A 57,671-nucleotide genomic window follows, 5' to 3' on the forward strand; every position below is an offset into this window, starting at 1 on the left:
TTTTGTGGTGAGGAATTTTTACGTGAAAAACTTAATTTTTCTACAGCCTGGTTAGAAACCTCTAACGAAGAAATGCAGGCCATGAACGAAGAATTGCAAAGCTCTAACGAAGAGCTACAAAGCTCCAACGAAGAGCTAGAGACCACCAACGAAGAACTGCAATCTACCAACGAAGAGCTGCAAACTGCCTACGCCGAACTGCGTATGGCATATGAGGAAAAAGAGCAACAGCAGAGCGAGCTACAAGTTCTGCGTTCAGACTTAATGCAGTCCAATAATCTATTGCAAGAGGCCGAGAAAATTGGGCTTAGCGGCTCATGGATGTGGGATATTGAAAATCGACGGCTAACGTGGAGTAAAGGCTGCTTCACCTTATTTAATCTGGACGCAAATGAATACCAGCCCTCCTTCGAAGCGTTTATCGGACTAGCTCACCCCGATGATCGCAATCGCCTAGAAACCCAGATGAAAGAAATGCTGGTTAAGCAGGTAAAACTGCCCATCACCTTTAAAGTTGGCGGTGCAGACCAAGCGGTACGGGTAATTTCTCTCGACGCCGTGGTGTCTTTTAATGAATTGAAGCAGGCAACCAAGGTGATGGGCACCATGACCGACATCACCGAAAAAACTCATTACGAAAAGAACACCAGCGCCTACAAAGACAAGATTAATTACATTCTCACCAGCAGTCTAAATTGCGCCTATATTTACAATTTCATCGACCAGCATATTGAATATGTAAATCCAACCCTAACCCAGCAGTTTGGCTTTTCCCTCGCAGACTTGGAAGACTTCAGCGGCGAAGCCTTCTTCAAACTTTTTGCCAGCGAAGAGCTAGAAAAAATTAAGCAGCATTTTGATCGTGTTAGAACTGGATCACCCGGCGCCACTTATCCCAGCAAGTACGCTTTCAAGAAAAGGGATCCAAATGGCTTCACCCCAGTTTACGCCAACCATACCGTTTACGATCTAGACGAAACCACCGGCTATGCCAGCAAAATGCTGGTGACTTTTTTTGCGGCGGAATAGGCAATACAATGCAGCAGAATCCTGTATTTAATAGACGAGCGGGGGACCGCAAAGGGCTTAGCTTGGCAGGCTCTGCGAGCGGTCGCGACGAAAGCCATAATCACTACCCCACGCCCTATCTCATCATTGATGAAAAGTATTGGATACTCTACGCCAACACCGCCGCATTGCGCGAAATAGATCCAAATCTTCTTACTGGCAAGCAAGGTATTAACCGCACAAATCTGCTTCGTTATATTAAACGCGGCACCACCGAGTTTTTAGATTGGATTGACTCAGATTTATATGCGCCACTGGAGCTGCGCGTGCTATGCCAGAACCAAGCTCGCCGCTGCCTGCTCTATAAAGAAATTGTCGAGGAGAACGGCTCTCGAAAAACTCACCTCTCTTTACTCATTGTCGACGCTCAAAATTTTGCTGACGCGGAGTTCAACACCCATCGTTTGGTGTTTACCAATACCCAGCAAGCAATCTATGTGTCGAACAGCGACGGCAAAATTACCGCAGTAAATCCTGCTTTTTGCCGTATGTTTAAATACCAAGAACAAAAGATTATTGGCTGTGATGAAGAGTCGCTCTATGACGATGCAACAAAATTTTTGCGCCAAGACGAAATTAAACTTAATTTGGAACAATTAGGGTCGTGGACGGGTCGCGTCGTTAACATCGGTCAAGACGGCAAGCTATTCCATACATCCTTGCACGCCAGTACGGTGCCCAAAGATAATAGCGACGATTACTATATAGTCAATATTATCCAAGACATCAGTAATCAGCTGCAATTGGAAAAGCAACTCAAAGAGAGTGCAGAGATCGACGCTCTAACGCGGCTTCACAATCGACTGGCTTTCAATGGCTATTTCAACGAGGCCTTTAAGCAAGCCCAACGCGACGACGAGAAACTTAACCTACTGTTTATCGATCTCGATAAATTCAAGGAGCTTAACGACCAATTTGGCCACGATTACGGTGATGAATTGCTGATTAATGTGAGTCGGCGGCTAAAAAACACCTTAAAAGACACCGACTTTATCGCGCGACTTGGCGGCGACGAATTTGTCATCCTGTTACGTGGTGAAATGAAAAAGGAAACACTCGTCACACTAAGTAATAAATTAATTAAAACCCTTGCTGAACCCTTTAAACTAAAAGACCTCACTTACCAGTGCACTTCTAGCATCGGTATTGCCCGCTACCCCTTTGATGCCATCACCGCCGAACAGCTGTTACAAGCAGCAGACAGCGCGATGTACCTGTCGAAAAAGGCGGGGCGCAATTGCTGCTGCTTTTATAATGAGGAAGCGCAAAAACAGGCGCACTCACTGGTAGAACAGCGCCACGAAATTGGCAACGCAATTGCCAACGGCGAGATAAAAACCTATTTCCAGCCTGTTCACAATCTACTTACCGGCAAAATTGTCGCCTTTGAAGCGCTGGCCAGGTGGGTTCGCAGTGAAGACGATATCCGGCTACCAGCAGATTTTATGCCTATCATTGAAAACGATCCGCTTATGGTAAAGCTGGGTTTACAGGTGGCGAATCAGGTTTATCAGCTTTCTGGAATTCTCGACCGTATGAATTTAGCGACGGAGGTTGCCATGAATTTATCGGCAATCCAGCTTCGCTCCGAAGAATTAATTAGCTATATTGAAACCTTATTTGCCAAAAAAGGCCGCGATTACTGCAATAAGGTTCATATCGAAATTGCAGAGCCGCTGGTTTTTGATCGCGATCCGGTGATACTAGAAAATTTAAACCGCCTAACCAGTATTGGCTTTCAATTGACCTTAGATAATTTTGGCAAGGGCAATTCGTCAATATACACCCTTAAGCGAATCGAGTTTTCAACAGTCAAAATTGACCGTATTTTTCTGGAGGCATTTAATCAGGAAGACTCTCAAGACGCACAGATTCTTACCGGCCTCATTCAGCTCCTACACAATTTGAATGTGCGTATTATTTGCGAGGGGGTAGAGTCACAGGAGTATGTTCACTTTTTACTCGACCGCGGCTGTGTACTTGCCCAAGGGTGGCTTTTTGCCGAGGCAATGCCCAAAAGCGAGATTTTGCAATATCAACGCAGGTTTGCGTAAGTATCTTCGGTTGCTAGCATATCAGCTATACTTGCAGTCTTAATATTATTAAAGCCTAAAGACTAGCCCTAATTTAGATGAGATTTCAGTGACAAAACAAGGCGCAAAAATTCTTATTGTCGATGACGAACCCGCGTCACTAGAGTCACTCTGTGTGATTTTGGAACACGGCTGTGAATTGTTTATGGCGGAGACCGCCCAAGCTGGGCTGGATTGTCTCAGCCAAAACAAAATCGATTTAATACTGCTAGATGTCGATTTACCGGATCAATCTGGCTTCGATGTGTGCAAGAAAATAAAAGCGGGCGCGGAGACCAAACATATCCCCGTCATTTTCTTAACGGGCTTTGAGGGACTGGTGTTTGAAGCCCAAGCCTTTCAGGCCGGCGCCGTCGATTTTATCACCAAGCCCGCCAGCCCCTATCGCGTATTGATGCGAGTCAATGCCCATATTAAAGCCGAGCACCACGTCAAGCTCCGCAGCGACGTAAAACCGTAAGCCTGTCCCCAGACAGAGCTTGCTTAAGCTTTATCGCTGGGTATGTCTAAATAGCGCCTCAGTATTGTTACAGTCTCCTTAATTGCCTCGAAAAGCGGTGCTAATGACGCGCTGGGGTCGTCAGCAATACGCTGTTTCATCTCACTATTGCGTTCAGCCAATATCATTGCCCCCACCGAAGGCGCGGCGCCGGTCAAACGGTGAAAAAGCCGCTGCTGCTCATTAGCACTCAAATCAGGCTGGCTCAAATAGAGGGCTAATTCATTTTCCATGTCTTTCACAAACGCCGCGGCCACGCGCCGATACCCTACTTCACCAATTTGTTGGTAAATGGCATTATCTGGTGTGAATTCCGCTAAGGCGAATAAGCCCGCTAGCGAACCGTCGTTAGAGTCATTGTCGATAGCAAGCCCTGGATTTTCCGCAACGGGTATCCAGTATTGCAAAATTATATTAATTAATTTTTCAACATTAATCGGTTTGGCTATATAGGCATTAAACCCCGCTGCCATTGCCGCTTTTATGTCACTGTCAAAGCTAGCTGCAGACAGGGCGATTATCGGTAGCTCTACATCAGAATACTGTAAACGTATTGCACTTGCCGCGCTCAGACCATCCATAACCGGCATTTGGATGTCCAAGAAAAGCAAGTCAAACTGCCCGCTCTGCACTCGTTCTAGCGCCTGCTTACCGTCGTCAACCACTGTAACGCGCAAGCCAAAGCTGCCAAATAATTCTTTTAACAAAATGCGATTATAGGCGTTGTCGTCGGCCAGTAATATTTTGGGTGGCCGCGCCCACTGCAGGCGCTGCTTCAAGCTTGCTACGAGTATTTCCACCAAGTCTGGCTCCGCCTCGCTGCCGACCATGGAAATAATATTCTTTTTCCCTAGGGCCTCTAGCAGCCGCGACATTGTTACAGGCTTTTGCAAAATCGTAATGTCGGCAAACGCCGGCGAGCTGGCAATCTCGGCGCGGTCGGCCTCCAGTGCCAAGAGAATTTCTGAAGGACGCGGGTAATATTTTGAATCGAGGTATCCATTTACGCGTTGAATTAGGCCCAACCCTTCGGCCCCCGACAAATGCTTGTCCACTATTAGCAAGCCAAAGGCATCGCCCGCATCAGCGCGCTCTACCACTGCGAAATAAGCTTCATCACTGCTGTACAAGGCGCTTGTTTGGCAACCCCAGTAGGAAAACATTTTGTCGAGAACCTCGCAGACTCGCGGATTTTCATCAACAATCAATACATTTTTGGGCAACTCCTCTCGCAATCTGCCAAGCTCTTTACCGTGTTCGGCCGCCACCGGTAATGTAAGTGCAAAAGAAAAGTCTGAACCTACTCCTATCGAACTTTGAACTTGGAGTCGACTGCCCATTAAGACGAGTAAATGCTGTGTAATAGATAAGCCAAGACCACTGCCGCCATACTGCCTGGTCACGGACGGGTCTGCTTGCACAAAGGGTTCGCAAAGCTTTTCGAGCTCGGCCTCATCAATTCCAACTCCCGTGTCACTAACGCAAAACTGGATTGTGGCATCGCCGTCATTTCGGTCGGCCAAATCTACGCGTACCCTCACTCGACCTTTGGTGGTAAATTTAACAGCGTTGCCGATCAAATTATTGAGTAGTTGTTGGATACGCAGGGTGTCACCGTTAAAACTTAAACTGGACAGTTCGGGATCTACTTCAGAAAGTAATTCGATGCCTTTGGCTTCGGCCTCGGTGGCAAATAATGCCAACGAATGATCCACCAACGGATCAATTGACAGCTCGCCGCTCTCTAACTGCAAGCGACCCGATTCGACTCTGCTTAAATCTAGAATGTCGTTAATGAGTCGCAGTAAATTGCGCGCCGCTGCACTCACCAAATCTAAATTGCGATTTAAACTGTCACCATCGGGGTTACGGCGAATAATTTCAAGCAGGCCCATTATCGAGGTTAAAGGAGTGCGAATTTCATGGCTCATATTCGCTAAAAACGTCGATTTATAGAAATTGACTTTTTCAACTTCCTCGACCTCACGTTGAAGTTGGCTGTTAAGAATAATTAGTTTGCGACCTGAGACATACACATACGCCGCCACACCAAAGGAAAACAACAATAGCAAAATCAAAATTGGCAGCCGCCACAGCACTGCCTCACGGCGTATCTGGCTCAGGTAGTCGTCGCTCAAATAGGCATGTACATAGTAGGTTTTTTTGCCCGCACTAAGCAGACCATTTAAGCGTTCAAGGGTCTCGCTGGCGCCAGCGTATCGTCCGGAGGCATTGGCATCTGAGCGCGCAATTAAATTTTTGGTATGCACTTCTCTATTGCGCTCGGCTTCCGCCGTTACTAAACCCAATAGCGACGACCATCCCTCGTTGGGGTTGTCGGTGTCGATTAGTAACTTGGCATCTGAATCCACCAAGCGAAACACCATACCGCTTCGCGTGGACTGGTAAATTTTTTCAAATATTGACGTAAGATCAATATTCAAAACAATAAGCCCCCTCCTCAGTCCCTCTTCATTTCGAGTGGGAATAGCCATCCGCAAGGTTGGCTGAAAGGGTTTTACTACCCGATTTAATTCAACGTTCAAATCAATCGGCGATATATAGATGGCCTCTGCCGCCCCGCCGATTGCCTCTGCGTAATAATAACGCGAGGATTTGTCCTGCAAGGTTTCTGCTGGGGTAAATTCAGCGCCAGCTCGAGTCACTCGGTCTAGCCGTGCGCGCTCCATGCCGGTATCGTCTATCCAGCGAATCTGCGAAATAAGCTTGTTCGCAGTATAATCTAGCAAAAAGTTTTCTAAGGCTTCGCGGTTAAACGTCGCGCTTGGCGCTAATAGCTGTTTGCGAATAAAACCCAGTTTTATATCAAACAGCACAAAGCCGAGCAGGTCAATTTCATGGGCGAGTACACTGATATTCCGGTCTCGAATGGCCTCCAATTCATTTAAACTTTGGGAATACAAATTGCTTTTGTAATGACTGTATAAAATGCCCGTCACTAGCACTGAAAACAGTGACAGTGCTACACAAAGGAAGATAGCGCGTAACTTAAGCTTTTGGGGGGTCACCGCTACGTCCTTTTTTGGGGCTTATGGTTGTTGCGGGTGGGCTAATCGAAGCCCGCTAGAATAGTGAACAGTTTGCCGTCTTATCATTACATGTTTCTGCGGCCAGCTCTAACACTAATACTCTGACGCGATAATTAATTTAAATATGCAGATTTTATATGCAGCGTCGATCACATAGCGATTTGCATCATTTTCTATAGGGAATCCACCTAATGATGAGTCGGCCGATACCGTCGCCGAAGTAACATAGAGTGGCTAATTATGTTTGAGTATAGCTGAAGAATAAAAGGCTGCCATGACAGCAGCCTTTGTTAGATTTACGTTTTAAACGCGGTTATTACCAGCTAACCGACTTGGCCGAACCGCGCTTCACAATCGGGGTTTCCCCTTCCCAAATCGCTAAGCCCGATTTAATTTCAGTCAGACTTAGCTGAAAGAAGTATTCCACCTGTTGTTTATTGCGGCCCATGCTGTGGTTGCGCTGTAAAATTTTGCCGGTTAATGACAAGTCTGGCGCTTGCAGCTGACCTTTCGCGGCGATGCCACTCTGATCAAATTCACTATTGCCGCGCAGCTCGCGGGCAACATAGCTCATTTCATCTTCAGGGCCATTAAAGGCCACCGCTGTAGTCACCATTACTTTGCCAGAGTTAAGCAATTCAATGCGGATTTTTTTAACCAGCTGATCGGTATCAATACGCTGCATGGTGTCGTTAATCATGCGGCCAATCGCCAGAATATAACGACCGCCGCCTGGCTTGCTTACCGTGCCGCTGGCGATCATTGACTGTACCGCTTCGCCGGCCGCTTTTTCAAAATCGCGGTACTCTAAACCCATCACCGAATCGGCGGTGTCGTTATTGGTGTCTACAATTTGTACCCCGCTAGCGCAGCCAGTTAGTGCCAGCGCCATAGCGCAGGCTGTAAATATTTTTTTCATGCTCTTACCCCTTTATTTTTCGGTAATTTCAAAACGATAATCAACAGCTTCTGGTCCCGGCGCACTCTGTACAATTTCTACGGTTTGCCCAGATTCAATAGTACGTTCCTGCCATTTACCCAGTACCGTGCTCACCGGTTGACCGTCGGCCCGATACCACAACACCCGAAAGGAAATACGCACGGTGGTCATGGCCTTAGACTCGGCGCGCAACATTAGCTTGGTGCCGGTTTCCGGATCAGACCACTCCCTAAGTTCCAAAATATCTAAATAGCGGCCGTCATAACTTACGTGGGCTGTCCACGCTGGCGCATTGCTGCCTTGGTGCAAGCCGCCCGCGCAAGCCACCAGCAGCGCAAGTCCAAAAACCACCATAATCCGCTTTAAATTTGTCATAGATGATCCCTTTTATAAGTAAAACAACTGTACATAAGGCGCAGCATTTGGGCTTGGCTGCTTAATATAGATCAATACATCTTTATCTGCAGGTAAGCTCAAGGTCGTCGCCAAACCGCTACCATAAGGTATTCGTAAATCTTCCGCCTGCTTGGCCGGTATTTTCGCCAGCGACCACTGCTCAGGCATGGCATGCCAAGCGCGGGTATCTGCCGAGGCGCTGGCATTGGCGTAGAGCATACCCGCCAAATTGCCTAACGGCCCCAACTCCTTGCCCATGCGGTCTTGTAACACTGCCTTGCTAGCCGCAGACACCACCGCCCGTGTCACGGTTGCAGACCAGCGCTTTTGAAACTCGGTCTGCATTACTCTGTCCATGCGTGCAAAGGGCTGCAACGCAATCGCCTGCTCACCCACCGACAATCCGTTTACACTGCTGCGACTCGGGCGATTCACCAATTCGGGCAACGCCACCGTCACTTGAATGAACGCATTTACCGTAAACCAAGGTATGGAAAAGCGCTTTTCGCCATACACGGGGCTTAAACCACTTTCATAGACAATCCAACGCTGGGCCACGCCATTATGCAAGCGCCCCTGTTTACGTAAATTTAAGAGATCTTGGGCAATAACTGGGTTGCCGCCGATCATCCCATTAACCCGCTCCAATAAGGTTTCGGCCTGCGCAATATCGCTGCCGCTACCGCCAGCCAAAAACATGGCGTTCATATACGCCACCGCGGGGTTAACGAAACTGTCGTAAACCTGCCACTGATCCATATTGGGAAAATTCTGGCGCAGCGCGCTTTGCACCCCAGACGACTGCAAATTGCGATTGGCGTCGCGGCCTTCCTGTTGGGCTTCGACAATCATTGCTTCATAGCGTTCTACCGCGATGCGCGCCCGCTCATTAGCACGATTAAATTCAACGCGGGCATTGTCTTTTTCACCAAGCGACCAAAATGCCAAGGCCTTATAAAAGTTGGTTAAAATGCGCTCGGCGGGCGGCGGCTCATAAGAGCGAACCGCATCGTTCACCAGTGCCGCGCCAATATTCTCGCCGAGCTTTCTAGCGCCGCTCTGCACATCTTTGTCTTTAAATAAGTCTTCCAGCGCGTCGTAATGGGCAATTGCGCGGCGGGGATTGCCCGCCAAACGCCAATTCTCGGCGGCCTCAAGATGCAATAGCACTTCACCCGAACGAGCCTCTACCGGCAGCAACGCCCGCGTTTTCACATCCATCAAACCCAACTGCTGCTCAATGGCCTCGGCGGCGGCAAGGTATTGCCCCGCTTGGTAGCGCTGGTCAATGTTTTGAACAAAGTCGCTGCTTTGGTAACTCACGCACCCGCTCAGCAATATCGACAACAGCAATAAGCCGCAGGCGCGAACCCAGCTTCGCCAGTGTCGATTAAGGCTTGTGACTCGATCTAGCACTTAATAGCCTACTCCCATGAGAAACCGCTAACTAGCTGCAACGCCGCACTATAGACCACTATTATTCGAATCCGTGCGCAGCGCCTGTAGGCCTTTTTCGATGGTATTCAAATGCTCTCTAACGCCAGCCTTGCTGCGGGAAATACCCACCGCCAAAATGTCCAGCACTGCCATGTGAGCGAGGCGCGAGGGCAGCGGCGTGTAGTCGCCGTCGTCTTTGTCGACATCGATGGCGATAGCCAAGTCAGCAAGGCTTGCCACCGGTGAGCCCGAGGGCGCCAAGGCAATTACCGGTGCGCCATTTTGCTGGGCGAGTTTGATGGCGTCGAGCAATGCGCGGGTGCGACCAGACTGGGAGATGGCCACCACCACATCATTTTTTTGCAACGACATGGCCGACATCGCTTGCACATGAGGGTCGGAATACACGCTGGCAGAAATTTGCAGACGAAACAGATTGTGCTGGGCGTCGGTGGCAACCGCTGCCGAAGCGCCAAAACCGTAAAACTCCACTCGTCGCGCTTCGCTGAGCAGGGCCACCGCCTGCTCAATGGCGCTAACTTCGATGTTATCGCGAACCTTTTTTAGCGTCTCCATCGTGGAGTCAAACACCTTAAACGTGTATTGGCGGGCGGAATCCTCGTCGCCAAAGCTAAATTCTTCGTAATCGGGACTGTGGGCAATATGCTGTGCCAACACAACTTTAAAGTTTTGAAAGCCGTCGCAACCCACCGCTCGGCAAAAGCGCACCACCGTCGGCTCGCTAACATGCGCCTCTTGCGCTAAATCGACAATCCGCATATGAATCACTTCTTTGCAGTTTGCCAAAATGTAGTCGGCAACCTTGCGCTCGGAACGCCGCATTTGCTCACGACCGGCGTCCATGGCACGGATGATGTTTCTGGGTCTCAAATTTCGCTCCAGCGGCTCAGTTTTATTCGTTTAGGCCTCTTTATTGTAACTCAGCCTAGCCATATTGGCGCTCACTGTACGCTTATCTGCATTTTAGCGGTGATAGCAGCCGTTATTGCCTGTAAACTTTCTGAAAACCCATGCGCCCTATAAGGATATAGGAGGCACTTATTCTATGGATATAAAGCAATTTTCGACCTTGCTTGGTGACTTGTATCGAGAAGCCCTAGAAATTAATGGCTGGGAACATTTTTTTACCGAGTTAGGGCAAATCTTAGATTTTCAATCAACGAGTATCATGATCGACGACAACGTTGGTCGTGTAGGAAAATCGTGGGGAATTAACATCCCGCAAGAACGTGAACAGCTTTATTTAGACTACTATGTCGACCAAGACCCTTGGGCACCAGCCCTCATCTATAAGCCCGCCTTAAAATTCCATTCCAGTAATGATCTCTTTCCCGACCGAGAATTTGTAAAAACAGAAATCTACTATGATTTTCTGCGCCTAGACGATGTTCGCTGGGCTTGTGGCAGCTATTTTGACGACCCCATGTCTGGGCAAGGCGTTGTAATTGCCCTGCATCGCGGCCATAGTCGCCAGCCTTTTAATAGAACAGATTTAGACACCCTTGACCGAATTTCACCCCACATTAAAAATGCGCTTTCTATTGTTCGCCGTGTAAATAGTGGCGAATCACTCCACAAGAGCTTTTCCAATATTGCAGGCATCAGTGATAGTGCTGCCTTTGTGCTTAATACGTCGCGACACTTAGTTGCCAAAAATCAATTAGCTGAGCAGATGTTTAGCGAAGGCTTTGCAAAATTCGACGGGCACCGCCTGCAATTCAAATCTCGGGAGCTTTCAAATATCGCCTGCCAGCTCGTCGAAGGAATGATCCAATTCACTCAAGGTAACTCGATCACTGTCCGCCGCTTTGCTCGGCTTGGCGATAACAACAGCGGTTATCAGCTAAAAGTAGAGGCGTTTCCCTTGCCTGCTGACATACTCGGCCAACAACAGCTCGGCGTATTACTGCTGGTCAAAAACACTGCTCAGCAGCCCACAATTAGCCATGCAGGCTTGCGCGATTTATTCGGATTAACTGGCATGGAGAGTGAAGTTGTTAGTTTGCTGTGTTTTGGCAAAGCCAGTGCCACCATTGCAGGGCAGTTAAACATTAAAGAAAGCACCGTGCGCAGCCACACTAAAGCCGCCTACGCCAAAATAGGGGTAACAAAGCAAACTGAATTAGTGACCGTAATCATGTCTTCTCTCGCCGTCAGGGTATGAAAACCTGACTTACACTCGCCATTGCACCCCATCATTAAGATCAAAATTTCTCCCCATTTTTGGGGAGGCCCCACTTATAAATAGCCTTTAATCTCACATTCTTAACAGAATGTGTATTTGAATTTCGGCCATTTTTAAAAATTCTTAGACTGTGGGGTAGCAGCAATGAAATTGAAACTATTAGGGTTAAATTGTATTTTTCTTATTAGCGCATGTGGCAGCGACGGCTCTAACCACGACGGCGGCACTACCACCACGCCCAGCAATAGTCTTACAGGTGTTTTTACAGACAGCCCAGTATACGGTGTTAAATACCAAACTGAGAGCCTGCAGGGTCTCACCAATACCCTTGGTGAATTCAACTACCTAGAGGGGGAATCAGTCGTATTTTCGATTGGCGACTTCAAACTTCCAAGTACCAGCGCCGCGCCGCAAATCACCCCAGTTGATCTCGCCCAGGGCAGCAGTGAAATTCGGAATAATATTTTGCAGGTAATTCAGTCCTTAGACGACGATGGCAATCCGGAAAACGGTATAGAAATCCCCATAGAAGCAGAAAATGCCTTTAAAGGCAGTAACTTAGACATTAGCAGTGCCAATTTCGACAGCGAGGTTCAAGCAATACTCGATACGATCAAAGGCGGCATTCAGCTAATCAGTGAAGAACAGGCCAACGCGCATTTCCAAGGGGCACAGAAATCTCAACTTCTTGGCAGCTGGGTATTCAGCGAAGGCGCCGGCAAGCGGAATGTCCTAAGTTTTATCGACGATACCCGCTATATCATCATTCACGAACACAGCGACGATGGCGACCAAACAGCCGGATCAGTTGAATTCGGCAACTATGCATGGAATGTTGATAGCGGCGCATTTAGCACATCGCTCATTGCCCAGTCAGACAATTCGGGAGGTCTTTACGATGAGGGGAGCTCAATTACTCAGGCGAGTATAAGCGGCGACACCCTTAATTTAACTGGTACTGATAACAACACCGTAAGCTTTACCCGAGTGAAAAATATACCCAACGCGTTGCAAGGCGCGTGGTCACTTGATGAGCCAAGCAACGATGGCTTCAATGTGCTGACTTTCTTGTCTGCCACCGAATACGCCCTCGCCCACACCAATAATACCGAAAGCTACGGCGGCGCCCCACAAGCGCTGTCTGGGGAATTTGGCAGCTTTGCCATACAAGGGGACAACTACATTCCCACCGCGAGTGTCGACACTGACGGCGATGGCGGCTTGTATAACGCAGAGGAGTCAGCGGTTAACGACCTGAAATTTACGGTGCAGCGCTGGGGTGATTTAAGAGTCGTTGAGGTTGATGGCACCAGTACTGACATCCCTAGACTAGGGCAATTTACAACGACACTCGTCGCTAATGGCGAAAATTTAGTCGAAATTCTGGCGCGCCGCACAAATGGCTTTGACGAATCGACACTTTTGGGTGACTGGAGAATCCTTTCTACCTCACCGTCCTACCACGACAAAACAGGTGACGTGATCAATATCAGCATCCAGCTTCAGCAGAGCGGCACCGGCACCGTGACCTTCTCTGCCGAGGACATTAACCCCATCGTTTGGGGCGTCAACTCGGCGGGAACGTTGTACTACACCGAAACCGACTCCTTCGGAGGCAAATGGTTTGTTAACATTGCACCCGTGCATGGCGCAGCTGGCAGCGTTTTGGTGAGTGCAAGGACTCCAAGTGGCCAAGAAGATTTCGCCAACGAGTTCGTTGAAGCGAGCTTTACCCCCAACACTGCTGAACCGCAAACAAGTGGCGGCAACACCGTATCGCTGGCTGGCAATTGGAAAGTGACTGAGGCCTACGATATCTGCTCGCCACAGATAACGGTTCACTACCAGACTACCGAAATTACTTTTAGCAACGGTGTTTATTCCTACGAAACCGATTTTATAGAAGATATAGAGGGAGGTTCTAACTGTTTTGCTACAGACAATGAGCAGAGCAACGAGTTTGGCAGTTTTGCTGGGACGCTGAGTATGTCGGCCAGCGATATTAAAGCGGCTTTCGATGATAGTGAAATTCAACATGTCGTGGTTAATAATGCTAACCAATTTACCATTACGCTGGAGTTTGCCTCAGGAAACGGGCCAATAACAGTGACGCAAATTTGGAGCCGACAATAGCATTTTAGCGATTAGCTAACCCACTTCACCGCTAGGCATCATGCATCCCACGTTATAGTGCCTAGCGGCCTCAAGTTTCCATTCAAATCCGCTAATTTGCCGAATGTTGCGCTGCACCAATGGCGCAGCTCATGGCGCCTCAAATCCCGCCATCGCCCAGCAATGTTATCGATTCGCCCTCGTCGCAGTAACGCGATCTAGCAATATTGGCGCTCACTGCACGCTTATCTGCATTTTAGCGGTGCCAGCAGAGCGCATTCCCAGTAGAATACGGCGCCATGGACGTATCTTATATTCTCGATGAACTCAATGACGCGCAGCGCGACGCGGTAACCGCCGACAGCCCTGGCACCTTAGTACTTGCCGGTGCTGGCAGCGGCAAAACCCGAGTGCTAGTGCACCGTATTGCCTGGAAGATCAAGGTAGAGGGACTGTCGACCCACAGCATTATGGCGGTGACCTTTACCAATAAGGCTGCCAAGGAGATGCGCGGGCGCATCGAAAGCCTGCTGGGTGGCAATTTAAATCACGGTATGTGGGTGGGCACCTTTCACGGTTTGGCCCATCGCCTGCTCAAGGCCCACGCCCGCGACGCGGGACTACCCGACAACTTCCAAATTTTAGACAGCGACGACCAACTCAGGCAGATCAAGCGCATTCACCGCGAGCTGGTGCTAGACGACAGCCGCTGGCCGCCCCGCCAGTCTCAGTACTTTATTAATGGCCACAAAGACGAGGGCCGCCGCGCCGCCCACATCGACGATTTCGGCGGCGATCTCTACCTAACAACCATGCTCAAAGTGTATCGCCGCTACGAGGAGATTTGCCGCCAGCAAGGCGTGATCGACTTTGCCGAGCTACTACTGCGCGCGCTGGAGCTATGGCGCGACAATCCCGCCATTCTCGACCATTACCAACAGCGCTTTAAGCACGTTTTGGTTGACGAGTTTCAAGACACCAACGCCGTGCAGTACGCATGGCTGCGCCTACTCGCCAGCAAAGGCATGGCGATGACCGCGGTGGGTGACGACGACCAGTCGATTTACGGCTGGCGCGGCGCCCGCATTGAGAATATTCAACAGTTCTCCAAAGACATTGAAAACACCCATGTGGTGCGGCTGGAACAAAACTACCGCTCTACTGGCACCATCCTCAAGGCCGCGAATGCGCTAATCGCCAATAATAGCCAACGCCTCGGTAAAGAGCTGTGGACCGACGGTGACGATGGCGACAAGATCTCGCTGTTTGCCGCCTTTAATGAGCAAGATGAAGCGCGCTTCCTCACCGACCGCATTGCCGAGCTAGTGCGCGACGACTATCGCCGCAGCGATATTGGTGTGTTGTATCGCAGCAACGCCCAGTCGCGAATATTGGAAGAATATCTAATTCGCGCTGGCCTGCCCTATCGCATTTATGGCGGCCAGCGCTTCTACGACCGCCTAGAAATTAAAAACGCGCTGGCTTATATGCGCATTGTTGCCCTGCGCGACGACGACACCGCCATCGAACGGGTAATCAACACCCCCACCCGTGGCATTGGCACCCGCACCGTAGAAATTCTGCGCGAATACGCTCGCGAGCATCAAACCTCGCTGTGGCGCGCATCGCTGGCCATTATTGAAAACGGCCTGCTACCCGCCCGCGCTGGCAATGCTCTGCGCGGCTTTTTAGCGCTAGTTGAAGATTTGGCCGAACAGTGCCGCGACAAGCCCCTCGACGAACAAATTAATATCGCCATCGACCGCTCCGGATTAATAGCCTTTCACGAAAAAGAGAAAGGCGAAAAAGGCCAAGCCCGCGTCGAGAACTTGCAAGAGTTAATCACCGCCGCCGCAGCCTTTGAACCCGAAGACGAAGACATAGAACCGCTGCGCGCCTTTCTCGACCGCGCGGCACTGGACGCCGGCGACCAACAGGCCGACGAACACGAAGACAGCGTGCAGTTAATGACCTTGCACTCAGCCAAAGGCTTGGAGTTTCCAGCGGTGTTTATTGTTGGCGTGGAAGAAAACCTCTTTCCCCACAAAATGTCGATGGAAGACCCAGAGCGGCTTGAAGAAGAACGTCGCCTCGCCTATGTCGGTATAACTCGCGCCGAGCAAAAACTTTTTTTAAGTTACGCCGAATCACGACGCTTACACGGCCAAGAAAGCTTTAATAGCCTGTCGCGCTTTGTGCGCGAAATTCCCAACGAGCTAATTGACGAAGTGCGTATTAATAACACCGTTAGTCGGCCAAGTAGCTATGCCCAAAGTGGCGCCACCACGTCTCAGCAAGCCTCAGCGGCGGCGATGGGCATCGCCCTTGGTCAGCGGGTACTGCACAGTATCTTTGGCGCTGGCGTTGTACTCAGCTTTGAGGGCCAAGGTGCCAGCGCCCGCGTACAGGTTAATTTTGAAGACGAAGGCAGTAAGTGGCTGGTGCTGCAATACGCTAATTTACAGCTTTTATAAAACTGCTTTTATTAAGAAGCGAGTAAGGCCGTTTTTGTAATAGGAAGACCATGAAGCCCAGTAAAAATAATTATACGCCGCTCATTATTCTCGCCCTGCTCGGCGCGCTAGTCAGCATGAGCTGGCTATATGTGGGTGAACGCAGCCGCGACCACAGCCGCAGCGAACAGCAAAAAAGCAGCAGCGGTCAGCAGGTTTTCCACTGGAAATTGGTCACCACTTGGCCAAAGAATTTTCCCGGCTTAGGCACCGCACCCGAGAAATTTGCCAATATTGTTAATGTGATGAGTCAGGGCCGGCTACAGATAAAAGTCTACGGCGCTGGCGAGTTAGTACCTGCGATGGGTGTGTTCGACGCCGTCTCAGCAGGCAGCGCCCAAGCTGGCCACGGCGCGGCGTATTACTGGAAGGGCAAACTGGCCTCATCAATATTTTTTACCGCCGTACCCTTTGGCATGACCGCTCAAGAAATGAATGGCTGGCTCTATCACGGCGGCGGTATGCAGCTGTGGCGCGAAGCCTACGCACCCTTTAACTTAGTTCCCTTCGCTGGCGGCAATACCGGCGTACAAATGGCGGGTTGGTTTAATAAAGAAATCAACTCCATTGACGACGTTAAAGGCCTAAAAATGCGTATTCCCGGTTCCGGTGGCGAAGTCTGGAATCGCTTAGGCGGCAGCGCCGTTACCCTGCCCGGCGGCGAGCTATACACCTCGCTGCAAACCGGCGTAATTGATGCAACCGAATGGGTGGCGCCCTACAACGACTTAGCCTTTGGCTTTCACGAAGTAGCCAAATATTACTACTACCCAGGCTGGCACGAGCCAGGCTCAACCCTAGAATTAATTATTAACAAAGACGCCTTTGCCGCGCTACCCAAAGATTTGCAAGCCATTGTAGAAGCCGCTGCTCGCTACGCCAATGCCGATATGCTCGACGAATACACCGCGCGCAATAACGCCGCGCTAAAAGAGCTAGTAGGCGAACACCGTGTACAACTGCGAAAGCTACCAGATGACGTACTGCGCGAACTACACCGCGTATCAGATGAATACTTACTGGAATTATCAAAAACCGACGAGCTAACCGGTCGAGTTTACCAAAGCTGGAAGCAATTTTTGGAAGGCGCCAAAGAGTATCACCACATCTCTGAGCAGTCGTATATTAATTCGCGGGATCTTTAAATTTTGCAGATAAGATTTATTCTCGCGGGTCTTACATCAGCAAGAAAATACGGCGAGCACGCGTAACACCATTATTTTTAAATAATATTTTTTACGCGTGATTTACTTGCCCAAGGGTAACCTTAATCAACAACCCGAGTACGGCCATTGCCATCAATTGCCACAAACACAAATTCGCCCTCGGTTACTTTGGCGGGTTCGTATTGGTGTTTATTGGTCACCCAAACCTCAACACGAACACGTATTGAGCTGCGACCAACATCAACAATATCGGTATAACAACTTACTGCGGCACCCACGTTCACCGGTGTCATAAACGCCATTGAATCTACGGCCACAGTGGCTACTCTGCCGCCAGCGCGCCGCGCCGCGGTTTGACTGCCAGCAAGATCCATTTGCGACATAAGCCAGCCACCAAAAATATCACCGCTGGCATTGGTATCTGCCGGCATGGCGATAGTGAGCAAAGCGAGCTCACCTGCTGGTTTTGGCGTGTCGTCGATGTCACGCATAAAATAGTCTCTCTACATAAAAATATTAATTGCCGCGTAGTTAACTTGCACTACGGTGCATTGTCAATGACGTATATAGCATTATTAAAGCCGCGGGTATAGCAGGCTAATCCCTTATTGCCCACGAACGAAAGCGGGCAGCCAAGTTGCCAAGGCCGGCCACCAAGCCAATAGAAATAACATTAGTAATTGCAACCCAATATACGGTGCTACGCCACGATAAATATCTGCGGTAGACACCGACGGCGGCGCCACACCGCGTAGATAAAATAGTGCGAAGCCAAACGGTGGAGTTAGGAATGAGGTTTGTAAATTTAGGGCAATCATAATGCCCAGCCAAATCGGATCAACACCCATGGCCAATAAAATGGGGCCTACAATGGGCACCACTACAAAGGTAATTTCAATAAAATCGAGAATAAATCCGAGTAAAAAAATAACCACCATAACGATCAAGGTTGCAGTAATAACACCGCCAGGTAATTTAGCAAAAAAGTGTTGGATAAGATCATCGCCACCAAAACCGCGGAATACTAATGAAAACACCGCCGCGCCAATCAAAATCATAAATACCATGCAGGTAACTTTTAGGGTTTCTCTCGCTACTTCGCCCAAACGCGACCAGCTAAGCTGACCTTTTGCAGCAGCCATTAAGGCTGCGCCCAACGCCCCCACTCCGGCGGCTTCGGTGGGCGTGGCTGCACCGGCCAGTATCGATCCCAAAACCGTCATAATTAGCCCAATAGGGGGCAGCAAACCCTTTAGCAAGGCGCTCAGCGACGGTGGATTTAAATCTTTGGCGGCGGGCGCGCGCGCCGGCTGGCGAATGGCAATAAAGCCCATATAGAGCAAATACAAACACACTAACATTAGGCCGGGCACTAAGGCGCCAATAAATAAATCACCTACCGATAGGGTCTTGGGGCTGTACACGCCCATGTCCAATTGCGCCTGCTGATACGCGCTAGATAAGGTGTCGCCGAGTAGCACGAGGGCAATAGAGGGCGGAATAATCTGCCCCAAAGTGCCGGTCGCGCAAATGGTGCCGGTCGCCAATTTTGGATCGTAGCCGCGATTGAGCATAGTGGGTAATGACATCAAGCCCATGGTGACCACGGTGGCGCCAACAATACCGGTGCTGGCCGCCAACAACATGCCGACCAGAATCACCGAGAAGCCCAGGCCGCCGCGGCTGCGACCAAACAGCGCCGCCATATTGTCGAGCAATTCCTCGGCCAAGCGGCTTTTTTCAAGTAGGACGCCCATCAGCACAAACAGTGGCACTGCAATTAGGGTGACATTACTAATGGTGCCGTACAGCCGGTTTGGCAGAGCCGATAAAAATGAGGCGTCAAAATAACCTAAAATAATACCAATACCGGCAAATATCATCGCGGTGCCGGCCAAACTAAAGGCCACTGGATAACCCAGCATCAGCACCAAGCAAATGGCGACGAACATCAATATAGGCAGAAGCTCAATCAACATAGCTGGCCGCCTCTGGGCTGACGAGTACGATTGTATTGCGCAGGAGTTCGGCAACACCTTGTAAGGCGAGGTTTATGGCCATTAGCGGCAGTAGCGATTTCAATAAATACACAAATGGCAGGCCGCCAGGCTCTACCGAGGTTTCGTGAATCGCCCAAGCGTTGCCGGCAAATTCCCAGCTAGTGAATAAAATGAGTCCGCAGAGGGGTAACAAAAACACAATACAACCAATACTATCAATCCATGCTTTAGTGCGCGGCGAGTAGCGCTGATAAAAAATATCGACCCGCACGTGGCCACCATGCTTGAGCGTATAAGCAGCGCCCAGCATAAAGACGATGCCGTGCAGATACGTTACAGATTCCTGCAATGCGGTCATGCCCTGACCAAAACCGTAGCGCATAATGACCACCGCGGCGGTTCCTAGCATCATCAAGGGAATTAAGTACGCCAAAAGGCGTCCAAAGCGCTCGGTAAACGAATCGATTAAAATTACACACTGTTTCACTGATCGGCATCCCTGAATTAGCTGCACATTATAGCCATTCTATTGCCGCTCCCGCGAGCCTAGCTCAGGAGAAGCCATGCGCAGGATTTTACTTAGCACTCTAGTCGCTCTATGCAGCGCTATTAGCCACGCCGATATTATTGCTCGCTACGCCATGGGCTCAGAAACCATTGTGCTCAGCTACCGCGATGACCAGCATATTCGCGTCGATCGCGGGCAAATGGGCTATTCCATTATTAATGGCGAGCAGGCAACGGCCATTATTAGCCAAGGCGGCGCCCAAGTAGTGATGAACGTAGACGAGATGGGCGAGGTGATTGCCAACGCACAACAGGGCCAAGCCATAACCGTTCCCGACACTCAGGCGGTTAGTCTTAGCCCCACCAAGGAGTTTAGTAATATCGCGGGCTTTAAGGGCCGCGTGTATAACGTGAACACGGGCACGGCGAATTACCGCACGGTACTCACCGACAGTCCGGTGGTTATTCAAGCCAGCGATGCCCTACGGCAATTTTTCCGGCGCTTTGCCGGTGCCATGAAAAATGACCGCGGCAATAAGCTGCTCGCCCTAGAGAACAGTTTCAAAGATCAGCCTGATCGCGGGGTTTTATACGTTGAAGGCGGTTTTAAGCTGGTCAGTATTGGCCAAGGCGATCGCCCCAACAGTCATTACACGCCGCCACCAATCGGAATTCAGTTTAATATGCCCGCTGCCAGCCGTTAAATCTGTGGCTTAGACGACAGGCTGTAGCGTACACCGTGAATTGAGCGCGTAAAATCGGTATCATTGGCCGCCCATGCCAAGTGAATTTATACGCGCTATGACCGAACAAGCTCCCTTTGCCGACCAAGAAACCTTGCTGGAATTATTTGCGGGTATTCACCCGAGCAATAATCAGCCCATTTTCGAGAAAGTCTTGGCCACCCCCTTAGAAGGCGTAAGCGAGTACCGACTGCTGAAGTCGCCGCTGTTTGTGCGCGGCCTCGCCGCATTAGACACCGTAAAAATTAACGAAGATGCCCGCGGCCGATTTAACTTAATTGAGCACAGCGGCAACCTCTGTGTGCGAGTGTTTTTGCGACAGCCCAATGAAGATCTAGAAGTTCAGCTCACCGCAGAAATTGAAAAGCTCGGCGGCAGCCTCGATATTAAAACCGATCGCGCCATCGCCTACAGTATTCACTTTGGCGTGGGATTTAGCAGTATCGAAGAATTGCTAAACAAATGGGCTAATAGCGATCAGGCTAAGTGGGTCTATGGCAATGTTTACGACCCCGAGACTGGCGACCCACTGAATTGGTGGCAGGCACTGCTCCAAGCTTGAACCAACTGTCACAGGACTCCCTATGCTACTGCTTATCTCGCCAGCCAAAACCTTGGATTTTGACAGCCCAGCGCACACCAAGAAATTTAGCCAAGCCGATTTTTTGCCGCGCTCCCAAGCGCTGATTGATCAACTGCAAGCGCTCAGTCCAAACGACATCTCCGGCCTGATGAAAATCAGTCCCAAGCTCGGCGAACTCAACCACCAGCGCTTTATGAACTGGCAGCTGCCCTTTAGCCCAGATAATGCCAAAGCGGCGGTGCTGGCCTTTCGCGGTGATGTATATACGGGCCTAGATGCCGACAGCTTTAACGCTAGCGATTTCACCTTTGCCCAGCAGCATCTGCGTATATTGTCTGGGCTATATGGTCTACTGCGCCCCCTCGACTTGATCCAGCCTTACCGGCTAGAAATGGGCACCAAATTTGAAAATAAAGCGGGCAAAAATCTTTATCAATTTTGGGATACCGAGATTACCGAGGCGGTGAATAAACAACTTGCCAACATTAAATCTCAGGTGCTGGTCAATCTCGCGTCGAATGAATACTTTAGCGCCATCAAACCCAAGGCCCTCGCCGCTGATATTATTACCCCAGTATTCAAAGATTATAAAAACGGCAAATACAAAATCATCAGTTTTTACGCCAAAAAAGCTCGCGGTTTAATGGCCAGCTACGTGATTAAACATCGGATTAAAAACGTGGACGAGCTAAAGCAGTTCGACACCGACGGCTATTATTATTGCCCCGAACAATCCACTGCACGAGAGTGGATCTTCTTACGCGACGGCGCAGAATAATTCTACTGCGCCATTGTCATAATCTGCCGCCACTCCTCTGGAGTGACCGGCATAATCGACAGACGACTGCCCTTTTGTACTAGCAGCATTTCACCCAGTGCCGGCTCTGCTTTTAGCGCGGCCAGCGGCAGCAAACGTTCAAACTTACGTTCAAAGCGCACATCGACCATAAACCAGCGCGGGTTTTCTGGGCTGGCTTTGGGGTCAAAATAGCGCGACTCTGGATTCTGAGCGCTGCTGTCTGGGTAGGCCTCGCGCACCACTTCGGCAATACCGGCAATCCCCGGTTGAGGGCAGGAGGAGTGGTAGAAAAACACCTTGTCACCCAGCTTCATTTGGTCGCGCATCATATTGCGGGCCTGATAATTTCTCACCCCGTCCCAGTGCTCGGTGCTATTAGGCCGGTCGCGCAGATCGTCGAGGCTAAAGGTGTCGGGCTCTGATTTCATCAACCAGTAAGCCATTGTTGTACTCCTGAAAAAGCCGTTACACTTGGCGCCAGCCGAGGAGCGGCTGGCCGTATTCGCCAAGGGATGATTTAAGCATAGTTCAAAGGGATTTAACCATGATTCAAGCCAAGCCCTTTTCACAGGCCTGTGAAAACAACCAACATTATATTTTTGAGAAATTAGCGCCCTTATTGGCCGCCAGCCAACGCGTGTTAGAAATTGGCAGCGGCACGGGTCAGCACGCCGTGTATTTTGCCGCCAATATGCCCCATATTCACTGGCAGTGCAGTGATCGCAGAGAAAATTTAACGGGAATTCAAGCGTGGATCGACGAGTCGGCACTTGCTAATTTAGCACCGCCCGTCGCCCTTGATGTGCGCGAAATTGACTGGCCGGAGCCAAAATTTGACGCAATTTACTCGGCAAATACCCTACATATTATGAGCTGGCACGAAGTGGAATTGTTTTTTAGCCACTTGCGCAAAAGCCTTAAAGATGACGGCTTACTCTGTATTTACGGGCCATTTAATTATAACGGTGACTACACCTCGGCCAGTAATGCCGGCTTTGACAGCTGGCTAAAGCAGCGCGACGGCCAAAGCGGTATTCGCGATTTTGAGGCCATTAACGCCCTCGCCGAAAAAATCGGTCTGCGCTTATTAGCCGACCACGCCATGCCCGCTAATAATCGCCTGTTAATTTGGCAATCTCCAGCTCAATAAATCTGCCCATAAAAAAACCCAGCACGGTGGCTGGGTTTTTTAACAAACTAACTAATCACATCATGTGCTTAGTAGTCGATTTCCTCATCTGAAGATTCGTACTCGTACTCTTCTTCAGCAGCTGGTTCTTCGCTCATGTAATCGTCTTCAGCGGCAGGCGTTTCAACCGCCTCTTCCGCCATGGGCTCAACCATAGGCTCGTCCATCATTGGCTCGTCGTCCATCATTGGCTCGTCCATCATTGGCTCGTCCATCATTGGCTCGTCGTCCATCATTGGCGCTACCGATGCACCGCCATCGCCAAGTACTTTCAACTCAACCCGACGGTTTAGTGCACGGCCGTCTTTGGTTTCGTTGCCGGCAATAGGTTGCTCTTCGCCGTAGCCGCGAGCAGTCAAACGATTTGCCTCAACACCGCCGCTAACCAAGTAGTTCTTCACTGATTTAGCGCGATTCTGTGACAGGTTCATATTGTAGCTATCGCTACCAGTGCTGTCGGTGTGGCCCTGCAGTTCAACTTCAAAACTAGGTGAGCTCACCAGTGTTTCAGCAACGCCATTCAGAATGGTTTCTGCATTTACGGTCAGTTGCGCACTGTTCAGCTCAAAGTTTACGCCACGCAGAATTACTGCCTGATCCTTCGCACAACCATTAGACATAACCGCTTGGCCAGCTGGGGTATCTGGGCAGGCATCGTCGGCATCAACTACGCCGTCGTTGTCGCTGTCTAAAGGGCAACCGCTAGCATTTACTTTAGCGCCAGCTGGGGTATCTGGGCAGGCATCGTCGGCATCAACTACGCCGTCGTTGTCGCTGTCTAAAGGGCAACCGCTAGCATTTACTTTAGCGCCAGCTGGTGTATTTGGGCACTGGTCGAGGTAATCGGCTACACCGTCGTTATCGCCGTCAAGTGGGCAGCCAACGCTGTCTACCTGAACGCCGCGAGGTGTCGCTGGGCACTCATCCATTTCATCGGAAACGCCGTCGCCGTCAGCATCTTGTACGCCGTATTTAGCGTCAAAGAAGTTATAGCGTAAACCAACTAACAGGCTTTGTGCGCTGTATTCAATTTCGGTTTCGGTGGTGCCCGATTTAAAGCTGGCATCGTCGCCAACGCTGTAACGGTAACCAGCATCTAAAGCCAAACGAGGCGTCATGTGGAAGGTAATACCGGCACCGAGTTGAGCGATAGTCACGTCATCATCGGCATCACCAAAATCAAGATTTGCCTGACCTAGACCAAAACCAATATAAGGACGTAGACGCTCTGTAGCAGAGAAGTCGTACCACAAGTTACCCATCATTGAGGTGACTTCTAGCGAACCGTCGCTCGACACAGATACACCGCCACTAGAAAGGCTGTCTACATCGTTTTCACCTTGACGGTATTCAAATTCAAGTCGAATGGGGCTTTCAAACTTATAACCAACGGTGAAGCCATAGCTAATTGCTTTGTCGTAGCTTGTTTCGAAGTTGCCGCTCGCAGCACCGCCGCCCAACAATCCACCTACTAAATCACCAACAACAGGGATTCCACCCAGGATTCCGCCAAGGCCACCTGGAGACGTTGTTGTTACCGTACCGTCGGCATCAAATACGTCGTTATAAAAAGCATTACCACCGATGTAGACGCCCGTCTCCTTTTCAGGTTCGGCCAAAGCGCCACCCGCCGCCGAGGCTAAAATCACACCCGCCGCAAGAGTCGTTTTCCATTGCTTACTCATAAACATCCCCTAATCATTAAAGTTATACCCCGCTCAGATACCTTATCAGATACAAAAGTCGGGGGTAATTCTCACTTGCGCAATACTAGCCCATAGTAGTGCAAAATATAATCAAAAATACGTGCACAATTAACGAATACGCAGTGACGCATGCTAAACCGGCAAATCTCTGCGGTAAAGCTTTGCTTGCGTGCTATATTTCGCAAAAATTAGCTATTTTACTACTTGGCGCGAATCACTTTTAAAGAAACTCGGCGGTTGCGCGCTCGCCCTTCACTACTATTATTGTCGGCAATAGGCATGCTAGCGCCAAAAGCCTGAACATCCATGCGCTGCGCCGCGACACCTAGGGCAATCAATTCCGCCCGCACCGCCCGCGCCCGCGCTCGTGACACGCGGTAATTCAATTCTTCACTGCCACTATTGTCACTGTGGCCCTGCACCGCCAGCCGGAACTGCGGCGACGCCAGCATTACCTCGGCCACACGACTAAGGTGCTCGCGGGCCTGGTCGCTAACAAGGGTTTCACCAAGGCCAAACGCTATCCCTTCCAAGCGCACGGCCTGCCGTGCGGCGCAGCCATTGCGCAATACTCGCTCTCCCTGGGCGCTATTGGGGCATTGATCGGCACTATTTTTGACCCCATCATTATCGCTGTCCATGCAGCCATTACTATCAACTTCATTGCCCGCTGGTGTGTTTGGGCAGCGATCAATTGGATCTATTACGCTGTCGCCATCACTGTCGGCACAACCGTAATGGTCGGTTATTGCCGCACGCAAGGTATTGGGACAGCGGTCATTGTTGTCACTTATGCCGTCGCCGTCGCTGTCCAGGTCCGCGGACCGCCCAGCAGAAAACAATTGATAACGCAGCCCCAGCTGCCAGCGCTGCCCCCGCGAGGCGCTGCTAAAATCGTAGTCCGGTGCCTGAAAATGAAGATCTTCGCCCACAAAGTACTGGTACGACACGTCTACAAGCCAACGCGGCGTCAGCACCACACCCAGCGCAACGCCGCCGTGCAGTTCCCACAGCAGCTGCGTGTCGCCAGCCAACACCGCCCTAATACCGCTTACGCCGCCACCAATGGCAAGATTAACGCGCGAATTTCCCAGCGGAGTATCCCGCCACACACTGGCACTCGCACTTTGCTTGCGCAACGAGGAATAAGCCTGCGGCGCGCCCCGCGAATCTGTATTATCAAGGCCTAGGCGCTCGCCAAAGTAGCCCACTTCGGCACGCCAGTCCTCGGCAAAACCAAGCCCCACCCCAATACCCATGCGATTGCCGCCATCGTAGCCAAGCTGAGGGTTCGCTGTGCTGTCTGCCGAGGGGAATAATGGCGATAAATCGCGGCCTCTGTCACTGAGCGCGGCCTCACTAGCAGGCCACACCAGGGCCATCCCTGTGCTTAAATAATAAGTTACCGGCCCCTCTGCAGCGCCACTTAGCAAGGGAAAAAAGCCTATTAACACTGCAAGGCTTCGCCAATCATTATTATTCAATCGTGTTTCCTATCGCTGTTGCTTACACCTGCATTTCACCAGAGCCGAGTGTAGCGCTCAGCAAGCGATTGACCAATAGCGCAGAACCAAGCGCTTTGCGCTACCATACGCACCTGATTCCATTCTCCACCGCAAGGCTTCAATACCATGATCCCTGAACTCCTGTCCCCCGCCGGCAGCCTCCGCAATATGCGCTACGCCTTTGCCTATGGCGCCGACGCCGTCTACGCCGGACAACCCCGCTACAGTTTGCGGGTGCGCAACAATGAGTTTAAGGATGTAGAAACCCTGCGCACCGGCATGGATGAGGCCCACGCGCTGGGCAAGAAATTTTATCTCGCCTCTAATATTTCACCCCATAACGACAAGATTCGCAGTTATTTACGCGACTTGGAGCCAGTTATTGAAATGGGGCCAGACGCATTGATTATGGCCGATCCCGGCCTAATGATGCTGGTGCGCGAGAAATGGCCCGAGCAGGTCATCCACTTATCGGTGCAGGCCAATGCCGTCAACTGGGCCGCAGTTAAATTCTGGCATCAAAACGGCATACAGCGGGTTATTCTGTCGCGGGAGCTGGCACTGGACGAAATTGAGGAAATTCGCCAGCGAGTGCCCGAGATGGAGATCGAGGTCTTTGTTCACGGCGCGCTGTGTATTGCCTACTCGGGCCGCTGCCTGTTGTCGGGCTATATGAATCATCGCGACCCCAACCAAGGCGCCTGCACCAACGCCTGTCGCTGGAAATACCAAGCCCACGAGGCCAAAGAAGACGAAACCGGCGACATCGTGCCGGTCCAAAACAACATTGCCGTACAAACCTTTACCCCCGAACCGCAGCCGGCCATTGTCACCGAGCCAGTGCTATTGCAGCAGGCCCAGCGGCCAGGCGAGTTTATGCCCGCTTACGAAGACGAGCACGGCACTTATATTATGAACTCCAAGGATTTGCGCGCAGTGCAACACGTAGAGCGCTTGGCCGCGATGGGCGTGCACTCGCTAAAAATAGAGGGTCGCACCAAGTCTCACTACTATGTGGCCCGCACCGCTCAGGTGTATCGCCAAGCCATCGACGACGCCGCTCACGGCAAGCCCTTTGATATGCATCTTATGGATGAATTAGAGACCTTGGCCAATCGTGGCTATACCGAAGGTTTCTACCGCCGCCATCCCCCCAAGGAATACCAGAACTACGAAATGGGTTTAAACAACGCCCAGCAACAGCAGTTTGTTGGCGAAATTATCGATGCCAAAGACAGCGTTATTACCGTTGATGTTAAAAACCGCTTTGCCGTTGGCGATACCCTAGAGCTCATGCTACCTGGCGGTAATACCCGCTTTCAGCTGCAAACCCTGAGCAATAAGCACGGTAAAAGTATTGATGTTGCACCGGGCTCAGGTCATCAGGTGCGCATACCGCTAAACCAAGCGCTGCCTGAGTCGGCACTAAAATACGGACTGTTGGTCAAAGACATCCACGCCTAATTTGGCAAGCTACACTCAATTAAACCAGAGAACACTACAGGGCAGATGAGGAGCCAATATGGAGCGGAAAAAACTTCGCAATTTAAGGGGGCTGGTCAACATCAGTCTATTAAGCATGGTATTTGGCGCCATTCTCAATTTACTAGGCGACATCCTCGGCAATAACTATGTATTGATTATTGGCTTCTTAGTGGTGCTGATTACCTTTTATTGCTATCGGCGCGCCGACAGCGAAACGGCATCAAGCCTGCCCTATTATTTGTGGCGCTACTTGCCCACCCTGATTTTTGTCGCCATGCCTATTTTGGTGTATTGGCTCAGCAGCGATGCCCAGTGGTCATTATCTGAGATTGTATTACTCACCCAAATAGGCACCAGCTATATTCTGCCTATTCTCTGCCTGCTCTATGTTGAGCGGGTACTAAAAAACGCCCAGCAATAAGTCTGAGCAGCCGAGCTTAAGCTCGGCTGCTCGCTTCAAACATCACCCACAATCTGTTCAACCGAAACCATCTGGGTGGTGGGAAATACCGCTGGACCAAACTGGTTATACAACGCCACATCCGCAGCGTCGCGGCCATAACCTATGGCCACATAGCCACCTTGCAAAATATTTACGGTGGCATCAAAGGTATACCAACGCCCGCCAACATAAGCCTCGAACCACGCGTGTAAATCCATCGGCTGGAGCTGGTGTAAATAGCCCACCACCATCCGCGCAGGAATGCTCAAGCTGCGACACAGGGCAATACACAAATGCGATAAATCACGGCACACCCCCCAGCCGCGCTCATTTACTTCCGCCGCCGACACTGGCTCAATACTATCGCCGGGCCGGTAGTGAATATTGTTGTGAACCCACGCGCTAATTGCTGCGACTTGATCGTAGCCAAGGGTGTATCCGGCAACAATATCGGTAGCCATATCGCAAAAGCGGTCAGACTCGCTATAGCGGCTGGGCAACAGGTAATTCAACGCTGAATCGGGTAAATACTGAATTTCTACAAAGGGCGCGCCAGGACTTTGATCGACATAATCCGCGGTTCTTACTTCCGCCGCGGTCGTCACCTGAAAATGCGGCGGCAGAGCGATCAGCCGCTGACAAAGGTTGCCGTAGATATCGGTGAACTCCGTTGCGGGCACGCTCGGCGTTAATTTGTATTCTTCACGGGCAACCCACTGCTGCGCGCCACTGCGCGGGCGCAGCATTAGAACAAAAGGCGTGGGCTCAATAATATTAAAGGAAAAATCACAGCTGGTACGTAACCACATGGTGTAGATCCTCTATTTGACCAACAAAGCTGGTGAACACGGCAAGCCCCAGCATAACAAGATCTAAGCACAAGCGTGTGGCTCTTTCAGTTAATTGAACAAGCGACTGTCACCCGAATGCGGTAGTATTTTGACTTTAGTAAATACATTGCGACCACAATAAATAACACCAAGGAGAGGAAGATGGCCATCTCGGTTACTATTAATGGCGAACAGCGCGACCTCAACGTTGATCCAGATACCCCGCTGTTATGGGTGATTCGCGATCATCTACAGTTAACCGGCACCAAATTTGGCTGTGGTATCGCCCAGTGCGGCGCCTGTACCGTGCACATGAATGGCACACCGATTCGCTCCTGCTCGATGCCGGTTAGCGCAGTGGCGGGCCAGCAAATCACCACTATCGAGGCCGTCAGCGGTCCAGAAGCCGAAGCTTTACAAGCAGCGTGGGAAGAGCTCGCCGTTTACCAGTGCGGCTATTGCCAATCTGGCCAGCTAATGTCTGCGGTTAATCTCTTAAAGTCCAAGCCTACACCCAGCGACACCGATATTGATCAATTTATGTCGGGCAATATTTGCCGCTGCGCGACCTATGTGCGCATCCGCGCTGGTATTAAGCACGCCGCGGCGCAATTGGCAACGGAGGTGACCCTATGAAAACCCAAACAATTAGCGTATCTCGCCGCCTGTTTTAATTCGCGGCGCCCAAGCCGGTGCCGGTCTCAGCCTCGGCTTGCAATTCAGTAGTGGCGCCCACGCCGCCAATAAGGCTGACCCAAGCAAGGGCTTAGAGGCCAATGCCTTTGTTAATATTCACCCCGACAACCGCGTTATTCTCACCATCAAGCACTTAGAAATGGGCCAAGGCACCTACACCGGTTTAGCTACCTTGATTGCCGAAGAGCTAGACGCCGACTGGGCGCAAATAGAAACCGTTGGCGCCCCCGCCAATCCCGAAAAATTCAAAAACTTGTTATTTGGCGCTCAGCTCACCGGCGGCAGCAGCGCTATTGCCAACTCCTATTCGCAAATGCGCGAAGCCGGCGCCGCCGCCGAACAGTGGCAGGTCAAAGCAGCCAGCATTACGGTGAAACAAGGCGTAATCAGTCACGCCGCCAGCAAGCGCAGCGCCAGCTTTGGCGACATGGCCATAGCCGCCGCCAAACAAGCCTTACCCAGCACGGTAAGCTTGAAAGACCCTAAGGATTTTGTGCTTATTGGCAAAGCCAATTTGGCCCGCAAAGACACCGGCAAAACCAACGGCAAGGCAATTTTTACTCAAGACGTGCAATTCCCCAATATGTTGACCGCCGTGGTTGCCCACCCGCCGGCCTTCGGCGCCAGCCTTAAACATGTGGACGCCAGCAAAGCCGAGAAGCTACCTGGAGTAAAAGCGGTGGTCACCATACCCAGCGGCGTTGCGGTATTGGCCGACACCTTCTGGCAGGCTAAAAAGGGCCGCGATGCCCTAAGCTTGGAGTGGAACAGCCCCACAGCCGACATATCAAGCCCTGCGCAGATGGCCGAGTATAAGAAACTCGCCCAAACCCCTGGCCTGCAAGCCCGCAACGACGGCGATGTCGCTGCCGTGCTTGGCGCAGATAAAAATCACCTTATTGCCGAATACGAATTTCCCTATTTGGCTCACGCGGCAATGGAGCCAATGAACTGCGTGCTGCAAAAGACCGCTGCGGGTGTCGAAATGTGGTACGGCTGCCAAGGCCAAAGCTGGGATCAAGCCGCCGTGGCCAAGGTGTTTGGCTTGGCCCCAGAACGCATCAAAATTAATACTCTGCTCGCTGGCGGCAGTTTTGGTCGCCGCGCCGGTTTCACCAGCGACTACCCCGTTGAACTGGCCAATATCGTCAAAGCTTGGGGCAAATCTGCACCCGTAAAACTAGTATGGACTCGCGAAGACGACACCCAAGCGGGCTATTATCGCCCCGCCTATGTGCATCGCCTCGCTGCCAGCCTCAATAGCAAAGGCGACATTACCGCGTGGCAGCAGTGCATAGTTGGCCAAGCCATCACTGGTGCCGACGCCAAAACCGTCGACCGCCTAAGTGTTGAAGGCGCCGCCAACCTGCCCTATGCCATTCCCAACATATTGGTAGAGGCACACAACACCTATAACGCCGTGCCGGTGTCCTTTTGGCGCAGCGTGGGCTCAACTCACACCGCCTATGCCGTAAACCTTTATAGACGAGCTAGCCCACCGCGCCAAACAAGATCCGCTTAACTACCGCTTGGCGATGCTCAAAGACCACCCCCGCCACCGCGGGGTACTTAAATTAGTTGCCGAGCGCGCTGGCTGGGGTAAAAAATTGCCGGCTGGGCATTTTCACGGTTTAGCAGTGCACGAGTCGTTTAACTCGTATGTGGCGCAGGTTGCCGAGATTGCCAAACTCGACAACGGCAAATTTCGCGTCCACAAAATAACCTGCGCAGTGGATTGCGGCGTGGCGGTAAATCCAGACGTGATTCGCGCGCAAATGGAGGGCGGTATTGGCTTTGGCTTATCGCCGCTGATGTTAAGTGAAATCAGCCTAGAGAAAAGCCAGCCCCAGCAGAAGAATTTCGACACCTACCAAGTGATTAGGATGCAGCATATGCCAGAAATTGAAGTGCATATTGTGCCTTCGGCAGAAGCGCCCACCGGCGTCGGTGAACCCGGCACCCCGGTAGTCGCACCCGCGGTAGCTAACGCCCTGTTTGCCGCTACCGGCAAACGCTTGCGTAAACTCCCCGCTGGCGCTGAATTCTTTCAATTATAGCCAGTAGCAAAAACCAGAGAATATTGCCTATTAGCTACGGCACTATTCTCTGGGCTTGATCGCGCAAGCGATTAAGCGTCAATAGCTACCTTGGTCGTTTCACCTTCGCTGCGGGCAATAATCACCGCTGCACAAGAATCGCTAAACACATTCACGGCGGTGCGCACCATATCCAGCACGCGGTCAGTGACCAGCAGCAAGCCGATGCCTTCTAAGGGCAGGCCAATAGCCCCCAAAATAACCGAGATCGCCACTAGGCTCGCGGCGGGTATGCCGGCAACACCAATGGAGGTCAGTAGCGCGATCACCACTACCGTAAATTGCTGTACCCAGCTTAATTCCAAGCCGTAAACCTGAGCAATAAACATAGCGGCAACACATTCATAAAGTGCCGTGCCATCCATGTTCACCGTCGCCCCCAACGGCAGAACAAAGCCGCTAACTCGCTTTGATACGCCGGACTGCTCTTGAATACTTTCTAAGGTAAGCGGCAACGTCGCCGAGCTCGAGGCGGTAGAAAATGCCGTAAGCAATGCCGGCGTCATGGCCGCGTAATGCGCTTTTGGATTGACCTTACCCACGTAACGCAGCAGCAAAGGCAGCGCCACAAAAGCGTGAATCATCAATGCCAGCAAGGCGGTAAAGAAGAATAGCAGCATCGGTTTAAAGGCCGCAAAACCGGTTACCGCGACGGTTTTGGCCACTAAACCAAATACCCCAAGCGGCGCAAATTTCATTACCCACATGGTGATTTCGGTCATGATATCCATTACACCCTGCCAAAAGTGCATTAAGGTAGCGGCGTGCTCTGACTTACTTGAAGCTAAGAAAAAACCAAATAATAAGCTAAAAAATATCAGGCCCAGCATTTGACCATCGGCGGCCGCAGCCACCACATTGGTGGGCACCATGCGCACAAATACTTGCACCACATCGGCCATGCCGCGGCCTTCAACCTTGGCAAGGGTATTGGTAAGTTCAGCATCACTGCTGCTAATAGTGGCGGCCAAGGCCTGATTATCGCCGCCGCCTGGCGCGATGATATTCACCACCAGTAAACCGATAAGAATCGCAATCAAACTGCTGCAGGCGTAAAAAAGAAGGGTTTTGCCGCCAAGCTTTTCAAGCTTGTCGCCTCCCACCCCCGCCATACCGCTAATAATCGACGCCATTACTAAGGGCACAATTAGCATTTTTAAGGCATTGAGAAAGATTGTGCCTAAAAAGTCATACACCGCAATAAATGAAAGCCCACCAACACCCCCGTCGGGGCCACCGATAATGCCCGCGAGAACCGCAAAAACGATGGCGATGGCAATTTGCCAGTGCAGGGGAATAGTGCGCATAGTGCTATTTGCTCTTGGCTGTTTAAGCGGAAGACATAGCGCTTTACTCTAGCGTGAAGGCTGGGTAATGGCTATAGGCGTGTGTCGGACGTCGGACGGGCTAACACTTGATGGGAGATGGAAAACGCGGAGATAGGTTCCCGCACCTCGTCAGACGTCAGACGTCAGACCGCCGACGCCTGTTCAGTAAGCTTAGGCCTTAACCGCTGAACCGTAGTACATATATCCCGCAATCCGCGGCATATCGGCAACATAGCATTGGGCCAACTGCTCTATTTTAAAGCCGCAGCTCACTATCAGCTTGTCGATTGGGCGGTTGAGGTGGCAGCCGCCAGCCAGCCTTTTCCACACGGGGGTAACGCGGTTCTGCCAGTTATTCACCTTGTGATCTGGCGCGGCGCCGTGTTCACAAAACAACAGGCGGCCACCAGGCTTTAATACCCGCCGCATCTGCTGCAAAGCCTGTCGCCAGTCGGGGATGGTGCAGAGTGTATAGGTGAGCAACACGGTGTCGACGCTATTGTCTTCCAGCGAGATTTCTTCGCCGGTTAAATCCAACCACTTCACCTTTACTGCGGCCTTATCAACATTGGCGCGGGCCTTTTTGCGCATTCCCGCTGATGGTTCTAAACCCCAAATAAAATCAATGTTTTCAGCATTGTATAGCGCCAAATTAATCCCGCTACCCATACCTACTTCCAGCACAACACCAGTGGCCAAGGGCACAACCTGCTCGCGCAGCGCCATAATCGGCTGCATTGAACACGCTTTGTCGATCACCATGGGCAGAATCTTATTCTCGTAAAAACCCATATTAAATTTCCTTACTTAGTATTTTTATTGATTTTGCTGGCAAATACGGTTTTTACATACGCAAAACCTAGGCACCCATACAGATTCTAGACGTAATTGCGATATGAGCAGAAGAAAAACCGCAAATTCTCGAAATATTTTTATCTTATTGAAAATCATAGTAAATACTGGCTTTCTCGGCGCCAGTAAAGATCCGTGTTCAGTTTACAATACACTAGCCGCCACACACATTAACGCCAATATTACACACATTGCAGTCTGTGAGTATTTAATATAAACGGTAATTGACAAGAAATGTTTTCGGGTCAAACATACACACAAGCAATAAATGGCATTAGCACAAGCCTATATTGTGCTCTCTGATAAAACAAAAAATGCACAGAGTGCGGCTGTTTATAGCTGATAAACCACCGATTACACCCATTTTTCCGCCAGAGAGCACCGTAGCAAAATCGCGAGTCTTCAATAAACGCCTTGTTCTAAAGCCCCAAACCCTTGGGCGAATTTTTAGACCGGCTCTTTTTTGGTGGTGTCATTATGAAATATTCCCAACTCCTCGCGGCCGGTATTGTCGCCTCGCTGTGTGCTTGTGGCGGCACAAGTCACTCAACCACAGGTAATTCAAACTCAAGTAACTCGTCAGCGAGTAGCTACGTTACCGAAACCTTTACAACCGATGCGGCCACCGATCTCGCCGCCTTTAATATTGCTGGCCCCAGCGATATTAATCCGCTGTGTATACCCGACACCGCCTCAAACACCCCCCTGCCAGAAGGTTTACTGGTATTCAAAAAAGACGAAGCGCCCACTCGCTTGGTGGTGTTTAGCCACGGCATCGGCCACAACGTGCGCAGCAGCTGGCTACCCCATATGCTGCGTGAAATTCGGCTGGCTAAAAGCCTTGCCAATCACCCTAGCGACGTTGCCTTTGTCACCACAGATTACCGCGACAATTTAGGCTTTCCGGCCTTGCGCGGCGCCCACGACACCATTGCCGCCACCCTGCATGCCATGGCGCGATTTCCATCAATAAAAACGGTGTATTTATTTGGCGTATCAATGGGCGGCGCGGTGTCTGGTACGGCTATCGTAGAATCAACAGCGGTAACAGCCGACGGCAGCTCGCTCTACGATTACTGGCTGGATCTTGAAGGCGTGAGCCAATTGGCTGAGACCTATGCAGAGGCAGCCGCAGTCGCCTCTATGTCAGAAACTGCCGCCCAAGCCCAAGCGGGCCTAGAGCGCGATACCGGCGGCAATCCGCTTGTTTGCCCGCTGGCCTATGCCCGTCGCTCACCCGCTTACCACGGCGCCGAAATGAAGCTGGCTGGGCTGCGCGCGGCAACGGTGGTTCACGCCATTAACGACGGCTTAGTGCCCCATAACCAAGGCCGAGTGATGGCCGCCGCCTTAACCACCGCCGGAATTGCCACCCAATTTTTTACGATTGCCGAGGTTTATCCAGGCCAAGACCCTGGCACCACCGGCACGGGTACCGTGGGCGCGGGTGATCTCGACCCGTATCTTAATCTTGCAGGCCACGGCTCCGAGGCCCAAGCCAGCCACCCAGTAATGCGGGTGGGATTTGAAAATATGCGCAAGATGCTCGACGGCACTTACAATGAAACCGTGCCCTATTTTGAATGCGTGATCGATCCCAACATCCCTAATGACAGCTGCCCAGTAGACCAATTGCAGCCCTAGAGAGACCCTACTAAGCCACCGCACCAAAGCCAAACGGCTTGGTGCGGTATTCGATTTTCTGCATTGACCCCGCTAAAAGCCGCTGTCTATACTCAGTCATTAATAACTACTTCAAATTTGGCGCGGTTTCATGGATGAGAATATCGAATTTAGGGTCTTTGGGGTCACCCACATAGGCCAAGTGCGCGAGCACAATGAAGACGCTATCGGCATTGCTGCCGACCATGGGTATATGGTGGTTGCCGATGGCATGGGCGGCCACAATGCCGGCGAAGTGGCGAGCAGTATTGCCGTTGCCGAAGTATCCCGCCACCTTAACATTGCCAGTGCGCCCAACCACGAAGACTCAATCTATTCCCCGCAAACCCTCGCCCTGCGCGACGCCGTGCTGGCGGCCAACCGCGAAATACTGGCGGCCGCCGAGCACGACGCGAGTCGCAAGGGCATGGGCACTACCGTGGTAGCTATGCGTTTTATAGGCCAGCGCCTGGCGGTAGCCCATGTTGGCGACTCCCGCCTGTATCGATTCCGCGAGGGATTTTTAGATCAGCTCACCACCGACCACACCCTTGTACAGGAATGGGTGGCGCGCAAGCTGTATACCGAAGAAGAAGCCCGCACCGCAAAAAACAAAAATGTAATCACCAGAGCGCTTGGCTTGTTAAGCGAGCTTGAGGTAGATTTACTGGAAGAACTGGTTCGCAGTGGCGATATTTATCTGCTGTGCTCCGACGGCCTGACCGGTATGCTTAATGATGCCGAGATCACCGAGATTTTGAGCGAACAGGGACACGATCCCGAAGCAGCAACCATGCGCTTGCTGACAATGGCCAATGACGCCGGCGGTAAAGACAATATTTCTATTATTGTAGTGTGTGTAGATGAGGTGGTCGCCGGTCAAGACGATGCGCTAGATGATGAGTCGCTTGAATGGTTCGACTAAGGGAAATAGCTCGGTAACGGACAAGAATTATGGCAAAGCTGGTTCTCAGTTTTCAGGGTAGAGTGATTGAGGATTTCCCTCTTGATAAAGAGCGGGTGACGATTGGCCGCGCAGCAGACAATGATATCTGCATTGAAAATTTAGCGGTTAGTGGCCGTCACGCCGCGGTAGAAACCTTTCTAAATGACAGTTTTCTGGTCGATCTCGACAGCACCAATGGCACCATGGTTAATGGCAACCCAGTGACTCGCCACGCCTTGCGCAGCGGCGACTACATTACCATTGGCAAGCACTCACTAACCTACCACGGTCTAGCTCGCGCGGCTGCAGCCGAAGAAGAGGTAGAAAAAACCATTGCCATTCGGCCCAGTATGCAACGCAGCACGCCAGCACCCGCGCCCATGATGGGCTATTTGCAGGTGCAAAATGGCGGCGCTGCAGGCCGCGAAATGGAGTTGAGCAAACCCATGACCAAATTAGGTAAGGCCGGTTTTCAGGTCGCTGCCATTAGTCGCCGCCAGCAAGACTATTACCTAGAGCACATCGAGGGCCAAGACGGCCGCACCCCCAAAATCAATGGCGAAGCCATTGGCCTGCAAGCCCGCAAGCTCAATCACGGCGACACCATAGAGATTGCCAATACCCGCCTAGGCTTTGAATTGCGGCCCGCTTAAAGGCAAGTATAAAAGACATAAAAAAGCCCCGCTTTGGAATACCAAAAGCAGGGCTTTTTTTATAGCTGAGCGTTTACAAACCAGATCAGAGCATCAATTCACAAGCCCGACTATGCCGAGCTTGTAAATACCTCCTCAGGGCATAATCGCCGGCAGCAGTTTTTGCAGTGCCATTTTCTGCTTAGTGCCGTCACCGGTCAGGGCAAAGCCCAACAAATCACCGTTGCGGTCAATAAAGCGGGCAACCACGTTGATGCCATCTTGCTCAATTTCCCAGCTGCCTTCCGCGTCACGGGGTGCGGGGCTAACCGTAACTGGGCAAGCGGGAACCTTAATGGTAACCGGCATTGCTGGGTAGCTAACTTCCGTCGCCTCACCCGTCAAGGTCTTGGCCAACGCGCGGGCCTGAGCCATCAGTGGCGCCACGTATACCAGCACGTGGCCGGCGACTTCGGCGCAATCACCCATGGCGTAAACATTGGGCGCATTGGTTTCTAGCAGGCGGTTAGTCACAATACCGCGATTAGTGCTAATACCCGCTTCCTGCGCCAAGGCGATTTGCGGACGCACGCCAACTGCAGACAACACCAAGTCGCAGCTAATGGTTTCGCCATTGTTCAGGCTAACCGTCAGCGCATCACCGGTTTTGTTTACTTCGGTAACCAGCGGGCCAAAGTGGAATTTAGCGCCCTGGGCTTCTAAGCCAGCCTGCACTGCCTTACCCGCCGCTTCGGGCAGCAAAGTAGGAATGCAATAACCCAGCGGATCAACCGTTTCAGTAGCAATACCGCCGTTGAGCAGGTCGTTGGTGAACTCGCAACCAATAAGGCCACCACCAATAATGCAGACCTTCTTAACATTGTTTTTAGCGACTGCGGTGCGGAAGTCATCGTAGTCCAGCAGGTCGTTCACCGAATACACGTATTCCAGCGCATTGCCTTTAATCGGTGGGCGAATAACGTCGGCGCCCAACGCCAGTACCAGTTTTTTGTAGTGAACTTGGGTGGCCTTGTCACCAATAGTAATGGTCTGCGCGGCGGTGTTTATGGCCGTGACCTTGGTTGAGGTCCACACGCTGGCGTTAAGGTCTTCACCCATAGTGCCGGCGTCTTTTTGGGTAAGTGCATCGGCATCCATATTCTTGGTAAAGCCAGTGGACAACATCGGCTTAGAGTAAGCGCGGCCATCGTCGGCGCTAATCATAATAATTGGGCTGTCTTTGTCGTATTTGCGAAGCTCGCGCACCAGACCGTAACCGGCGAGGCCAGTGCCGATTACCACAATCGCGGCTTCGGCGCTGGCCGAGGCGGGCTCGTCGTGATGGGGCAGGTCACTCTCTTCCGACTTTTCAATCATTTCAAAGTCTTCTTTACCCACGCCGCAGTCGGGGCATAACCAATCATCGGGAACATCTTCCCAGCGGGTGCCTGCGGCAATACCAGAATCGGGGTCGCCAACGGCCTCATCATAGACCCAACCGCAAACAATACATTCCCATTTACTCATTAGCCAAAATCCTCTGCACACGGAGCTTCTATCAGTGAAGCGTAAAAAAATAAGGGTATCAGATCTCTGGGCTTACTCAGCCTATTCTGACACTTGCAAGTCGAGGGTGAATCGCGCATTCTGCCGCCACGCTTTTTTCAATATAGCAGATTTCTTTAACGGCAAGGCTCTTATTGACGCCCCCCTCAATACCGAAGGCCGCCATTGTACGCTTTTCAAACGACACGATTCCAGACCGCTGAGCCAAAGTGGCGGGATTATCGCCAGTTTGCCACCGGCAAACCCCCAGCGGCGACCGCCCACTGGCTCCTAGACACCGGTTCGCTGACCGCCCATTTGCGAAGGGCGTCGGGCGGACATTTCCACGTAGAGGTACTATCGCAGCGCTGGCAGCTGCCGCGCTTGTCTGAGCGGCGCCTGCTCGGCATGGGCGACCGCGACTGGGGGCTAGTGCGCGAAGTCCTGCTCTGCTGCCACAATCAACCTTGGGTTTTCGCCCGCAGTGTAATGCCCGCCAGCTCCTTAGTTGGCCGTTTGGCGCGCCTGCGCCATCTCGACAACCGGCCCTTGGGGCATTTGCTGTTTACCGACCACAGCATGGCCCGCGATCCCTACGAGATCTGCCAAATTCCCAGCAGCGGCCTACAGCTAGGTATAAGTCCTGATTCCGAGAAAATGCTGTGGGGACGGCGGTCACGGTTTCTACTCAGCGATCGGCCTATTATGGTTAGCGAGATTTTTCTCCCAGCCTTTACGCCTTGGTAGCGCGTCGTTCTCGATTGGCGCTACTGCTATACTTTTGCCACACAGTTCTGAAGAGCGCCTTATGACACGGATTCTTGAGCATATCCAAAAGCAGCGGCCCCACTATTTAGCCCTGATGCGCACCGATCGGCCCATAGGCACTTATCTTGTGCTGTGGCCGACCTTATGGGCGCTGTGGCTGGCGGCCGAGGGCCTGCCGCGCTGGGATTTACTGCTTATATTTATTATCGGCACCTTTCTAATGCGCTCTGCTGGCTGTGTGATTAACGACTATGCCGACCGCAAAATAGACGCCCACGTTGGGCGCACCAAAAACCGGCCCTTTGCCCAGGGCGTAGTCAGTGAAAAAGAGGCGCTGATTCTATTTTCCTGCCTGTGCTTGCTCGCCTTTGTGTTGGTGCTGTTCACCAATACCTTAACGATTCTGCTGTCGTTCGGCGCGGTATTGCTCGCCGCCAGCTACCCCTTTATGAAACGCTACACCCATTTGCCGCAGCTGGTCTTAGGGGCCGCCTTTGCCTGGGGCATACCCATGGCATTTGCCGCGCAAAGTGGCACCCTGCCACCCGCGCTGTGGTTAATTTATATTGGCGTATTGATTTGGACAGTCTGCTACGACACTTTTTACGCCATGGTCGACCGCGAAGACGACCTCAAAATTGGCGTTAAATCCACCGCCATTTTATTTGGCGACGACGACATCACCATCACCGCCATGCTCCAAGTTTGCGTGATTATTGTCATGCTCATGGTCGGCGTGCGCTTTGGCATGAGCTTTATTTACTACGCCAGCTTAATCGCCGCCAGCGGCCTGTTTATCTACCAGCAACGGCTAATTCAATACCGCCAACCAGAAAATTGTTTTAAAGCCTTTTTAAACAATAACTGGGTGGGCGCGGTGATTTTTGCCGGCATTGCCCTGCACTACCTAATCGCGACATGAGAATTTTTTAATGGTGGAATTGGAGTTTATTAACGCCATCTCGGCAATTGATGCGGCTACATGGAACGCCATCGCCGGCCAAGATTACCCCTTTACCCGCCACGAATTTTTACAGGCATTAGAGTCTAGCGGCGCGGTTGCCGCCGACAAAGGCTGGCAGCCCCACCACCTTGTGGCGCGCCGCGACGGGCAAATTGTCGCGCTCATGCCGTTGTATATTAAAACCCATAGCTACGGCGAATACGTCTTTGACTGGTCTTGGGCCGATGCCTACCAGCGCCACGGCCGCTCCTACTACCCCAAATTACTCGCCGCCATTCCCTTTACCCCAGCAACGGGGCCAAGGCTATGCCTGGCCAACGACGCTGAGCGCGAGGACGTAATGCAGGCCATCGCTAGCAGCCTACCCGCGCATGCGCGGCAAATGGGCGCATCGTCGGTGCACATTTTATTCTCCAAGCCTGAGGTTTCCAGCGCGTGGCAGCCGCTGGGCTTTATGCAGCGCAGCGGCCCCCAATACCACTGGTTTGATCGCGATTACGGCGATTTCGACGGCTTTTTAGCCAGTTTTAGCTCGCGCAAACGCAAAACCCTGCGCAAAGAGCGCAAAGCGGTGGCCGAACAAGGTTTGGATTTACAGATATTATGTGGCAGCGAGATTAGCCCCGCCCAGTGGCGATTTTTCTTTCACTGTTATCAGCTCACCTACGCCAAGCGCAGCGGTCACGGCGGCTATTTGCCCGAGGCCTTTTTTACGCAATTGGCCGCCACCATGCCCGAACATTTGGTGCTGGTGATTGCCAGCCATGGCGACGAGCCCGTCGCGGTGGCGCTTAATTTTCGTGATCAGCACACCTTATACGGACGCTACTGGGGTTGCGTGCGCGAGTACGAATTTCTGCACTTTGAAACCTGTTACTACCAAGGTATTGAATACTGCCTGCGCGAAGGTTTGCGCCATTTCGACCCCGGCGCTCAGGGCGAGCACAAAATTCAACGCGGCTTCATGCCCATCGCAACCTACTCCAATCACTGGCTGGCCGATGCCGATTTCTCAGCAGCCGTCGCGCAGTTTTTAGATGACGAAAAACTGCATATCGCTAAGTATCTGCGTGATGCCAGTGCCATGCTGCCGTTTAAACAAGACAATTAAACCCCAAGCCCAGGTTAAACCAACACAATATCTGAGCGCATACTGTACAAAATAAAGAGCACCTCCTCCTGCTCACGCTGGCCAATTTTGGATTGGTCCAGCGCCACTAAGGCGTCGTCGAGCACCGCCATAAATTCAAGCGCCGAGATATTCATGCCCCTGTGCGCGGCCAGCATATCTTTGCCCTTGTAGTTATTTTCGCCGCCCGTGCCAGCGATCATAAACATTGCGGCGGCATTTTTTACGGTGGCAACATCGCTGTTCATAAAGCGGTTAGCAATGGCGGGGTTTGCCAAGTGATTGTCGACTAAATCGCTGGTTAACGCGGTAATGCCCTTATTGCCACCCAGTCGCTCAAATAGTGATTGGCTCATGTTATTACATCCTCAATTAGCTTGCGGCGTAGTTGACGACAATACGCGCCGTCGGGATTTCACCCTAACATTGATAATCTGCGCGCTTAAGTACAGTATCTGTAGTAACTATAGCCCGTTCTGGCAATGGAGCTGCGCAATGAAAACCTATGGTCAATTCTGCCCCCTAGCGCAGGCTAGCCAATTATTGTGTGAACGCTGGACCTTAATTGTCATTCGCGAATTTATGGCGGGTAGCACCCGCTTCAGCGACTTACAAAGAGGCGTGCCCTTGATGTCGCCCAGCTTACTGTCATCACGGCTTAAGTTACTTATTAAATCTGGGGTAATTGAACACACGGGCGAAAGCGGCCACCAAAATTACCAATTGACCGAAGCCGGTAAGGAGTTGCGGCCGGTCATAGAATTACTCGGCATTTGGGGTCACCGCTGGGCCCAATCTAATTTAAACGAAGGTGACTTAGACGCCGGTTTACTGATGTGGGATATGCGCAGAAGCGTCGATCCCAGTCAGTTTCCCAAGCGCAGAATAGTGGCGCAATTTGAATACCCCGACGCCCAACTCGGCAATCGAGATTGGTGGCTGGTATCCGAACAAGGCGAGCTGGATTTGTGCTTAAAAGATCCCGGCTTCGAGATCGATCTGTTGATTAAGTGCTCATTAAAAACCATGACTGAAATTTGGATTTGCCAAAAACACTTTAACGACGCCGTAAGCGCTGGCGATGTAATTGTGCTCGGCGACCCCAAGCTGAGCGCTAAACTACAGAGCTGGCTCAGATCAAGCGGCCTATCGCGGCTCGGCAGCCTCACGCCGCCTGCAAACCCCGCACGCGCAAGCTGAGCAAACTGCTAAGCGGCAACTTAAGCCGCTGCTTCTAGCCACATTTCTGCCTCTTCAATATCGTTAAAATCAAAGGCCTTTATTTCTAAATACGGAAACAGCTTACCTTCAAGTTCACTCGCTTTTTTAAGCCATTTCTTATCGGTTAACACCGCAATATGGGTAAACTTCTTCATTACCCTAAGCAACTTAGGCATGCGCGAAAACTCAACCGCCATTGCCGCCAGCGACGGAAATTTAAAATCGACGATGCGGTATACCATCACCCCATTTTCGATATTTTCAGATTCCTCAATTAGCGTATCCAAGGCCAATTTCATATCGTGAGAATGCACCTTACCATTGATTAAGATATCAATGCGGTTGCCGGTATTATGAATAACTTCAATCATGTCTTTTCCAAAGTGCATATTTATAATTATCAGAACAGTCACGCAAACACGCGTCACTCACCAGTTAAAAAACCGTGGTAAACACATCAGCAGTACACCAACACCAATCACCGCCAAAACACTACTAAACACATAGGGGTAGAGCATTAAGGCTACACCGCTGTACAACACTACTTTATTGCCTTGCTTGCGGCCATAAACAAAGTAACCCAAACCAATAGAGTTGAATAATAAACTCCATAACAGCATTGCTTCACTGTTCATCAATATTGGCCTCTATGGCGCTTTAGTTAGCACTTTTCATTCTAGGGTAGAAAAGACGGCTTATCATAGTTATACCACGTTAAAGTGGTGTGCCGTATTTCCTTGCAAACATGCAGCTCTAAACGGTCAAAATTAAGCCCAGCCTCCATCCCCGCAGATGCGCTTAAACGCAACAGTTTCTGGCCGTTAATCCATCGGCCCTCGGTGTGGTTTAAGAACACCGACACGCCAAATTTAGAGTGTAGCATGGCGCTAATACAGTCTTCGGGAAAAGCCCGCGGAAACTCGGTAGCGGCGTCTTTTTCATTATCGGCGCTAATGTACTGACTCACGTCAATAGTCAGCGACGCATTCTCAGTAATCGCCGAAATAGGTTCGGCAAGCCTAATAATAGTTGTGTTATCAACGAGGTCGATGGCTTGTGGCGTTAATAAACTTGCCCCACCAAAGAACAATATTTTTAGTAAGCTCAACATGCCACTGTAATCCCCGTGAACTGTGCACACACTTTGAAATGCCCCCTGCTCAGCAATACAAGGGAATCTCCCATGAGACTAGCAACACCCTGCAATGAACTTAAAAAATGCTGCCCTGTTTGCGGTAAAAGGACCGCAAGCTAATACCGGCGATTTTTGCCGCCTGCGCCTTGTCACCCTGACAATAACTAAGCAAATCATTAAGATAACGCACTTCGCGGGTTTTTAAATCTTCCCACAAAAATGTTTCAGGTATTTTCTGCCGAGGCGCCGCGTCTAACAAGCAGCGCTCAAGAATTTTAAGGTCAATAATATTAGAATGCGCAAAAATCGTGGCGCGCTCCAGTATATTGCGCAATTCTCGAACATTGCCGGCAAAGTGACACTCACTGAGCATTTTAATGCCCGAGTCGGTAAGGCGGTAATTCTCATCGGGGCTGAGCTTGCTAAGGATAGATTTAGCAATTAAACCCACGTCTTCGCGGCGCTCGCGCAGCGGCGGCAACACAATAGGAAAAGCATTAATACGGTAATAAAGGTCTTCGCGGAACGCACCGCTGACCACCTGTTCCATCAAGTTTTTATGGGTGGCGCAAATCAGACGAAATTGGGCACGCTTAAGCTGGGTGCTGCCCACCGCGCGATAGCTGCCGGTTTCGATTAAGCGCAGCAATTTAACCTGCATGCCCAGCGGTACATCGCCAATCTCGTCTAGAAACAAGGTGCCACCCTCGGCGTTTTCCAACAAGCCCGGTTTATTGCTCACCGCGCCGGTAAACGCGCCTTTAACATGTCCGAATAACTCGCTCTCAAACAGAGTTTCAGTAAGCCCTGCACACTCCACCGTCACCATAGTGTGCTTGTGCCTAGGGCTGGCATCGTGAATGGCCTTGGCCGCCAACTCCTTGCCGGTGCCCGACTCCCCCATCAACAACACCGAGGTATCGCGAGCGGCGACAAGGTTAATCATGTCTACTAAGCGATTAAAGGCAGGGCTGCGGCCCACCATTTGCTGGGTGCTAAATTCGGCGCTGGCAATAGTGACCGGCTTTAAAATCTCAACAAAATACTTTAGCTCGCCATCGTCGCCACGAATGGGCAGCATTTCAACATCCACATGCTCTTTGCCGCGCGGCGTGCTGTGAATATGCAGTACCCGCTCTTTGCTACCAGAGCTTTTACAGGCCAGCAGCGGGCAGCTTTCACCCGCCTGATCGCAGGGCACCCGATAGCCGTGTGAGATCTCATAACACCGAGAGCCACGATCGCGGGGTATCTCACCAAAGGTCGCGGTATAAAGCTCATTGGTTGCTAAAATTTCGTAATCTGCCGACACCAAGATGGCGGGGTAGTCAAAGCCATCAAGCATGCGGGCAACATTGCGGTCTGAGTCCTTCGCGATTAGCTGCATAGTTTTGTCATTTTTGTCTAAGCATTTTGCCAATAATGACAATTTAACGCGCTTAATACTAGTCCAGTCATTGCTTACTAGCTTCACCTAATTATTTAATTTATATAAAACAAATACTTAGAAAACATCACCGCCCTCAACGCTGATCTGGCACTGGCCTTGCTCTCTACTAGCTAATTGTCAACATTTGGGCTGCGCTCGCCTACACAAGCGAACTCACCCTGGGCGACCACCCATTCCAGGAGGATGAATATGGATTTCGATCCCTTTGTGCTGGCGCGCATTCAGTTTGCCACCAATATCAGTTTTCATATTCTATTCCCCGCCATCTCCATTGGCCTAGGGTGGATTCTGCTGTTCTTTCGGCTGCGCTTCACCCAAACCGGCGACAAAGCGTGGGAATACGCCTACCTTTTTTGGGTAAAGATTTTCGCCCTCACCTTCGCCATGGGCGTGGTATCGGGTATTACCATGAGTTTTCAATTTGGCACCAACTGGCCGGGCTTTATGGAAAAAGCCGGCAATGTGGCGGGACCACTGCTGGGTTACGAAGTGCTCAGCGCATTTTTTCTAGAAGCCTCGTTTCTCGGCATTATGTTATTCGGCAAAGACCGTGTCTCTAACCGCATGCATTTAATCAGCTCGTTTCTGGTGGCCTTTGGCACCACCCTCTCGGCGTTCTGGATCTTGAGTCTCAACTCGTGGATGCAAACCCCCACCGGCTACCATCTTGAAAATGGCGTGGTAATGGTCGACAGCTGGATGGAGGTGATCTTCAACCCTTCCTTCCCCTATCGCTTTTTCCATATGCTCATTGCCTGCATGTTGACCTCGGCCTTTGTGGTTGCGGGTGTTAGCGCCTGGCGGGCGCTGCGCAATGTCGACGGCCCCGCTACCTGGAAGGTAATGAAAACCGGCGTAGTCATCGCCGCGGTACTCGCCCCCATTCAAATACTGGTTGGCGACTTTCACGGCTTGAATACCCTAGAGCATCAACCCGCGAAAGTCGCAGCTATGGAAGCCGTGTGGGAAACCGAAAACGGCGCGCCGTTTACCATTTTCGCGTTACCTGACGAAAAAACTAAAACTAATCGCTACGCTCTAGAAGTACCTTACGCGGCAAGCTTAATACTTACCCATGACGCTAACGGTGAAGTCAAAGGCTTAAACGAATTCGAAGGCGAGCACCCACCCGTCGCCATCGTGTTTTGGTCCTTCCGCATAATGCTGGCGATCGGCGGTTTAATGGTCTTAGTTGCATGGTGGGCAGCATGGCAAATGCGAGACAAAAAGCCCCCTACTAAACCACTGCTCTACGCGCTGTCGGCCATGACCTTCTCGGGCTGGGTCGCCGTGTTAGCGGGTTGGTATGTTACCGAGATTGGCCGCCAGCCTTGGATTGTAAGCGGCGTGCTCAAAGTGCAAGACGTGGTTGCCGACCACAGCAGCGCCACCGTGGGCGGCACCTTATTTGGCTATATATTGCTCTACGGTTTTTTGCTGGCCTCGTATATTGGCGCGCTGCTCAATTTGTCGCGCAAACCCGCAGCGTCATTGAGCCTCACGGCAATCAGCGCTCCCCAAGCCACTAACAAGGAGGCCTAAGCAATGGAATATTGGCTACCAATAATTTACATGGGCATCATGGGCCTAGCCTTGTTGATCTACGTTATTCTCGACGGCTACGACTTGGGCGTTGGCATGTTAGTGCCGCTGGCTAACGAAGCCGAAAAAGACATGATGATCGCCTCAATTGGGCCGTTCTGGGATGCCAATGAAACCTGGATTGTGCTGGGCGTGGGCGTGTTGCTAATTGCCTTTCCTATCGCCCACGGCATTATTCTCACCAGCTTGTATGTGCCCGTCACCATTATGCTAATGGGCTTAATACTGCGCGGCGTGGCCTTTGATTTGCGCGTAAAAGCCGGCGACCACCGTCGCGGCCTGTGGAATAAGGCCTTCTTTGCCGGCTCCTTAATTTCCTCGGTAGCCCAGGGCTGGATGCTCGGCGCCTATATCACCGGCTTGCAACACAGCACCACCAGCTTATTGTTCTCTGCCCTCATCGCCATGACCCTACCCGCGCTCTACCTAATTTTGGGCTGTGGCTGGCTGCTCATGAAAACCGACGGCGAGCTGCGTAATAAAGCCATTGAATGGGCGCGAATGGCCATCTGGCCCATGGGCTTGGGCCTGTTTATGGTGTCTATCGCCACCCCACTGGTGAGCAGCAGCATTGCCGAAAAATGGTTTACCCTGCCCAATGCTCTGTATTTAATGCCGATCCCCATGGTTTGCCTTTTTTGCTACGGCCTTATTGTGGTGGCGTTAAACAAACCCGAAATGTTCAGCAAGGGCTATAGTTGGCTTATCTATGCCTGCACCGTGGCGATCTGCTTTATGGCGAGTTTAGGTTTGGCCTACAGTATTTTCCCCGACATTATTATTGGCGGCCTCACCATTTGGGAATCTGCCGCCTCGGTGAAATCGCTGCAATTTACCCTGGTGGGCGTAGTCATTACCCTGCCCGTCATTTTGTTTTACACATTTTTTGTTTACCGAATATTCCACGGCAAAGCCACTGCTTTGTCTTACGAATAAACCGAGAAAGGAGATTTAATAATGACTACGCTACCCTTTAAAGCAGACCTGTCTGTAAAACCTGTGGTACTGGCGTTTTTTGACGAACCCACCAATACCTTCTCTTACATAGTTAAAGACCCGGCAAGCAACGCCTGTGCGGTGGTCGATTCGGTAATGGAAATCGACTATGCGGCGGGGCGACTAAGCTTGATAGGCGCAGATAAAATCATTGACTATATCCGCAGCCACAATTTGGAACTGCAATGGATTATTGAAACCCACGTCCACGCCGACCACCTCTCGGCCGCGCCCTATATTCAAGAAAAGCTGGGCGGCAAAATTGGCATTGGCGCCGAGATCACCACGGTGCAAACCACCTTTGGCACAATCTTTAACGAAGGCAGCGACTTCTGCCGCGACGGCTCCCAGTTCGACCAACTATTTAACGACGGCGACGAATATCTGGTTGGCGAAATGCGCTGCCACGCCCTGCACACCCCCGGCCACACACCCGCCTGCATGACCCACATCATGGGCGACGCCTGCTTTGTTGGCGACACCCTGTTTATGCCCGACGGCGGCAGCGCACGGGCCGATTTCCCCGGTGGCGACGCAAAAACACTGTACCAATCCATTCAACGTATATTGTCTTTCCCCGACGAACTGCGCCTATTCATGTGCCACGACTACATGCCCAATGGCCGCGACGTTGAATACCAGACCACCGTAAAACAAGAGCGCGAAAACAATATTCACGTTCATCAAGGCGTTAGCGAAAGTGATTTTGTGAGCATGCGCGAAAAGCGCGATGCAACGCTGGGCATGCCCAGGCTGATCTTACCGTCACTGCAAGTGAATATGCGCGCAGGGCATTTACCTAAAGCCGACACCAACGATGTGGTCTATCTTAAATTACCGCTAAACCTGCTTTAAGCCACCAACACAACCGGCCAAATTAGGGAGTTACGATGAACATTAAAGAATTGAATTCCAACTTAAGTGTCTCTGAGCAATTACTGGCCAGCGATATTGGCGAGCTGGCCAAGCGCGGCGTGCGCACCCTAATTTGCAACCGGCCCGACGGCGAAGGCGCAGACCAACCGCTATTTACTGAAATAGAAAAGGCTGCCACTGAGCACGGCATACAATGCCATTATCTGCCGGTTATCACCGGCAAAGTTGGCGATGCAGAAGCCGCCGCCTTTGGCGAGTTACTACTCAAACAGAACGGCCCCTTTCACGCCTACTGCCGCAGCGGCATGCGCTCTACCACCCTGTGGGCACTGAGCCAGGCCAAGCAACTTCCGCTCGCAGAGATTGTTGCCGCCGCAAAAGCCGCGGGCTACGACATGAGCGGCGTGGCTGCCCGTATTGCCGGCAAGAGTGGCGAAATGGACGCGCTGCGAAGCTACGACGTGGTTATTGTTGGTGGTGGCGCCGCGGGCATCTCGACCGCAGCCAGCCTGCTGGCCAGAAACAACGCGCTGTCTATTGCCATTATTGACCCCGCCGACAAACACTATTACCAGCCCGGCTGGACCTTAGTTGGCGCAGGCATTTTTACCCCTGAGCAAACCATGCGCGAAATGGCTTCGCTTATTCCCAAAGGCGCCGACTGGATCAAGGCCGCTGTTGCCGCCTTCGACCCCGCCAGCAACACCGTTACCCTCGAAGGCTGTCGACTTATTAAATACACCCGCCTAGTGGTGGCCGCCGGTATAAAGCTGAACTGGGACGGCATTGAAGGCCTAAGTGAAACCATTGGCCGCAATGGCGTAACCTCTAACTACCGCTATGATCTGGCGCCCTACACCTGGGAATTAGTTCGCAATTTAAAAGGTGGCCGCGCTCTGTTTACCCAACCGCCCATGCCCATTAAATGCGCGGGCGCGCCGCAAAAAGCCATGTATTTGTCTGGCGACCACTGGTATAAAAATCAGGGCATAAACAATATTAATATTGAGTTTTACAATGCTGGCGCGGTGCTGTTTGGCGTGGCCGACTACGTGCCCGCCTTAATGGAATACGTTAAAAAATACAAAGCAGACTTAAAGTTTAACCACAAACTGGTGCGCATCGATGGCGACAACAAAACCGCCTACTTTGAAACCACCACCGCCGACGGCGGCACCGAAATTGTGAGCCGCGAATTTGATATGATCCACGTTTGCCCACCGCAAACCGCCCCCGACTTTATTCGCAGTAGCCCGCTGGTAGACGCCGCTGGCTGGGTAGATGTAGATCAATACACGCTCCGCCATAAGCGCTTCAACAATATTTGGTCGCTGGGCGACGTGGCCAATGCACCCAATGCCAAAACCGCCGCCGCTGCGCGGGTGCAAGCGCCCATTGTGGCCGCCAATATTATTGCCGACATCAAGGGCACTCACCAAGTTGCCCACTACAATGGCTACGGCTCCTGCCCGTTAACGGTAGAGCGCGGAAAAATTGTATTAGCCGAATTTGGTTACGGCGGCATGCTGCTGCCGAGCTTTCCAAAATGGCTTATCGACGGCACCAAACCCACTCGTGCGGCGTGGTTCTTAAAAGAGAAATTACTGCCGCCCATCTACTGGCGCGCTATGCTCAAGGGCAAAGAGTGGCTGGTAAACCCCGTGATGAGCGATGAAGCTTAGGAAATAAAATTTTGAAAATAACAGCGATAAAAAATTACTTTCCCATTATCACATGGGCTGGCGAATACAATCGCGACGTACTGCTCAGTGATTTACTGGCGGCGCTTATCGTCACCATAATGCTAATTCCCCAGTCTCTCGCCTACGCCCTGCTCGCTGGGCTACCGCCGCAAATGGGCTTGTACGCCAGTATGTTGCCGCTGGTCGCCTACGGCATTTTTGGCACCAGCCGCACCTTGTCGGTGGGGCCGGTAGCGGTGGTGTCGCTCATGACCGCCTCGGCCATTGGCCATATTGCCAGTGCGGGCAGTGTGGGCTATATCGAAGCTGCCTTATTGCTGGCGTTTTTATCTGGGGTATTCCTGCTCGGCATGGGCTTGCTGCGCATGGGCTTTTTGGCCAATTTTCTATCCCATCCGGTAATAGCCGGATTCATCACCGCCTCGGGTATTATCATTGCCTGTAGCCAGCTCAAATATATTTTGGGCATCAAAGCCCACGGCGAAAACCTGTTTTCTCTGCTGCACTCGCTCTACGCCTCGGTAGCCAGTACCAACGTCTATACCGTGGCGGTGGGCCTACCCACACTGATCTTTTTATTCTGGGTGCGCAGCGGCCTTAAACCGCTGCTGGTGCGCGCAGGCCTTGGCGACAAAGCCGCTGGCATGCTGGCCAAAACCGGCCCCGTACTGGGCATTATCGCCACCAGCTACGCTGCTTTCTATTTCGACCTCGGCAGCAAAGGCGTAATTTTAGTTGGCGAAGTGCCCACCGGCCTACCCAGTTTTCAAATGCCCAAACTCGGCCACGACGCGTGGCGCGAGCTAATGCTGTCGGCGGTGTTTATTTCAATCATTGGTTTTGTCGAATCGGTTTCGGTTGGCCACACTTTGGCAGCAAAACGCCGCCAGCGCATAGTGCCAAACCAAGAACTAATCGGCCTTGGCGCCGCCAATATTGCCGCTTCATTCTCTGGCGGCTATCCAGTCACTGGCGGCTTTGCACGCTCGGTGGTTAACTTTGACGCCGGCGCAGTTACCCCCGCTGCGGGTATGTTTACCGCGGTGGGCATTGCCGCTGCCGCCATGTATTTCACGCCTTATTTGGCGTACTTACCCAAGGCCACCTTAGCGGCCACCATTATCGTTGCGGTCTTATCGCTGGTGGATTTCTCCATCATCAAAAAATCGTGGGGCTATGCGCGCAGCGATTTTATAGCGGTGGTCACCACCCTAGTTGTGACTCTGATCATGGGCGTAGAAACCGGCGTCGCCTGCGGTGTGTTTGCCTCCCTGGGTTTGCACTTATACAAAACCTCGGTACCCCATATGGCCGTGGTTGGCGAAGTGCCCGGCACCGAGCACTACCGCAACATTAATCGTCACAAAGTTATCACCCACAGCAATATCCTGTCGCTGCGCATTGACGAAAGCCTGTACTTTGCCAATGCCGGATTTATCGAAGACAAGGTCTACGAACTCGTCGACGGCAATCCCGATATTCAGCACGTTATTTTGATGTGTACCGCAGTAAATGAAATCGATTTAAGCGCATTAGAAGTACTAGAATCCATCAACCTGCGCTTAAAAGACAGCAGCATTACCCTGCATTTATCAGAAGTGAAAGGCCCTGTGATGGACGTACTCGCCCACACCGAGTTTATGAAACACCTAAGCGGGCAAGTGTTTTTGTCTCACCACCTTGGGGTGCAGAATATAGTTGCGGCGAGTGCTGAGCAAAAGCCAAGTACTACGCCAAGTTGGGATATCTGAACGGCAAGTCGGACGTCGGGGGTCTGACGCTTGCGGCGTTCGCGTCTAGAGTCCAGTCAAAAGCGGCTTTTGATTTTTCGTCAGACGTCTGACCTCAGACGTCTGTCTCTCCCTATACCGCGGCCAACTGCAAAACCGCCACACACAGCGCCAAGCCAAAAACATACGTGCCACCCGCGCCAATCTGCCGCAACGGGTTTGGCCGCGCCATGGTTCTTGGCAAAATTAAGCCCGCCACCAATATTATGCGACACACCGTTACCAGTATGACCGACCACAGCACCCAAGCCGCCATTTGCGACTGGCTTAAGATGTAGATCAACACCATCAACGCCGGTGCAAATTCCACGGTATTAGCGTGGGCGCGAATCACTTTATGCAATTGGCTTTTAGGGTCGTCTGGGCAGCCCGTGCCCTTTTTCTCTTTTATCCGCTGCAGGCTCACCATTATTCCTAAGCCAATACTTAAGGCGCCAAGTATGGCGATACACATAAGCGCGATATTCATCGTAACGTCTCCAAATAGAAATTTACCATCAACGCAAAACCCACTTAGTTGGCTATAAACACCGCGAGCACAATGTAATAACCCAACACACTCACCAAGCCTATGCCGAACAGATTCAACAACAAACCGGCGTGCATCATGTCTTTAATGCGCAGTTCGCCGCTGCCAAATACCACCGCATTGGGCGGCGTTGCCACCGGCATCATAAACGCACAAGACGCGGCAATCGCGGCGGGAATCACAAACAGCATCGGCGATACCGACTGCGCCACCGCCAGCGCGCCAAGCAGGGGTAAGAAAGTCGCCGTGGTCGCGGTGTTACTGGTGATCTCGGTTAAGAAAATAATCACCGCCACAATTACCAGCACCACCGCAAACAGTGGCCACGCATTTAACAAAGCAACGTTTTGCGCCAGCCACTCCGCTAAGCCAGAGTCTTTAATCATCACTGCCAAAGCCAAGCCGCCACCGAATAATAGCAACACACCCCAGGGCAATTTTTCGGCGCTCTCCCAGTCGAGCAAGGCTTGCGAGTCTGGACCGCCGGAGCGCACCGTAAACAACAACACCCCCGCGGCCATCGCAATCACCGTGTCGCTAACACCCGGCACATAATCGTTTAATAGGGGCCGAAAAATCCACGCCGCTGCCGTGCCCACAAAAATCAGCAATACCCGCGCCTCGGCGCCGCTGAGCGGTCCCAATTTGTGCAACTCTGCACGCAGCAAATCGCGACTGCCCGCCGTTTCTAAACCCGCAAAACCCTCGCGACACAGCCACCACCAAGTAAACACCAACATGCCCACCGCCACCGGCAGGCCAATCATCATCCACTGGGCAAAGCCGATGCTAACCTCGTGGGTCTCTTTTAAATACGCCGCCAACATCGCATTGGGCGGCGTGCCGATTAACGTCGCAATACCACCAATGCTCGCGCTGTAAGCAATTGCCAGCAACAAAGCCACCGCAAAGCGGCGGCGCTCAGTCTCGTTGCCCGCAGGTAAAAAACTAATTACCGACAAACCAATTGGCAGCATCATAATACTGGTCGCGGTATTGCTCACCCACATACTCAAAAATGCGGTGGCAATCATAAAGCCCGCAATTTGCCGATTAGCCTGTTGCCCCACTGCCAACAAAATATTCAAAGCAATTCGGCGGTGCAGATTCCAGCGCTGCATCGCCAAACCTAAAAGAAAACCGCCCAAAAACAAAAAGATAATGCCGTTGGCATAGGCATCCGCCAAATCCCCCACCTTGGCAACGCCCAACACCGGCACCAGAATTAAAGGCAACAACGCCGTCGCCGGAATCGGCACCGCCTCTGTTGCCCACCATGTCGCCATCCACAATGCTGCGCCTAAAGCCAACCATGCTTCGGCGCTCATCCCGGCTGGGGCAGGGATTAACAGGGTTATTGCCAGCATAGCTGGGCCGATGATTAAGGCTAGCAAGGAGGGCTTGGTGGTTTGGTGGGATTGATTAGTCGTCATTGAGATTTTTGGTCTTTAGATTAATCGCGAAGATAGGCTTGCAGTATAGACCAGATGCCAGTGGACGAAATAAAGCTAGCAGAAACATAGAGATTCTAAAATCGGCCACCATCGCCGCACAGCATCACCTTTTCCCCAAAACCACCCCAAAAAGTGCCATCATTACGCCTGTCGCTAAGACACCCCCATAAACAAGGCACTACACTGCCTTATATTGGCTACATTATTTTAGTATGACTGTGTAAACCCTATGAAAAACAACTACGCCTGCATTGGCTTATTCAATCCAAAATCTGTTGAGAATGTTGGCTCGGTGATGCGCGCCGCGGGCTGCTACGGGGTTAACTCGGTGTTCTATACCGGCGTGCGTTACGACCGCGCCAAGCCCTTTTACACCGACACCAAAAAAGTACATGAAAAAATTCCGCTGATTAATGTTAAAGACCTCATGGACACCATTCCCCTAGGTTGTGTGCCAGTGGCGGTGGAGCTGGTCAAAGACGCTAAACCGCTAACCACCTACAAACACCCCGCCCAAGCGTTTTATATATTTGGCCCAGAAGACGGCACGTTAAAGAAAGAGATCACCGATTTATGCCAAGACGTTGTTTACATTCCCACTGAAGGCTGCATGAATTTAGCCGCCACGGTGAATGTGGTGCTTTACGACCGCCTCGCCAAGGGCGATGATTTCTCTCATCATCAAGTTGCTCTGCGCAAAAAGCCCAAATAAAAAAACCTACGCGTAATAGAAGTGTGCACGCTGCCGCAAATTTCTATTTAACTACAGCGGTATTACCCACTGTCATTGCTTAGCAACACAACTGTCATTTGCCCTTCGTAATATGCGCCCTTTGTGCAATGTGAAGGGACGGATTTATGTTGAAAAAATTAGCGACGCTGATATGCCTCTGTTCGGCGCAGCTTGGCTTTGCTCAGGTTGGCAATGGCGACTTTGAACAATGGGCCGCAGGCGCGCCTGAGCAGTGGACCACCATCGACAGTGGGATTAGCCTTAGCTCCTCGGCAACAGCCAAAACCGGTGCACTGTCTGCGGCGGTAACGGTAAACACCACAAGCCAAGGTTCTACCGATTTCCGGCAAAGCGTGGCGGTTGTTAGCGGCACTAGCTATACCTTTAGCGCGTGGGTTTATCACACCGAGGGCGGCGTAAAAGCGCGTTTATACGTGGATGGCTATCAAGGCTATTCTAGTGAGTTGCTGCTAAATCAGTGGCAGCAAATTAGCTACGCCTATACGGCCACCGCCAACACCACCATTGAAATTGGCCTGCGCTTTTATGATGTAAGCGGTTTTGACGGCTCGGAGGTGGTTTATGTAGACGATTTTCAACCGAGCACCGCTGGCGGCGCATGCGCTGATACCGTTGGGCTAGTGAATCTAACTACCGATAACTACGGCGCCGAAACCAGCTGGGAGCTGGCTAAAGGCGGCACGGTGGTCGTCAACGGCAGCGGCTATGGGAGTAATCAAAGCTACAGCGACGATCTTTGTTTGAGTGATGGCGACTACAATTTTACCATTCTCGATTCCTACGGCGATGGTATTTGTTGCAGCAATGGCAACGGTTCTTATAGTGTGTCGGTGGCTGGCACAACAGTGGCCAGCGGCGGTCAATTTAGCAGCCAAGAAACCACCAGTTTTACGGTTGGCAGTGGTGGCGGTACTGGCAGTGGGTTGAGTGGCTATTACGCCAGTGCCGACGGCATGAGTGGCTACGCCTTAAAAACTGAGCTGTATAATATTATTAAAAATCATAGTTCGCAGGGCTATGGCGCACTGTGGACGTTTTACAATAGTAATGAGCGCGACAACTACTACGAGAACGACGGCTCCTTACTGGATATTTATTCAGAAAATCCCAGCGGCAACGATGCTTATGTTTACAGCAATAGCAGCTCCCAATGCGGTAGCTACAATAGCGAAGCCGACTGCTATAACCGCGAACACAGTTTTCCGCGCAGTTGGTTTGGCGGCGCGGTTGAGCCAATGAACTCGGATGTTCACCATATATTTGCCAGCGACGGCTATGTAAATTCCCAGCGCGGCAACTACCCCTATGGCGAAGTTGGCAGTGCCACGTTTACTTCACAAAACAATTCTAAATTAGGCTCGCCGATCAGCGGCTTGGGGTACAGCGGTACGGTATTTGAGCCGATAGACGAATTTAAGGGCGATCTTGCGCGGGCCTATTTTTATATGGCGACCCGCTACCAAAATGTAATTGCCAACTGGGAAAACAACAGCAGCACGAGCGATGCGGTTTTGAATGGCACCGCCAATCAGGTGTTTGAAAGCTGGGCGCTAAACTTATTAAAAAGCTGGCACCAACAAGACCCAGTTAGCCAAAAGGAAATAGATCGCAATGAGGCGGCCTATTCTTATCAGGGCAATCGCAACCCCTTTGTAGATCACCCTGAGCTGGTAACAGAAATTTGGGGCAATTAAGCCTTAAAGACCTTAGGCGCAGCGTGGCTGCGCCTTTCCTCGCATTATTCAAGCGCACTCGGCCCATGGCTTACGCAGGTTTTGTCTGCTTAATTCACATTAGGCGGTTTAATCATTGCGGTCATTCCCTATTATGGGCAAGATGTAAGTACATTATTATTACTTAGCAAGTAAAGCCCTTTGGCAGGAATTACCTTGGCTGGGCCATCCTAACGCTCGCAAAGAGCGCAATCATATAAAGCGTGCAGTAGCAGTTTTTCTACATATCGCATCTCAATCTATCGTAACAAACTAATTTATAAGGATATTAAAAGTATCTGTAGCGGCGACACCACTGGGTGACGACGCGGAGTATGTCCGTGCATAAAAAGAGTAGTAAGACCAGTTCAGCAAAGCTCGCTTCTGCCAACGCGGCCTTGGCCACTGCCAACTCCGAATTGGCTTTTCAAAACAAAGAAAAGGATAAGCGCGCCGCCGAACTGGATATTGCCAACTCTGAACTGGCTTTTCAAAACAAAGAGAAAGGTAAACGCGCCGCGGAACTCGCCACCGCCAATGCCGAGCTGGCTTTTCAAAACAA

Annotated in this window: 53 protein-coding genes (1 of these 53 running past the window's edge); 31 read left to right on the forward strand and 22 right to left on the reverse strand. The window is 51.4% G+C overall.

All coding sequences use genetic code 11. The annotated features are described in order from the left end of the window. The 3 genes from P1U47_RS15055 to P1U47_RS15065 form a co-directional block, all read left to right on the forward strand. Positions 1-1,029: PAS domain-containing protein (locus tag P1U47_RS15055; RefSeq protein ID WP_301030031.1), on the forward strand; the 1,029-nt coding region annotated here is incomplete at its 5' end. Between the two features lie 8 nt (positions 1,030-1,037). After that, positions 1,038-3,122 (forward strand): EAL domain-containing protein, encoded by a 2,085-nt coding sequence (locus P1U47_RS15060; protein WP_301030032.1) that lies wholly within the window; start codon positions 1,038-1,040, stop codon positions 3,120-3,122. Between the two features lie 88 nt (positions 3,123-3,210). Beyond that, positions 3,211-3,621, forward strand: a complete 411-nt coding sequence (locus P1U47_RS15065) for a response regulator (RefSeq protein ID WP_301030033.1) — start codon at positions 3,211-3,213, stop codon at positions 3,619-3,621. A gap of 23 nt (positions 3,622-3,644) precedes the next feature. On the opposite strand, the gene P1U47_RS15070 is transcribed toward P1U47_RS15065, so the two are convergent. The 5 genes from P1U47_RS15070 to P1U47_RS15090 form a co-directional block, all read right to left on the reverse strand. Continuing rightward, positions 3,645-6,689, reverse strand: a complete 3,045-nt coding sequence (locus tag P1U47_RS15070; protein ID WP_301030034.1) for a response regulator — start codon at positions 6,687-6,689, stop codon at positions 3,645-3,647. A gap of 337 nt (positions 6,690-7,026) precedes the next feature. After that, the gene (gene lpoB / locus P1U47_RS15075) at positions 7,027-7,629 is read right to left on the reverse strand and encodes a penicillin-binding protein activator LpoB (protein WP_301030035.1); all 603 of its coding nucleotides are present in this window, start codon (positions 7,627-7,629) and stop codon (positions 7,027-7,029) included. 12 nt (positions 7,630-7,641) lie between these two features. Beyond that, a complete protein-coding gene (locus P1U47_RS15080) occupies positions 7,642-8,025 on the reverse strand; it encodes a DUF1425 domain-containing protein (protein ID WP_301030036.1) in 384 nt (127 codons plus the stop codon). A 12-nt stretch (positions 8,026-8,037) separates the two neighbouring features. After that, positions 8,038-9,462, reverse strand: a complete 1,425-nt coding sequence (locus P1U47_RS15085) for a hypothetical protein (RefSeq protein ID WP_301030037.1) — start codon at positions 9,460-9,462, stop codon at positions 8,038-8,040. A gap of 48 nt (positions 9,463-9,510) precedes the next feature. Next, complete coding sequence (locus P1U47_RS15090) at positions 9,511-10,374, reverse strand: SIS domain-containing protein (protein WP_301030038.1); 864 nt, start codon at positions 10,372-10,374, stop codon at positions 9,511-9,513. Positions 10,375-10,549: 175 nt separating this feature from the next. Between P1U47_RS15090 and P1U47_RS15095 the strand changes: the two genes are divergently transcribed. From P1U47_RS15095 to P1U47_RS15110, 4 genes are all read left to right on the forward strand, one after another. After that, positions 10,550-11,668, forward strand: a complete 1,119-nt coding sequence (locus P1U47_RS15095) for a LuxR family transcriptional regulator (RefSeq protein ID WP_301030039.1) — start codon at positions 10,550-10,552, stop codon at positions 11,666-11,668. Between the two features lie 165 nt (positions 11,669-11,833). Continuing rightward, positions 11,834-13,822 carry a hypothetical protein gene (locus tag P1U47_RS15100; protein ID WP_301030040.1) on the forward strand — a complete coding sequence of 663 codons (1,989 nt, stop codon included), beginning with the start codon at positions 11,834-11,836 and terminating at the stop codon, positions 13,820-13,822. Between the two features lie 278 nt (positions 13,823-14,100). After that, positions 14,101-16,275 carry a DNA helicase II gene (gene uvrD, locus P1U47_RS15105; RefSeq protein ID WP_301030041.1) on the forward strand — a complete coding sequence of 725 codons (2,175 nt, stop codon included), beginning with the start codon at positions 14,101-14,103 and terminating at the stop codon, positions 16,273-16,275. Positions 16,276-16,325: 50 nt separating this feature from the next. Further along, positions 16,326-17,459 (forward strand): TRAP transporter substrate-binding protein, encoded by a 1,134-nt coding sequence (locus tag P1U47_RS15110; protein WP_301030042.1) that lies wholly within the window; start codon positions 16,326-16,328, stop codon positions 17,457-17,459. Positions 17,460-17,581: 122 nt separating this feature from the next. Here P1U47_RS15110 and P1U47_RS15115 read toward each other — a convergent pair whose 3' ends face one another. The 3 genes from P1U47_RS15115 to P1U47_RS15125 all read right to left on the reverse strand — a co-directional run bounded on the left by P1U47_RS15115 (position 17,582) and on the right by P1U47_RS15125 (position 19,967). Beyond that, complete coding sequence (locus tag P1U47_RS15115) at positions 17,582-17,971, reverse strand: acyl-CoA thioesterase (RefSeq protein ID WP_008252927.1); 390 nt, start codon at positions 17,969-17,971, stop codon at positions 17,582-17,584. 114 nt (positions 17,972-18,085) lie between these two features. Beyond that, on the reverse strand, positions 18,086-19,456 hold the full coding sequence (locus tag P1U47_RS15120; protein WP_301030086.1) for a TRAP transporter large permease subunit: 1,371 nt from the start codon (positions 19,454-19,456) through the stop codon (positions 18,086-18,088). Then, positions 19,449-19,967 carry a TRAP transporter small permease subunit gene (locus tag P1U47_RS15125; protein WP_301030043.1) on the reverse strand — a complete coding sequence of 173 codons (519 nt, stop codon included), beginning with the start codon at positions 19,965-19,967 and terminating at the stop codon, positions 19,449-19,451. The genes P1U47_RS15120 and P1U47_RS15125 overlap by 8 nt, the downstream gene beginning before the upstream one ends. 76 nt (positions 19,968-20,043) lie before the next feature. On the opposite strand from P1U47_RS15125, the gene P1U47_RS15130 reads away from it, so the two are divergent. The 3 genes from P1U47_RS15130 (at position 20,044) to yaaA (ending at position 22,091) form a co-directional block, all read left to right on the forward strand. Next, a complete protein-coding gene (locus P1U47_RS15130) occupies positions 20,044-20,691 on the forward strand; it encodes a hypothetical protein (protein ID WP_301030044.1) in 648 nt (215 codons plus the stop codon). A gap of 97 nt (positions 20,692-20,788) precedes the next feature. Further along, a complete protein-coding gene (locus P1U47_RS15135) occupies positions 20,789-21,292 on the forward strand; it encodes a DUF4265 domain-containing protein (RefSeq protein WP_301030045.1) in 504 nt (167 codons plus the stop codon). A 22-nt stretch (positions 21,293-21,314) separates the two neighbouring features. Continuing rightward, positions 21,315-22,091, forward strand: coding sequence for a peroxide stress protein YaaA (gene yaaA, locus P1U47_RS15140; protein WP_301030046.1), 777 nt, complete (start codon positions 21,315-21,317; stop codon positions 22,089-22,091). Positions 22,092-22,093: 2 nt separating this feature from the next. Here the strand turns inward: yaaA and P1U47_RS15145 are convergent, their stop codons facing one another. Then, positions 22,094-22,555 carry an EVE domain-containing protein gene (locus P1U47_RS15145; RefSeq protein WP_301030047.1) on the reverse strand — a complete coding sequence of 154 codons (462 nt, stop codon included), beginning with the start codon at positions 22,553-22,555 and terminating at the stop codon, positions 22,094-22,096. Positions 22,556-22,659: 104 nt separating this feature from the next. On the opposite strand from P1U47_RS15145, the gene P1U47_RS15150 reads away from it, so the two are divergent. Then, complete coding sequence (locus tag P1U47_RS15150; protein WP_366943185.1) at positions 22,660-23,262, forward strand: DUF938 domain-containing protein; 603 nt, start codon at positions 22,660-22,662, stop codon at positions 23,260-23,262. Positions 23,263-23,330: 68 nt separating this feature from the next. Here P1U47_RS15150 and P1U47_RS15155 read toward each other — a convergent pair whose 3' ends face one another. Together P1U47_RS15155 and P1U47_RS15160 are read right to left on the reverse strand one after the other, a co-directional pair. Next, on the reverse strand, positions 23,331-24,986 hold the full coding sequence (locus P1U47_RS15155; protein WP_301030049.1) for an OmpA family protein: 1,656 nt from the start codon (positions 24,984-24,986) through the stop codon (positions 23,331-23,333). A 221-nt stretch (positions 24,987-25,207) separates the two neighbouring features. Beyond that, complete coding sequence (locus P1U47_RS15160) at positions 25,208-26,491, reverse strand: OmpA family protein (RefSeq protein WP_301030050.1); 1,284 nt, start codon at positions 26,489-26,491, stop codon at positions 25,208-25,210. 147 nt (positions 26,492-26,638) lie between these two features. On the opposite strand from P1U47_RS15160, the gene yegQ reads away from it, so the two are divergent. Continuing rightward, positions 26,639-27,976 (forward strand): tRNA 5-hydroxyuridine modification protein YegQ, encoded by a 1,338-nt coding sequence (gene yegQ, locus P1U47_RS15165; RefSeq protein WP_301030051.1) that lies wholly within the window; start codon positions 26,639-26,641, stop codon positions 27,974-27,976. Between the two features lie 58 nt (positions 27,977-28,034). Then, positions 28,035-28,418 carry a hypothetical protein gene (locus tag P1U47_RS15170; RefSeq protein WP_301030052.1) on the forward strand — a complete coding sequence of 128 codons (384 nt, stop codon included), beginning with the start codon at positions 28,035-28,037 and terminating at the stop codon, positions 28,416-28,418. Positions 28,419-28,453: 35 nt separating this feature from the next. Here the strand turns inward: P1U47_RS15170 and P1U47_RS15175 are convergent, their stop codons facing one another. Beyond that, positions 28,454-29,248 (reverse strand): transglutaminase family protein, encoded by a 795-nt coding sequence (locus P1U47_RS15175; protein WP_301030053.1) that lies wholly within the window; start codon positions 29,246-29,248, stop codon positions 28,454-28,456. Between the two features lie 183 nt (positions 29,249-29,431). Between P1U47_RS15175 and P1U47_RS15180 the strand changes: the two genes are divergently transcribed. Genes P1U47_RS15180 through P1U47_RS15190 form a run of 3 tightly spaced genes read left to right on the forward strand, consistent with a single transcriptional unit; the run spans position 29,432 to position 32,022 of the window. Next, entirely contained in the window at positions 29,432-29,905 is a 474-nt protein-coding gene (locus P1U47_RS15180) for a (2Fe-2S)-binding protein (RefSeq protein ID WP_301030054.1), read from the forward strand. A 37-nt stretch (positions 29,906-29,942) separates the two neighbouring features. Next, on the forward strand, positions 29,943-31,487 hold the full coding sequence (locus P1U47_RS15185; protein ID WP_301030087.1) for a molybdopterin cofactor-binding domain-containing protein: 1,545 nt from the start codon (positions 29,943-29,945) through the stop codon (positions 31,485-31,487). 13 nt (positions 31,488-31,500) lie between these two features. Next, positions 31,501-32,022 carry a molybdopterin cofactor-binding domain-containing protein gene (locus tag P1U47_RS15190; RefSeq protein WP_301030055.1) on the forward strand — a complete coding sequence of 174 codons (522 nt, stop codon included), beginning with the start codon at positions 31,501-31,503 and terminating at the stop codon, positions 32,020-32,022. 71 nt (positions 32,023-32,093) lie between these two features. Here the strand turns inward: P1U47_RS15190 and P1U47_RS15195 are convergent, their stop codons facing one another. Continuing rightward, positions 32,094-33,368, reverse strand: coding sequence for a dicarboxylate/amino acid:cation symporter (locus P1U47_RS15195; protein WP_301030056.1), 1,275 nt, complete (start codon positions 33,366-33,368; stop codon positions 32,094-32,096). A gap of 192 nt (positions 33,369-33,560) precedes the next feature. After that, on the reverse strand, positions 33,561-34,181 hold the full coding sequence (locus P1U47_RS15200; protein WP_301030057.1) for a class I SAM-dependent methyltransferase: 621 nt from the start codon (positions 34,179-34,181) through the stop codon (positions 33,561-33,563). A gap of 537 nt (positions 34,182-34,718) precedes the next feature. Here P1U47_RS15200 and P1U47_RS15205 point away from each other — a divergent pair. From P1U47_RS15205 to P1U47_RS15215, 3 genes are all read left to right on the forward strand, one after another. Continuing rightward, positions 34,719-35,885, forward strand: a complete 1,167-nt coding sequence (locus P1U47_RS15205; RefSeq protein WP_301030058.1) for an alpha/beta hydrolase — start codon at positions 34,719-34,721, stop codon at positions 35,883-35,885. A gap of 130 nt (positions 35,886-36,015) precedes the next feature. Further along, complete coding sequence (locus P1U47_RS15210; protein WP_301030059.1) at positions 36,016-36,828, forward strand: Stp1/IreP family PP2C-type Ser/Thr phosphatase; 813 nt, start codon at positions 36,016-36,018, stop codon at positions 36,826-36,828. Positions 36,829-36,857: 29 nt separating this feature from the next. After that, complete coding sequence (locus tag P1U47_RS15215) at positions 36,858-37,502, forward strand: FHA domain-containing protein (RefSeq protein WP_301030060.1); 645 nt, start codon at positions 36,858-36,860, stop codon at positions 37,500-37,502. Between the two features lie 135 nt (positions 37,503-37,637). On the opposite strand, the gene P1U47_RS15220 is transcribed toward P1U47_RS15215, so the two are convergent. Further along, on the reverse strand, positions 37,638-39,008 hold the full coding sequence (locus P1U47_RS15220) for an FAD-dependent oxidoreductase (protein ID WP_301030061.1): 1,371 nt from the start codon (positions 39,006-39,008) through the stop codon (positions 37,638-37,640). A 204-nt stretch (positions 39,009-39,212) separates the two neighbouring features. Between P1U47_RS15220 and P1U47_RS15225 the strand changes: the two genes are divergently transcribed. The 3 genes from P1U47_RS15225 to P1U47_RS15235 all read left to right on the forward strand — a co-directional run bounded on the left by P1U47_RS15225 (position 39,213) and on the right by P1U47_RS15235 (position 41,869). Next, positions 39,213-39,773 carry a chorismate lyase gene (locus P1U47_RS15225; RefSeq protein ID WP_301030062.1) on the forward strand — a complete coding sequence of 187 codons (561 nt, stop codon included), beginning with the start codon at positions 39,213-39,215 and terminating at the stop codon, positions 39,771-39,773. A gap of 61 nt (positions 39,774-39,834) precedes the next feature. Beyond that, positions 39,835-40,716, forward strand: a complete 882-nt coding sequence (ubiA, locus tag P1U47_RS15230) for a 4-hydroxybenzoate octaprenyltransferase (RefSeq protein ID WP_301030063.1) — start codon at positions 39,835-39,837, stop codon at positions 40,714-40,716. A gap of 10 nt (positions 40,717-40,726) precedes the next feature. After that, complete coding sequence (locus P1U47_RS15235) at positions 40,727-41,869, forward strand: GNAT family N-acetyltransferase (RefSeq protein ID WP_301030064.1); 1,143 nt, start codon at positions 40,727-40,729, stop codon at positions 41,867-41,869. Between the two features lie 14 nt (positions 41,870-41,883). Here the strand turns inward: P1U47_RS15235 and P1U47_RS15240 are convergent, their stop codons facing one another. Further along, positions 41,884-42,243, reverse strand: coding sequence for a group 1 truncated hemoglobin (locus P1U47_RS15240; RefSeq protein WP_301030065.1), 360 nt, complete (start codon positions 42,241-42,243; stop codon positions 41,884-41,886). Positions 42,244-42,382: 139 nt separating this feature from the next. Here P1U47_RS15240 and P1U47_RS15245 point away from each other — a divergent pair, with 139 nt between their 5' ends. Further along, positions 42,383-43,087 (forward strand): helix-turn-helix domain-containing protein, encoded by a 705-nt coding sequence (locus tag P1U47_RS15245; RefSeq protein ID WP_301030066.1) that lies wholly within the window; start codon positions 42,383-42,385, stop codon positions 43,085-43,087. Positions 43,088-43,107: 20 nt separating this feature from the next. Here the strand turns inward: P1U47_RS15245 and P1U47_RS15250 are convergent, their stop codons facing one another. From P1U47_RS15250 to P1U47_RS15265, 4 genes are all read right to left on the reverse strand, one after another. Then, on the reverse strand, positions 43,108-43,479 hold the full coding sequence (locus P1U47_RS15250; protein WP_301030067.1) for an STAS/SEC14 domain-containing protein: 372 nt from the start codon (positions 43,477-43,479) through the stop codon (positions 43,108-43,110). A gap of 57 nt (positions 43,480-43,536) precedes the next feature. Continuing rightward, on the reverse strand, positions 43,537-43,743 hold the full coding sequence (locus P1U47_RS15255; protein WP_301030068.1) for a hypothetical protein: 207 nt from the start codon (positions 43,741-43,743) through the stop codon (positions 43,537-43,539). A 41-nt stretch (positions 43,744-43,784) separates the two neighbouring features. Beyond that, complete coding sequence (locus P1U47_RS15260) at positions 43,785-44,219, reverse strand: hypothetical protein (protein ID WP_301030069.1); 435 nt, start codon at positions 44,217-44,219, stop codon at positions 43,785-43,787. A 100-nt stretch (positions 44,220-44,319) separates the two neighbouring features. Next, positions 44,320-45,630, reverse strand: coding sequence for a sigma 54-interacting transcriptional regulator (locus P1U47_RS15265; protein ID WP_301030070.1), 1,311 nt, complete (start codon positions 45,628-45,630; stop codon positions 44,320-44,322). Between the two features lie 252 nt (positions 45,631-45,882). On the opposite strand from P1U47_RS15265, the gene P1U47_RS15270 reads away from it, so the two are divergent. From P1U47_RS15270 to sulP, 5 genes are read left to right on the forward strand one after another with little or no spacing between them, the layout of a single operon-like run. Continuing rightward, complete coding sequence (locus P1U47_RS15270; protein WP_301030071.1) at positions 45,883-47,235, forward strand: cytochrome ubiquinol oxidase subunit I; 1,353 nt, start codon at positions 45,883-45,885, stop codon at positions 47,233-47,235. 3 nt (positions 47,236-47,238) lie between these two features. After that, positions 47,239-48,231, forward strand: a complete 993-nt coding sequence (locus P1U47_RS15275) for a cytochrome d ubiquinol oxidase subunit II (RefSeq protein WP_301030072.1) — start codon at positions 47,239-47,241, stop codon at positions 48,229-48,231. Between the two features lie 21 nt (positions 48,232-48,252). After that, the gene (locus P1U47_RS15280; protein ID WP_301030073.1) at positions 48,253-49,146 is read left to right on the forward strand and encodes an MBL fold metallo-hydrolase; all 894 of its coding nucleotides are present in this window, start codon (positions 48,253-48,255) and stop codon (positions 49,144-49,146) included. A 35-nt stretch (positions 49,147-49,181) separates the two neighbouring features. After that, on the forward strand, positions 49,182-50,849 hold the full coding sequence (locus P1U47_RS15285; RefSeq protein ID WP_301030074.1) for a bifunctional protein tyrosine phosphatase family protein/NAD(P)/FAD-dependent oxidoreductase: 1,668 nt from the start codon (positions 49,182-49,184) through the stop codon (positions 50,847-50,849). Positions 50,850-50,860: 11 nt separating this feature from the next. After that, the gene (sulP, locus tag P1U47_RS15290) at positions 50,861-52,621 is read left to right on the forward strand and encodes a SulP family inorganic anion transporter (protein WP_301030075.1); all 1,761 of its coding nucleotides are present in this window, start codon (positions 50,861-50,863) and stop codon (positions 52,619-52,621) included. A gap of 112 nt (positions 52,622-52,733) precedes the next feature. On the opposite strand, the gene P1U47_RS15295 is transcribed toward sulP, so the two are convergent. Beyond that, entirely contained in the window at positions 52,734-53,129 is a 396-nt protein-coding gene (locus P1U47_RS15295) for an MAPEG family protein (RefSeq protein ID WP_301030076.1), read from the reverse strand. Positions 53,130-53,173: 44 nt separating this feature from the next. After that, positions 53,174-54,622, reverse strand: coding sequence for a DASS family sodium-coupled anion symporter (locus P1U47_RS15300; protein WP_301030077.1), 1,449 nt, complete (start codon positions 54,620-54,622; stop codon positions 53,174-53,176). 250 nt (positions 54,623-54,872) lie between these two features. On the opposite strand from P1U47_RS15300, the gene P1U47_RS15305 reads away from it, so the two are divergent. The 3 genes from P1U47_RS15305 to P1U47_RS15315 form a co-directional block, all read left to right on the forward strand. Beyond that, entirely contained in the window at positions 54,873-55,355 is a 483-nt protein-coding gene (locus P1U47_RS15305) for an RNA methyltransferase (protein WP_301030078.1), read from the forward strand. Positions 55,356-55,501: 146 nt separating this feature from the next. Next, positions 55,502-57,091 carry an endonuclease gene (locus P1U47_RS15310; protein WP_301030079.1) on the forward strand — a complete coding sequence of 530 codons (1,590 nt, stop codon included), beginning with the start codon at positions 55,502-55,504 and terminating at the stop codon, positions 57,089-57,091. Positions 57,092-57,450: 359 nt separating this feature from the next. Further along, positions 57,451-57,671: the 5' portion of an EAL domain-containing protein gene (locus P1U47_RS15315; protein WP_301030080.1), read on the forward strand. Its footprint extends 1,654 nt past the window's final position; 221 of the gene's 1,875 nt are visible here — the first part of the coding sequence; its start codon is at positions 57,451-57,453; its stop codon lies beyond the right edge, outside the window.

The sequence above is a fragment of the Zhongshania sp. genome (assembly GCF_029212375.1).
In the GTDB taxonomy this organism is placed as follows: Bacteria; Pseudomonadota; Gammaproteobacteria; order Pseudomonadales; family Spongiibacteraceae; genus Spongiibacter.

Coding starts and splice junctions, on each gene's coding strand:
- P1U47_RS15060 (WP_301030032.1), top strand. CDS start 1,038: ATGCAGCAGAATCCTGTATTTAATAGACGAGCGGGGGACCGCAAAGGG.
- lpoB (WP_301030035.1), bottom strand. CDS start 7,629: ATGAAAAAAATATTTACAGCCTGCGCTATGGCGCTGGCACTAACTGGC.
- P1U47_RS15080 (WP_301030036.1), bottom strand. CDS start 8,025: ATGACAAATTTAAAGCGGATTATGGTGGTTTTTGGACTTGCGCTGCTG.
- P1U47_RS15095 (WP_301030039.1), top strand. CDS start 10,550: ATGGATATAAAGCAATTTTCGACCTTGCTTGGTGACTTGTATCGAGAA.
- P1U47_RS15100 (WP_301030040.1), top strand. CDS start 11,834: ATGAAATTGAAACTATTAGGGTTAAATTGTATTTTTCTTATTAGCGCA.
- uvrD (WP_301030041.1), top strand. CDS start 14,101: ATGGACGTATCTTATATTCTCGATGAACTCAATGACGCGCAGCGCGAC.
- P1U47_RS15110 (WP_301030042.1), top strand. CDS start 16,326: ATGAAGCCCAGTAAAAATAATTATACGCCGCTCATTATTCTCGCCCTG.
- P1U47_RS15115 (WP_008252927.1), bottom strand. CDS start 17,971: ATGCGTGACATCGACGACACGCCAAAACCAGCAGGTGAGCTCGCTTTG.
- P1U47_RS15130 (WP_301030044.1), top strand. CDS start 20,044: ATGCGCAGGATTTTACTTAGCACTCTAGTCGCTCTATGCAGCGCTATT.
- P1U47_RS15135 (WP_301030045.1), top strand. CDS start 20,789: ATGACCGAACAAGCTCCCTTTGCCGACCAAGAAACCTTGCTGGAATTA.
- yaaA (WP_301030046.1), top strand. CDS start 21,315: ATGCTACTGCTTATCTCGCCAGCCAAAACCTTGGATTTTGACAGCCCA.
- P1U47_RS15145 (WP_301030047.1), bottom strand. CDS start 22,555: ATGGCTTACTGGTTGATGAAATCAGAGCCCGACACCTTTAGCCTCGAC.
- P1U47_RS15155 (WP_301030049.1), bottom strand. CDS start 24,986: ATGAGTAAGCAATGGAAAACGACTCTTGCGGCGGGTGTGATTTTAGCC.
- yegQ (WP_301030051.1), top strand. CDS start 26,639: ATGATCCCTGAACTCCTGTCCCCCGCCGGCAGCCTCCGCAATATGCGC.
- P1U47_RS15170 (WP_301030052.1), top strand. CDS start 28,035: ATGGAGCGGAAAAAACTTCGCAATTTAAGGGGGCTGGTCAACATCAGT.
- P1U47_RS15175 (WP_301030053.1), bottom strand. CDS start 29,248: ATGTGGTTACGTACCAGCTGTGATTTTTCCTTTAATATTATTGAGCCC.
- P1U47_RS15180 (WP_301030054.1), top strand. CDS start 29,432: ATGGCCATCTCGGTTACTATTAATGGCGAACAGCGCGACCTCAACGTT.
- P1U47_RS15190 (WP_301030055.1), top strand. CDS start 31,501: ATGCTCAAAGACCACCCCCGCCACCGCGGGGTACTTAAATTAGTTGCC.
- P1U47_RS15195 (WP_301030056.1), bottom strand. CDS start 33,368: ATGCGCACTATTCCCCTGCACTGGCAAATTGCCATCGCCATCGTTTTT.
- P1U47_RS15200 (WP_301030057.1), bottom strand. CDS start 34,181: ATGGGTTTTTACGAGAATAAGATTCTGCCCATGGTGATCGACAAAGCG.
- P1U47_RS15205 (WP_301030058.1), top strand. CDS start 34,719: ATGAAATATTCCCAACTCCTCGCGGCCGGTATTGTCGCCTCGCTGTGT.
- P1U47_RS15210 (WP_301030059.1), top strand. CDS start 36,016: ATGGATGAGAATATCGAATTTAGGGTCTTTGGGGTCACCCACATAGGC.
- P1U47_RS15215 (WP_301030060.1), top strand. CDS start 36,858: ATGGCAAAGCTGGTTCTCAGTTTTCAGGGTAGAGTGATTGAGGATTTC.
- P1U47_RS15220 (WP_301030061.1), bottom strand. CDS start 39,008: ATGAGTAAATGGGAATGTATTGTTTGCGGTTGGGTCTATGATGAGGCC.
- ubiA (WP_301030063.1), top strand. CDS start 39,835: ATGACACGGATTCTTGAGCATATCCAAAAGCAGCGGCCCCACTATTTA.
- P1U47_RS15235 (WP_301030064.1), top strand. CDS start 40,727: ATGGTGGAATTGGAGTTTATTAACGCCATCTCGGCAATTGATGCGGCT.
- P1U47_RS15240 (WP_301030065.1), bottom strand. CDS start 42,243: ATGAGCCAATCACTATTTGAGCGACTGGGTGGCAATAAGGGCATTACC.
- P1U47_RS15245 (WP_301030066.1), top strand. CDS start 42,383: ATGAAAACCTATGGTCAATTCTGCCCCCTAGCGCAGGCTAGCCAATTA.
- P1U47_RS15250 (WP_301030067.1), bottom strand. CDS start 43,479: ATGATTGAAGTTATTCATAATACCGGCAACCGCATTGATATCTTAATC.
- P1U47_RS15255 (WP_301030068.1), bottom strand. CDS start 43,743: ATGAACAGTGAAGCAATGCTGTTATGGAGTTTATTATTCAACTCTATT.
- P1U47_RS15260 (WP_301030069.1), bottom strand. CDS start 44,219: ATGTTGAGCTTACTAAAAATATTGTTCTTTGGTGGGGCAAGTTTATTA.
- P1U47_RS15265 (WP_301030070.1), bottom strand. CDS start 45,630: ATGCAGCTAATCGCGAAGGACTCAGACCGCAATGTTGCCCGCATGCTT.
- P1U47_RS15270 (WP_301030071.1), top strand. CDS start 45,883: ATGGATTTCGATCCCTTTGTGCTGGCGCGCATTCAGTTTGCCACCAAT.
- P1U47_RS15275 (WP_301030072.1), top strand. CDS start 47,239: ATGGAATATTGGCTACCAATAATTTACATGGGCATCATGGGCCTAGCC.
- P1U47_RS15280 (WP_301030073.1), top strand. CDS start 48,253: ATGACTACGCTACCCTTTAAAGCAGACCTGTCTGTAAAACCTGTGGTA.
- P1U47_RS15285 (WP_301030074.1), top strand. CDS start 49,182: ATGAACATTAAAGAATTGAATTCCAACTTAAGTGTCTCTGAGCAATTA.
- P1U47_RS15295 (WP_301030076.1), bottom strand. CDS start 53,129: ATGAATATCGCGCTTATGTGTATCGCCATACTTGGCGCCTTAAGTATT.
- P1U47_RS15300 (WP_301030077.1), bottom strand. CDS start 54,622: ATGACGACTAATCAATCCCACCAAACCACCAAGCCCTCCTTGCTAGCC.
- P1U47_RS15305 (WP_301030078.1), top strand. CDS start 54,873: ATGAAAAACAACTACGCCTGCATTGGCTTATTCAATCCAAAATCTGTT.
- P1U47_RS15310 (WP_301030079.1), top strand. CDS start 55,502: ATGTTGAAAAAATTAGCGACGCTGATATGCCTCTGTTCGGCGCAGCTT.